General features: G+C 64.1%; 43 protein-coding genes and 2 pseudogenes. 18 read left to right on the top strand and 27 right to left on the bottom strand.

Annotated elements, in window-relative coordinates; translation table 11 throughout:
• The 5 genes from CIC12_RS26350 to CIC12_RS26330 all read left to right on the top strand — a co-directional run.
• Positions 1-772 (top strand): AraC family transcriptional regulator (locus tag CIC12_RS26350; RefSeq protein WP_168668448.1); only part of this gene is annotated, 772 nt, incomplete at its 5' end.
• Between the two features lie 142 nt (positions 773-914).
• Positions 915-1,880 carry a quinone oxidoreductase family protein gene (locus CIC12_RS26345; protein ID WP_168668452.1) on the top strand — a complete coding sequence of 322 codons (966 nt, stop codon included), beginning with the start codon at positions 915-917 and terminating at the stop codon, positions 1,878-1,880.
• A gap of 39 nt (positions 1,881-1,919) precedes the next feature.
• Positions 1,920-2,096, top strand: a complete 177-nt coding sequence (locus CIC12_RS26340) for a DUF1427 family protein (protein WP_168668446.1) — start codon at positions 1,920-1,922, stop codon at positions 2,094-2,096.
• Between the two features lie 129 nt (positions 2,097-2,225).
• A complete protein-coding gene (locus CIC12_RS26335) occupies positions 2,226-2,804 on the top strand; it encodes a DUF4337 domain-containing protein (protein WP_168668444.1) in 579 nt (192 codons plus the stop codon).
• A gap of 76 nt (positions 2,805-2,880) precedes the next feature.
• Complete coding sequence (locus CIC12_RS26330; protein WP_168668442.1) at positions 2,881-3,498, top strand: LysE family translocator; 618 nt, start codon at positions 2,881-2,883, stop codon at positions 3,496-3,498.
• 27 nt (positions 3,499-3,525) lie between these two features.
• On the opposite strand, the gene CIC12_RS26325 is transcribed toward CIC12_RS26330, so the two are convergent.
• The 7 genes from CIC12_RS26325 to CIC12_RS26295 form a co-directional block, all read right to left on the bottom strand.
• Positions 3,526-4,800 carry a sigma-70 family RNA polymerase sigma factor gene (locus CIC12_RS26325; RefSeq protein ID WP_168668440.1) on the bottom strand — a complete coding sequence of 425 codons (1,275 nt, stop codon included), beginning with the start codon at positions 4,798-4,800 and terminating at the stop codon, positions 3,526-3,528.
• Between the two features lie 4 nt (positions 4,801-4,804).
• The gene (locus CIC12_RS26320) at positions 4,805-5,212 is read right to left on the bottom strand and encodes a VOC family protein (RefSeq protein WP_168668438.1); all 408 of its coding nucleotides are present in this window, start codon (positions 5,210-5,212) and stop codon (positions 4,805-4,807) included.
• A gap of 72 nt (positions 5,213-5,284) precedes the next feature.
• Positions 5,285-5,812 carry an SRPBCC family protein gene (locus CIC12_RS26315; protein ID WP_168668436.1) on the bottom strand — a complete coding sequence of 176 codons (528 nt, stop codon included), beginning with the start codon at positions 5,810-5,812 and terminating at the stop codon, positions 5,285-5,287.
• Positions 5,813-5,898: 86 nt separating this feature from the next.
• Positions 5,899-6,312 (bottom strand): YciI family protein, encoded by a 414-nt coding sequence (locus CIC12_RS26310; RefSeq protein ID WP_168668434.1) that lies wholly within the window; start codon positions 6,310-6,312, stop codon positions 5,899-5,901.
• A gap of 146 nt (positions 6,313-6,458) precedes the next feature.
• Complete coding sequence (locus tag CIC12_RS26305) at positions 6,459-6,812, bottom strand: YciI family protein (RefSeq protein WP_168668432.1); 354 nt, start codon at positions 6,810-6,812, stop codon at positions 6,459-6,461.
• A 337-nt stretch (positions 6,813-7,149) separates the two neighbouring features.
• On the bottom strand, positions 7,150-7,623 hold the full coding sequence (locus CIC12_RS26300) for a hypothetical protein (protein ID WP_168668430.1): 474 nt from the start codon (positions 7,621-7,623) through the stop codon (positions 7,150-7,152).
• 1,051 nt (positions 7,624-8,674) lie between these two features.
• Positions 8,675-8,947 carry a DUF1488 domain-containing protein gene (locus CIC12_RS26295; protein ID WP_168668428.1) on the bottom strand — a complete coding sequence of 91 codons (273 nt, stop codon included), beginning with the start codon at positions 8,945-8,947 and terminating at the stop codon, positions 8,675-8,677.
• Between the two features lie 675 nt (positions 8,948-9,622).
• Between CIC12_RS26295 and CIC12_RS26290 the strand changes: the two genes are divergently transcribed.
• Positions 9,623-10,096, top strand: a complete 474-nt coding sequence (locus CIC12_RS26290) for a GNAT family N-acetyltransferase (protein WP_168668426.1) — start codon at positions 9,623-9,625, stop codon at positions 10,094-10,096.
• A 55-nt stretch (positions 10,097-10,151) separates the two neighbouring features.
• Positions 10,152-10,502 (top strand): DOPA 4,5-dioxygenase family protein, encoded by a 351-nt coding sequence (locus tag CIC12_RS26285; protein ID WP_168668424.1) that lies wholly within the window; start codon positions 10,152-10,154, stop codon positions 10,500-10,502.
• Between the two features lie 32 nt (positions 10,503-10,534).
• Here the strand turns inward: CIC12_RS26285 and CIC12_RS26280 are convergent, their stop codons facing one another.
• The 6 genes from CIC12_RS26280 to CIC12_RS26255 all read right to left on the bottom strand — a co-directional run bounded on the left by CIC12_RS26280 (position 10,535) and on the right by CIC12_RS26255 (position 20,688).
• A complete protein-coding gene (locus tag CIC12_RS26280) occupies positions 10,535-10,846 on the bottom strand; it encodes a high-potential iron-sulfur protein (protein ID WP_168668422.1) in 312 nt (103 codons plus the stop codon).
• 51 nt (positions 10,847-10,897) lie between these two features.
• The gene (locus CIC12_RS26275; RefSeq protein ID WP_168668420.1) at positions 10,898-11,587 is read right to left on the bottom strand and encodes a nitroreductase; all 690 of its coding nucleotides are present in this window, start codon (positions 11,585-11,587) and stop codon (positions 10,898-10,900) included.
• 126 nt (positions 11,588-11,713) lie between these two features.
• Positions 11,714-16,630, bottom strand: a complete 4,917-nt coding sequence (locus CIC12_RS26270; protein WP_238812897.1) for a response regulator — start codon at positions 16,628-16,630, stop codon at positions 11,714-11,716.
• Positions 16,631-16,996: 366 nt separating this feature from the next.
• On the bottom strand, positions 16,997-17,719 hold the full coding sequence (locus CIC12_RS26265; protein ID WP_168668416.1) for a PepSY-associated TM helix domain-containing protein: 723 nt from the start codon (positions 17,717-17,719) through the stop codon (positions 16,997-16,999).
• The gene (locus tag CIC12_RS26260) at positions 17,716-18,399 is read right to left on the bottom strand and encodes a Fe2+-dependent dioxygenase (protein WP_168668414.1); all 684 of its coding nucleotides are present in this window, start codon (positions 18,397-18,399) and stop codon (positions 17,716-17,718) included. The genes CIC12_RS26265 and CIC12_RS26260 overlap by 4 nt, the downstream gene beginning before the upstream one ends.
• A 72-nt stretch (positions 18,400-18,471) precedes the next feature.
• Complete coding sequence (locus CIC12_RS26255) at positions 18,472-20,688, bottom strand: TonB-dependent receptor (RefSeq protein ID WP_168668412.1); 2,217 nt, start codon at positions 20,686-20,688, stop codon at positions 18,472-18,474.
• Positions 20,689-21,152: 464 nt separating this feature from the next.
• Between CIC12_RS26255 and CIC12_RS26250 the strand changes: the two genes are divergently transcribed.
• On the top strand, positions 21,153-22,148 hold the full coding sequence (locus tag CIC12_RS26250; RefSeq protein ID WP_168668410.1) for an aldo/keto reductase: 996 nt from the start codon (positions 21,153-21,155) through the stop codon (positions 22,146-22,148).
• Between the two features lie 77 nt (positions 22,149-22,225).
• Here the strand turns inward: CIC12_RS26250 and CIC12_RS26245 are convergent, their stop codons facing one another.
• The 5 genes from CIC12_RS26245 to CIC12_RS26225 all read right to left on the bottom strand — a co-directional run bounded on the left by CIC12_RS26245 (position 22,226) and on the right by CIC12_RS26225 (position 30,339).
• Entirely contained in the window at positions 22,226-22,786 is a 561-nt protein-coding gene (locus tag CIC12_RS26245) for a YbhB/YbcL family Raf kinase inhibitor-like protein (protein WP_168668408.1), read from the bottom strand.
• 35 nt (positions 22,787-22,821) lie between these two features.
• A complete protein-coding gene (locus CIC12_RS26240; protein WP_168668451.1) occupies positions 22,822-23,601 on the bottom strand; it encodes an ROK family protein in 780 nt (259 codons plus the stop codon).
• Between the two features lie 115 nt (positions 23,602-23,716).
• The gene (gene zwf, locus CIC12_RS26235) at positions 23,717-25,333 is read right to left on the bottom strand and encodes a glucose-6-phosphate dehydrogenase (RefSeq protein WP_168668407.1); all 1,617 of its coding nucleotides are present in this window, start codon (positions 25,331-25,333) and stop codon (positions 23,717-23,719) included.
• A 152-nt stretch (positions 25,334-25,485) separates the two neighbouring features.
• Entirely contained in the window at positions 25,486-28,311 is a 2,826-nt protein-coding gene (locus CIC12_RS26230) for an MGH1-like glycoside hydrolase domain-containing protein (protein WP_168668405.1), read from the bottom strand.
• A gap of 51 nt (positions 28,312-28,362) precedes the next feature.
• Positions 28,363-30,339, bottom strand: coding sequence for an amylo-alpha-1,6-glucosidase (locus tag CIC12_RS26225; RefSeq protein WP_168668403.1), 1,977 nt, complete (start codon positions 30,337-30,339; stop codon positions 28,363-28,365).
• A gap of 210 nt (positions 30,340-30,549) precedes the next feature.
• On the opposite strand from CIC12_RS26225, the gene CIC12_RS26220 reads away from it, so the two are divergent.
• From CIC12_RS26220 to CIC12_RS26210, 3 genes are all read left to right on the top strand, one after another.
• Positions 30,550-30,855, top strand: coding sequence for a hypothetical protein (locus CIC12_RS26220; protein WP_168668401.1), 306 nt, complete (start codon positions 30,550-30,552; stop codon positions 30,853-30,855).
• A gap of 59 nt (positions 30,856-30,914) precedes the next feature.
• The gene (locus CIC12_RS26215; RefSeq protein WP_168668399.1) at positions 30,915-33,059 is read left to right on the top strand and encodes a phosphocholine-specific phospholipase C; all 2,145 of its coding nucleotides are present in this window, start codon (positions 30,915-30,917) and stop codon (positions 33,057-33,059) included.
• Between the two features lie 158 nt (positions 33,060-33,217).
• Positions 33,218-33,481 (top strand): cupin domain-containing protein, encoded by a 264-nt coding sequence (locus CIC12_RS26210; RefSeq protein WP_168668397.1) that lies wholly within the window; start codon positions 33,218-33,220, stop codon positions 33,479-33,481.
• A 75-nt stretch (positions 33,482-33,556) separates the two neighbouring features.
• Here the strand turns inward: CIC12_RS26210 and CIC12_RS26205 are convergent, their stop codons facing one another.
• Both CIC12_RS26205 and CIC12_RS26200 read right to left on the bottom strand, forming a co-directional pair.
• Positions 33,557-34,672, bottom strand: a complete 1,116-nt coding sequence (locus CIC12_RS26205) for a succinylglutamate desuccinylase/aspartoacylase family protein (protein WP_168668395.1) — start codon at positions 34,670-34,672, stop codon at positions 33,557-33,559.
• A 40-nt stretch (positions 34,673-34,712) separates the two neighbouring features.
• The gene (locus CIC12_RS26200; protein WP_168668393.1) at positions 34,713-35,480 is read right to left on the bottom strand and encodes a transporter substrate-binding domain-containing protein; all 768 of its coding nucleotides are present in this window, start codon (positions 35,478-35,480) and stop codon (positions 34,713-34,715) included.
• Positions 35,481-35,608: 128 nt separating this feature from the next.
• Here CIC12_RS26200 and CIC12_RS26195 point away from each other — a divergent pair, with 128 nt between their 5' ends.
• The 3 genes from CIC12_RS26195 to CIC12_RS26185 all read left to right on the top strand — a co-directional run bounded on the left by CIC12_RS26195 (position 35,609) and on the right by CIC12_RS26185 (position 37,886).
• Positions 35,609-36,529: a LysR substrate-binding domain-containing protein gene (locus CIC12_RS26195; RefSeq protein ID WP_168668391.1), complete on the top strand. Its 921-nt coding sequence runs from the start codon at positions 35,609-35,611 to the stop codon at positions 36,527-36,529.
• A gap of 90 nt (positions 36,530-36,619) precedes the next feature.
• A complete protein-coding gene (locus CIC12_RS26190; protein WP_446728040.1) occupies positions 36,620-36,853 on the top strand; it encodes a hypothetical protein in 234 nt (77 codons plus the stop codon).
• Positions 36,854-37,031: 178 nt separating this feature from the next.
• Positions 37,032-37,886, top strand: a complete 855-nt coding sequence (locus CIC12_RS26185; RefSeq protein WP_168668389.1) for an oxidoreductase — start codon at positions 37,032-37,034, stop codon at positions 37,884-37,886.
• Between the two features lie 77 nt (positions 37,887-37,963).
• On the opposite strand, the gene CIC12_RS26180 is transcribed toward CIC12_RS26185, so the two are convergent.
• The 5 genes from CIC12_RS26180 to CIC12_RS26155 all read right to left on the bottom strand — a co-directional run bounded on the left by CIC12_RS26180 (position 37,964) and on the right by CIC12_RS26155 (position 43,563).
• Positions 37,964-38,377, bottom strand: a complete 414-nt coding sequence (locus CIC12_RS26180) for a rubredoxin (protein WP_168668387.1) — start codon at positions 38,375-38,377, stop codon at positions 37,964-37,966.
• A 569-nt stretch (positions 38,378-38,946) separates the two neighbouring features.
• Entirely contained in the window at positions 38,947-40,197 is a 1,251-nt protein-coding gene (locus tag CIC12_RS26170) for a Rieske 2Fe-2S domain-containing protein (protein WP_168668385.1), read from the bottom strand.
• A 197-nt stretch (positions 40,198-40,394) separates the two neighbouring features.
• Positions 40,395-41,846 (bottom strand): glycosyltransferase family 2 protein, encoded by a 1,452-nt coding sequence (locus CIC12_RS26165; protein WP_168668383.1) that lies wholly within the window; start codon positions 41,844-41,846, stop codon positions 40,395-40,397.
• 66 nt (positions 41,847-41,912) lie between these two features.
• A complete protein-coding gene (locus tag CIC12_RS26160) occupies positions 41,913-42,512 on the bottom strand; it encodes a cytochrome b (RefSeq protein ID WP_168668381.1) in 600 nt (199 codons plus the stop codon).
• Between the two features lie 244 nt (positions 42,513-42,756).
• The gene (locus tag CIC12_RS26155) at positions 42,757-43,563 is read right to left on the bottom strand and encodes a class I SAM-dependent methyltransferase (protein WP_168668379.1); all 807 of its coding nucleotides are present in this window, start codon (positions 43,561-43,563) and stop codon (positions 42,757-42,759) included.
• A 359-nt stretch (positions 43,564-43,922) separates the two neighbouring features.
• Here CIC12_RS26155 and CIC12_RS26150 point away from each other — a divergent pair.
• The 4 genes and pseudogenes from CIC12_RS26150 to CIC12_RS26135 all read left to right on the top strand — a co-directional run.
• A pseudogene (locus CIC12_RS26150) lies at positions 43,923-44,392 on the top strand (LysR substrate-binding domain-containing protein); the annotation flags it as partial.
• A 198-nt stretch (positions 44,393-44,590) separates the two neighbouring features.
• Complete coding sequence (locus tag CIC12_RS26145) at positions 44,591-44,794, top strand: DUF3562 domain-containing protein (protein WP_168668377.1); 204 nt, start codon at positions 44,591-44,593, stop codon at positions 44,792-44,794.
• Between the two features lie 156 nt (positions 44,795-44,950).
• A complete protein-coding gene (locus tag CIC12_RS26140; protein WP_168668375.1) occupies positions 44,951-46,054 on the top strand; it encodes an NAD(P)/FAD-dependent oxidoreductase in 1,104 nt (367 codons plus the stop codon).
• Between the two features lie 377 nt (positions 46,055-46,431).
• Positions 46,432-46,893, top strand: a pseudogene (locus CIC12_RS26135) (N-acetyltransferase family protein).
• Positions 46,894-47,056: 163 nt separating this feature from the next.
• On the opposite strand, the gene CIC12_RS26130 reads toward CIC12_RS26135, so the two are convergent.
• Together CIC12_RS26130 and CIC12_RS26125 are read right to left on the bottom strand one after the other, a co-directional pair.
• Entirely contained in the window at positions 47,057-48,460 is a 1,404-nt protein-coding gene (locus CIC12_RS26130; protein WP_168668373.1) for an MFS transporter, read from the bottom strand.
• A gap of 25 nt (positions 48,461-48,485) precedes the next feature.
• A partial coding sequence (locus tag CIC12_RS26125; RefSeq protein ID WP_168668371.1) for an NAD(P)/FAD-dependent oxidoreductase occupies positions 48,486-49,602 on the bottom strand: 1,117 nt, incomplete at its 5' end.

Raw genomic sequence — 49,602 nt, 5'->3', positions numbered from 1 at the left:
TCACTATCCGCGCGGCCTGCGCATCGACCCGCACTCGCACACGTGGGCACAAGTGCTGTATGCGGTATCCGGCGTGATGTGGGTGGAAGCCGGCCGCGAAGCGCTCGTCGTGCCGCCGCAGCGCGCGGTCTGGCTGCCGGCCGGCACGGTCCACTCGATCCACATGATGAACGACGTGGAAATGCGCAATCTCTATCTGCATGAGCGCAATGTCGGTCATCTGAGCCGGCGCAGCGACGTGTTCGAGGTCAACGGCCTGCTGCGCGAGCTGATCACGTCGATTGCCGAACATGAGCGCACCCGCGCGCGCGATCAAACCTATCTCGACGCCGCCTACCGTCTCGCCATGCTGGAACTCGTGCACGCGCCGCGCTCGTCGCTGCGCATCGCGCTGCCCGATGCGTCGGACCGGCGGCTCGAAGCGCTATGCCGCGCGGTGATCGACAACCCGTCGATCGCGATCAGCTTCGAGCAGCACGCGGCGTCGGTCGGCGCGAGCGTGCGCACGCTTGCGCGGCTCTTCACGCGTGAACTCGGCGTGGGCTTTGCGCAATGGCGGCGCCAGGTGCAACTGGCGGTGGCCGTGTCCGGGCTCGCCGAGGGACGCCCGGTTAGCGGCATCGCGCGCTCGCTTGGATTCCAGCCAAGCAGCTTCAGCGACATGTTCCGGCGTGAACTGGGCGCACCGCCAACCGGCTTCGGTCCCGGCGGGACCTTGAGCGAGGCGGCAGTCGAGGAGTCGCCAGAAGAGGCTGGCAACAGCAAGCGTTGAAGCGGCCGCGCCCTGCACTTCCCCGCAACCGCCCATGACCGAAATTCGAAAGCCCTTGTCCTGACGCCCGCGTGCGAGTCACCTAGACTACCCTCATCCCGCCACATGGCGCAGCGCAAAAACCCACCTGGAGCGACCCATGATGAAAGCGATTCAGTTCAAGTCTTTTGGCAATCCGGAGGTGCTCGACTACGTCGACCTGCCGACGCCGCAAGCCGACGCGGGCAGCGCCGTCGTGCGCATCATGGCGGCCTCGGTGAATCCGAGCGACGTCAAGAACGTGTCGGGCCATTTCGAGCACACGGTCCTGCCGCGCACGCCGGGGCGCGACTTCAGTGGCGTAGTGGTCGATGGTCCGCCGGCGTGGCTCGGCGCCGACGTATGGGGCACCGGCGGCGACATCGGCTTCACGCGCGACGGCACGCACGCGGAATTCATCCGCATCCCCCTCGCTGGGCTGTCGCGCAAACCGGCCGCGCTGACTCATGCCGAAGCGTCCGCGATCGGCGTGAACTTCGTGGTTGCATGGCTCGGCGCCGTCGAGTACGCGCAACTACAGGCGGACGAAACCATCGCCGTGATCGGCGCGGGCGGCGGCGTGGGCGGGGCGGTGGCGCAGATTGCGAAAGCGCGCGGCGCGCGCGTGATCGCCGTCGATCGTCATCCGCTCGACCCGAACACGCCGGCAGGCCGCCTGACCGACGACTACGTGCCATTCGACGAACACGTCACCGAGCGCCTGCGTGAGTTGACCGGCGGCGCGGGCGCGGAGGTGGTCTACGACACGGTAGGCGGCGTCGCGTTCGAGACCGCGCTGAGCCTCGTCAAACGGCGCGGCCGCGTGCTGGAAATCAGCGGGACGGGCAAGCGTCGCGTCGAATTCGACCTCATCGACTTCTATCACAACGAGACCCAATTGCTCGGTGTGGACAGCGCGAAGCTCGGTGTCGCGGAATCGGCGCCGTTGATGACGGCACTCGTCGAAGGCTTCGAAAGCGGCAAGCTGACCGGGCCGGCCATCGCGCAAGAGTTTCCGCTCGAACGGGCGCGCGAAGCCTATCAGGCAGTGGCCGGCGGCACGCGGGGCCGCGTCGTCATCCGCATGTGAGCGCCATTGCGGCGCGCCTCCCACAGAAGGACAACGGACATGAAAGCTTATGTGCTCTCGCTCGCCGCCGGGGTGGTGGTCGGGCTGCTCTACAGCGTGATGGAAGTGAAGTCGCCCGCGCCGCCGGCCGTCGCGCTGGTCGGGCTGCTCGGCATGCTCGGCGGTGAGCATGTGATTCCACTCGTGCGGACGTGGCTCACGTCGGGCATTCATTAGAACTGGAGCGCTTGCGGCTGCGCTGACACCCATCCCTTTTCCGTCGCCGCGCGCCACACGTTAAGATTGAGCCCCTCGCGCCGGGGCCCGGCCCGATGACAAAGAAAAAGCATTGCCTCGGAGAACTGGATGTCAGCAGAATATGAAGTGCATGGTCCGCACGATCATGCCGTCGAACACGCCGGCCGCCACGACGCGGACCCGTTTGCAAGCCGCATGGCCGTGATGACGGCGCTCCTCGCGACGATCGGCGCGCTGTGTGCGTATCAGAGCGGTAACAGCGAAAACCTGGCGCTGTTCTACAAGAACGAAGCCGCGATCAAAAAGACCGAAGCGTCGAACCAGTGGAATTACTACCAGGCGAAGGGCGAGAAACAGAACCTCGCCGAACTCGGCGCGGCGCTCTCGACGGGCAATAGCGACGCCCACGCGAAATTCCTCGCCGACGTCGACAAATACAAGCAGCAGAAAGCGCCGATTCGCGAGAAGGCCGAAGCGATCGAAAAGGAAGTCGTGGACAATGACAGCCGCAGCGAAACGCTGCTGCACGGCCATCATCGCTGGGCGCAGGCTACCCTGCTGATCCAGGTGGCGATCGCGCTATCCGCGATCACCTTGCTGACGCGCAAGAACTGGCTGCGCAATCTGTCGTTCGTCGTGGCGGCCGCGGGTGTGGTGACTGCCGGCGTCGCGTTTCTTGCAGCTTGAATTCGCACGGGCTCGCGCCGCGCGCGTGTGGTTCGCTTACCGCGCCGTGCCGCAGGTGCGCAATCGGGAGTATCGTATGGTTGATGGCTCCGCCGTTCTCGGCGTTTTCTCGGTGTACATCGCCGGCGTGGTGATTCCCGGCCCGAACTTCGTCGCGGTCGCGCACAAGGCCGCGTCGGCTACGCGTCTCGAGGCGCTTGCCGTGGTCGCCGGCATCGTGCTGGTGAATCTGTTCTGGGCGACTTGCGCGATCCTCGGCGTCGGCATCGTGTTCGCCGCGTTCCCGTGGCTCGCGCTAGCGGTCAAGGTAGTCGGCGCCGCTTATCTGATCTGGTTCGGCGGACGGCTGATCGTCAATGCGTCGGCGGGCAAGCCGGCCCCCACCGTGGATGCGCCGGCGGGCGGTTTCCGCCAGGCGTTCGCGCAAGGTTTCGCGACTAACATCGCGAATCCGAAATCGATGGCATTCTTCGCGGCGGTGTTCTCGTCGGCGGCGCCCGCGCATGTGAGCGTCGGCACGTTCGCCGCGATGCTCGGCATGGTGTGCGTCGTCGCGAGCAGCTGGTACGGCTTTGTCGCGCTGACCCTGTCGCATGCGCGGATCGCATCGGCGTACCGGCGCAGCAAGGCGTGGGTCGATCGCGTGTGCGGCGGCCTGATCGTTGCACTGGGCGTGCGTCAGTTGATCCGCTAGTCCGCTCGCTGACGCTTCACCACGGTTTCAATGCGCGAGGCCGCGCGCGCGTTCGAGCAGCAAGTCGCGCTCGCGTGCGTTGCGCGTCATCGCGGCGGCGCGTTCGAACTCGGCGCGCGCTTCTTCAACGCGCCCGAGTTTCATCAGCAGATCGCCGCGCACGCTCGGCAGCCAGTGATAGTTCGCGAGCGCCGCATCGGCGGCGAGCGCGTCGACGATCTCAAGACCGGCAGCTGGTCCGAATGCCATCCCCACCGCCACCGCGCGGTTCAACTCGACCACCGGCGAAGGCGCCACTTGCGCAAGCGCGTCGTACAGCGCGACGATCTGCGCCCAATCGGTATCTTCGGCGCGGTGGGCGCGCGCATGACACGCGGCCAGCGCGGCCTGCAACGCGTATGGGCCGCTCGCGCCGCCGAGCGCGTGCGAGTGGTCGAGCGCGGTGAGTCCACGGCGGATCAGCAACGGGTCCCAGCGGCTGCGATCCTGATCGAGCAGCAGCACCGGACGGCCCTGCGCATCGGTGCGCGCATGCGTGCGCGAGGCCTGGATCTCCATCAACGCGACGAGGCCGTACACTTCGCTCTCGCCGGGCACGAGCCCGAGGAGCACGCGTCCGAGCCGCAACGCTTCCTCGCATAACGCCGGACGCATCCAGTCGTCACCGGCCGTGGCCGAATAGCCTTCGTTGAAAATCAGGTAGATCACCTGCAGCACCGACGCGAGCCGCGGCGCGCGCGCGTCCGCCTGCGGCACCTCGAACGGCACCTTCGCTGCGGACAGTGTGCGCTTCGCGCGCACGATCCGCTGTGCGATGGTCGGCTCGGGCACGAGAAACGCGCGCGCGATTTCGTCGGTGGTGAGGCCGCCGAGCAGGCGCAGCGTGAGCGCGACGCGCGCGTCCGTGGACAGCACCGGGTGGCACGCGGTGAACACCAGCCGCAGCAGATCGTCGCCGATATCGTCGGCACGCGCGGCATCGAGGCTATCGACGAAATCCGGCACGAGGTGCGCCTCGCGCGCGTCGAGATCGTGGCCCAGCTCCTCGCGCTTGCGCGCATGCAGCGCTTCCTGCCGCAAGCGGTCGAGCGCACGGTTCTTCGCGGTCGCCATCAGCCACGCTCCCGGATTGTCGGGCACGCCCGCAGCGGGCCAATGTTCGAGCGCCGCCACGAGCGCATCCTGCGCGAGTTCTTCGGCAAGGCCCACGTCGCGCACGATCCGCGCGACGTGGGCGATGACCTTGGCGGACTCGATCCGCCAGACTGCCTCGATGGCACGATGGGTAGCCTGCGTCGTCACGGCCTCAGCCCGCTGCCTGCGCGTTCGGGTCCATGTAGATCAGCTCCCAGATATGCCCGTCGATGTCTTCGAAGCCGTGCCCATACATGAAACCGTAGTCCTGCGGCGCGCGCGGCACCGTGCCGCCGGCGGCGAGCGCCCTGGCGACCAGCGCATCCACCTCGCCCCGGCTTTCGCACGACAGGCCCAACAGCGCTTCGGTGCTTTCCTTTGGATTGCAAAGCGACTTGCGCGTGAAGGATTTGAACAGGTCCTTGACCAGCAGCATCGCGTAGATGTTGTCGCCGAGGATCAGACAGGCCGCCTGCTCATTGGTGAACTGCGGCTCGAAGCTGAAGCCGATCGTGGTGAAGAAGGCCTTCGACCGTTCGAGATCGTCGACGGCGAGATTCACGTAAATCTGCTGGTGCATGACGAAGTCCCTTTAATGCGTTTTATGGACGGGGCCGCTCAGCGCCGCGCCGATCAGCCGGCCCGGTTCGACTCAACTCGCCTCGGCCAGCGTCTTCAGATGGCTCAGGCCATTCTCGAAGTCCTTGCCGACCATCCGGTCCATGCTGACGAACACCTGCGCCAGCTTCGACAGATACGGCGCCGGACCGTGCATCGCCCAGGTGACCTTGGTGGCGTCGCCCTCCGGCTTCAACGTGAACTCGGCCACGTTGTGCGCTTCGAAGGGCGTGACGATATCGAGCTTCATCGTGACGTTCGACGCGGCCATCGTATCGACGATTTCCATCTGCCCCTCGCCGAGCTTTTCGCCCCGCCACACATAGCGCGCGCCCTTGCCGTCCGGCCTGCCGCTGTACGTGCCTTGCGCCGTGGGGTCCTTGCGCAGAAACGGATTCCACAGGTTGAACCGGTGCAGGTCGTCGATCAGCGCATAGATCCGCTCGGGCGGCGCCTGAATGCGTACGCTGCGTTCGATCCGGAAGCTGTCGGGCCGGGTCGCCGCGTAAGCGAGCAGCAGGGCCACTGCCCCAAGCACGACGAGCGGCGAGTTCTTGAGCATGATGGTTCCTTTCGGAGGCGTTGGTCGGCTTGATGCGGGATTCGCATGGGAGCGGCGTGCCGATCGGCAGCACGCCGGCTCGCGGCTCAGCGCCGCGACGCTTCCAGATTTCGAAACCGCTCCACCTCGGGACCGGGCTCGAAATCGTCGAGTTCGAACAGTTGCCGCACTTCGATTTCACCATCGGCCTGCTCCCCGAACGGCGCGGGAAAACGCCGCGCCCATTCCATCGCTTCCTCGCGCGAGCGCACCTGGATCAGCGTATAGCCCGCGATCAGCTCCTTGCTCTCGGTGAACGGGCCGTCGATGACCGTGCGGCTGCCGCCGCTGTAGCGGATCCGCCAGCCTTTGGAACTCGGCTGCAAACCGGTGGCGTCGAGCAGCACACCGGCTTTGGCAAGTTCTTCGTGATACGCGCCCATCGCGGCCATCAGGGATGCTTCCGGCATTTCGCCTGCTTCGCTGGCGGCCGTCGCTTTAACCAGGATCATGAATCGCATCGTCGTTGCTCCATTTTTTATTGGGTGAAGAGCCTTGTGCATGCCGGCTCCTTACACACACGACGAGCAATACGCTGCAAGATCGACACTGTTGCCGACGCTCCAGGGAAAACCCCGGGCGCTACACAGCCACGAGACGTTGTCGATTACATGAAACACGGTCCGAGCTTGCGGACTTCCACCGTACACCACGACGCCGCCGGGCAGGCTTGCGCGATCGCCACCGCTTCGTCGCGGGTTTCACAATTGAGCAGAAAGAAGCCGCCGATCATTTCCTTCGCTTCGGCGAACGGGCCGTCGAGCAGTTTCGGCTGTCCGTCACGGACCTGCACGCGCACGGCATCGCGCTGGGAAGTGAGGGATTCGACCGCGAGCAGTTTGCCGCGCTCCTTGAGGTCGGCGGCGAAATGCACCATCTGGTCGTAGACTTCGCGCCCCGCCGCTTCACCGCGCTCGACACGCTGATTCGGGGGTTCGACGATGAGCAACATGTAAGACATGGTGTCTCCGATTGATCACACCGCTCACGGCACCCTCCGGCGGGAGCCGGGTGGCAACACACGCGCTGGCGGCAAAGAGGGGAGAGCCAGTCTAGCAAGCGCGGATGACACCCGCAAACCGGATGCGCCGCGTGCACCGCCGTTCGGCGTACTCCTTACGGAGACTCGTAACGGCCGGCGCGGTACCGCGTGCGCAGATCCGACGGCGTACGACGACTGCTGCGCGTCGAGCGCGGGACAATGCAATTGCCGAATGCAAAAACGCCCCGTGGGGCGTCTTTTTGCTGTGTTGTGCCGTGCGCTGCTTTGCATGGAGCGGCTACGGCGTCTCCGACTTTCAGACCGCCGCCTCCGCAACAGCCTGCGCGTGCGCCGAGCGCATCAAGCCTTCGATCATTCTTGCTTCCGCGCTCGCAATCTCGCTCAGCGAGGCAGCCGACAGTTGCCCGTCCAGAATCGCCAGCGCTGTACAGAGCCGCGCGTAGTCGGGGTCCTCGAGGGTCCACTTACCGACTTCGTGTTCGCGCATGTCGAGCCGAACCATCGCTGCATGGGCCCCCTCGATGTCCGCAAGCACATCCTCGCCGACGCCAAGACGCGCCAATTCCTGCGACACCAGCAGATGCCGGCTCAACGTCGTGTAGAGCGCCCGCGAACCCTGGCCGCGCCGGAACGCGTCGAGGGCCGCATAGCCCTGCAGCAGCATGGCCGCGGTGACCGGTTCGTGCGCCGCGCGGCTAAAGGTCAGCGCACGCAACAGCGGGGACATGGCCGATTGGCTGTGTTTGCGGACTCGCGATTTACTGGACATATCGATTCAACCTCCTTCACTGACTTCCGGCTTCGCCACCGAATTCTCGCGCTCCGTGATCAACCACCGACGCGCTCGCGGCTCGACAAGCTCTAATGTGAGTCTGCATCGCCATCGTGGCAAGCAACTTTTCGTCTTACGTGCCGCAATCCGAGCTCGGACTGCGCGCGGCGGCTCGCGACGCATGGCCGACCGATGCGCAACCGCATCACGAACTGCAATTCCGGCATATCGGTTCGAAGCCCGCAAATACAAGTACGCGATGCCTACCGGCGAAAAAAAACCCTGTTCCCGTGAAGGAACAGGGCCGGACAGGATGGAACAGTCGTACATGCGCGTGGATGCCTGTCGACCTCTAACCACCTAAACCTTATCGAGCTGTTGCTACGTGGAGTGCTGTATTACCGCTCATGCCGGTGTTGCGTGAACCGCTGCTACTCCAGCTTGCTGCCGCTCCACTCAGCAGCGTTACTGCTCTTGCTATCGTTGTTTCCACTGCGACTTTCACTGCCACTGCTGAGGCTGTCTGAACTCATACTGCATCACAGCCGGGTCCTTCGACTTCGACTATACCTGGCTGCAACCCCCTGCTGCTTCGCGCATCTCGTGTGAGTAGCGCGTTGTTGCATTGCTCCTACTGCCTACTGCCTTACTGCCCTGCCGCGTTCGACAACCGCGGCAAACTGCCATCAACGGTACGGTTCAAAACAACGCGGGGGATGACCGCGTCGATGGGCTCGGTGTTTTGTCGCGCCATGGAAAACAGTGTATGCGAGTGCATCCGCACGCAATTGCGCGAAGCGAGGGGCTTTGCCGGCCTAATTTGGCGAATCGGTGTAACAGGGGGCTTCGTCGGAGGTGAGCGGCGGTCGGCGGTCCGGCGCACACGGCGGCTGGGAGCAGCGATGGGATCGGGCAGGCAAAAGAGTACGACAACAAACACGCCTGCGACGGCACGATCGCCGTCGCACGCTGTCAGTTCAAACGTGCGTGCAAAACGGACTCCCAAGCGGGCCAAGTCCCCGCCCGCATGAGATCGATTCGCGGAACATCAACCGCGCGCGGCAAAATCGCTGATCGTCAACAACACCTTTTCGCCGGGGCGCGCGAGTAGTTTCCTCTCCGCGACCGCTGTGATGCGTTTGCGTCCGTCCGCGAATGTCTTCAGAACGCGCGCTTCGGCCGCGCCGCGTTGCAGCCAGAAATGCTGTTCCAGCGCCTCACGCGTGACGGCGCATTCGAGGTCCCGTCCTCGCGTCGAAAGCTGGAAAATCACCGCGCGTCCGTCCGCAGAGACGCTGGGTTCAAGTTCGACAACTTCCATGGCTCACCTCGCAAAGTTCGTTAAACCGTTCGACGACTCGAACGAACGTCACCGAAAAAACTGAATGAAACGAAGACCCGCAACCGCACGTGATCACCGGTCACAGCGGCGCATGGACAGCCGGACGAGCCGCCACGTATGTGCCCGCCACCGCGCGCGGCACACGCCACACGTCTGCGCAAAGCGCAAACCGCTTGTGTCAGATAAAAGGCGGATGTGACGGCTTCTCGCCATCGACCCCGTGCAGGACAACGCGTGATTTCGCGTCCCGCATGTTTCGTTCTTAGGTCGCGCCGACACCGCTTCCCTGCGGTCCGGCGTCTCCTCGCGAGAAGCGGAACCGGCTCGGCCCAGCATGACGCGGATGAGACAAAAGCAAAGCACATGCCACCCACGCTTGCCCGCCTCACGCTGCCGGCCGCGCGATCCATGTCCGCCACCGGCGCGCCTGACATGTCGGCTCGCAAACATCGGCCGCACCTCAAACAGCGCCGCTGCGCCGGCACCGTCCCAGTCGGGCGAGGCCTGTCCGCACGAGCGCGCGTTCGCATGGATCGCTGAAGTAGAAAGACGAAAACATCACCGCGTGGTAAAAAAGCGCTGCTGGCGCGACAATTCACGACCATTCTTACTCACCACCCGCGCGGGAAACGTGCGCGTGGCAACGTTACCGACATGTCCGTTCAAGAACCTGCCCTGACCCTGCGCCCTGCGCTTGGCGACGACGAAACTTTTCTGTTCGAACTGCGCAAGGCCACGATGACGGAGCACCTCGCGCGCGCCGGCGAACCGACGGACGACGTCGAACATCGCACGCGGCTGCTGCATCGGTATGACACGGCGCGGGTCATCTGTATCGACGGGGCGCCGGCCGGCCTGCTGAAGGCGCATCGCACCGACACCGAATGGGTGGTCGTGCAATTGCAGATCACGCCGGCGCTGCAAGGGCGCGGCATCGGCGAACGCGCGCTGCGTACGGTCTTGCGGGCCGCTCAGAACGACGCGCTGCCGGTCACGTTGAAGGTGCTCAAGGGCAATCCCGCGAAACGTCTGTACGATCGGCTCGGCTTCGAGGTCGTCGGCGAGGATGATGCACAGTTTTACATGAGACGCGCAGTGCGCGCGCCCACGCACACCGAAGCAGAATGAATGTCGGATAAAGACTGACGTCAGCCGATGCCGACTCTATGTAATGGACTCTGATATGACCTTTCGCGACACCTCCGCCATCGACAGCTGGCACGCCCATATCTATTTCGATGCGAACAGCCGCGACGCCGCGTGGACCTTTCGCGAGCAGATCGAAGCGCACTGGGGCGGCCGGTTGCAGGTCGGCCGCTTTCACGAGCGCCCTGTCGGCCCGCATCCGATGTGGTCATATCAGCTCGGCTTCACGCAGGCGCAGTTCGCCGACGTGGTCGGCTGGCTCACGCTAAATCACGGCGCGCTCGACGTTTTCCTGCATCCGAATACCGGCGACGCGCTGCGCGATCACCGCGACGCGGCCGTGTGGATCGGCCACTCGTACGAACTGGTGTTGAAGTCGCTGATGTGAGCCGCGCCACACCGACCCGCATGCTCAAGTGCTCACATAGTCGAATACGAACTGCACCAGCCGCGCGCGGCGACCTGCTTGTCGCCGAATAGCGTGCAGCCGCCATAGGCGTCCGTCGCCGCGCCCTGGAATAGCGAGCAGTTGGCGCACGTTTGTCCGGCAGCGAAGCCGGGAAATTTCGCTTTGTCGACCTTCGAGGCGTCTTCCACATAACCCACGGCTTGTGCCTTGGGATCGGTTTCGCCGAGCCGGTTCACGGTGTCGGCAAAAGCCGCTTGCGACAGCACGAGCGAAGAGCCGACCCCTACGCTTAGCAGCAGAAAATGGCGGCGCGATGTTTTCATGATGTTCCGATGGAAAGTGGGGGCGCTAACCAGACTTTTTTCATTGGCCGATCAATCGAGAAAGCGCGTGAACCGTTCAACCGGTTCGCGCTCGGTGCGCAGGGTGTTGACGAGAGCGGCTTCGTCGGCGAAACCGAGCGACATGCCGCACACCAGTTGCTCGTCTTCCGGCAAGCCGAGGTGCTCCGCAATCACCCGATGAAACTGCGCGAACGCGGCCTGAGGGCAAGTATGCAGACCACGCCCGCGTGCGGCCGTCATGATCGCCTGCAGGAACATGCCGTAGTCGAGCCAGCTGCCGCGCTCCATCACGCGATCGATCGTGAAGAACAGACCCACCGGCGCGCCGAAAAAGCGATAGTTCTGCGCATGCTGTTCGTGCATGCGCGCCTTGTCACCCTTGTCGATGCCGAGCAGACCATACAGATCCCAGCCGATCTTGCGGCGCCGGTCGAGATACGGTGACACCCACCGCTGCGGATAGTACGGATATTCCTCGTGATACAGCGCGTCGCGCTGCGGATCGTCGTAGGCGGCGAGCAGATCGCGCGACAGACGCGCGAGTGACTCGCCCGTCACCACATATACTTTCCAGGGCTGCGTGTTGGTGCCCGAGGGCGCGCGGCTGGCGGCTTCGAGAATAGCCTCGATATCGGCGCGCGGCACCGGTTCGGGGAGAAACGCGCGAATCGAACGCCGCGTCATGAGCGCGGCATCGACGGGATTGGCAGGTGTGGGCATCGGCGGATTCCGGGCAGAGGCGGCAAGATGGCGGTCTGCGAAGATTCTAGCGCGAGCGCACGCTGTTGCGCTTTGCCGCCGGCAAGGCACGCATGCGTGCGTAACCCGCGTCGCTCGTTGGCTCGGCTAGCTCAGCGGCGTCTTCAGCGCATCGATCAGATCGAGCACCTCGTAGGGCTTGCGCAACGAGATCGCGTGCGGCAAGACCTTGCGCTGCTCCGGCGTGAGCACGAGATCGTAGCCCGTCAGAAAGATCACGCGCAGATCGGGTCGCTCGCGGCACACGTCCGTCGCCAGATCGACGCCCGACTTGCCGGCGAGCCCGACGTCGGTCAGCATCACGTTGATCGCGTGCTCGCTGAGAATCCGCTTCGCATCCTGCTCGCCTTCGGCTTCCAGAATGTCGAAGTCGAAGGTCCGCAGCAATTCGGCCGTGCTCATGCGGATCATCTCGTCGTCTTCCACCAGTAAAATCCGCATGCGTGCCCCCACGGCAAAACTATCGGCGTCCGCCGCCGCAAGCGGCGGATCGATGTGCAGAAGCTGGCGCTCGGCCTCGGAGAGTTCAGCCGCCTGCGGGTTCTGCGACTGCAGCAGGTAGCGGAACTTGCGCGCCAGCGCTTCGTGCGTGTACGGCTTGCTGAGCAGTTCGATGCCCTCGTCGAGCCGCCCGGCATGCACGATCGCGTTGTCGGTGTAGCCCGATGTGAACAGCACCGCGATCGTCGGCAAACGTTCACGGGCCTTGCGTGCCAGTTCGGTGCTGCGCAACGGACCGGGCATCACCACGTCGGTGAAGAGCATGTCGATCGGCACGCCGCTTTCGACGATCGCCAGCGCACTCTGCGCATCCTTCGCCTTCAGCACGCGATAACCGAGATCCGACAACATCTCGACCACCGTGGCGCGCACTTCCTCGTCATCCTCGACGATCAGGACCGTTTCCGTACCGCCCTTCGCGGGACCGGCGTCGACATTCGTTTCGAGGTCTTCTTCCTCACGCACGCGTGGCAGATAAATGCGGATCGTCGTGCCGTGCCCCTCCTCGCTGTAGATCTTCACGTGGCCGCCGGACTGCTTGACGAAGCCGTACACCATGCTCAGGCCGAGCCCGGTTCCCTGGCCTTCCGGCTTGGTCGTGAAGAACGGTTCGAACACCCGCTCGCGCACGGTCGGCGACATGCCGGAGCCGGTGTCCGTGACTGCCAGCATGACGTATTGGCCCGGCGTGACATCCACGTTGCGCCGGGTGTAAGCGTGATCGAGCGCGGCGTTGCCGGCTTCGATCGTGAGCTTGCCGTGGCCGTTCATCGCGTCGCGCGCGTTGATCGCGAGGTTGAGCAGCGCATTCTCGACCTGGAACGGATCGACCAGCGTATTCCACAGCCCGCCCGACACGATGGTTTCGATTTCCACGCCGTCGCCTAGCGCGCGCCGCAGCATGTCGTCGAGTCCGCGCACGAAGCGGCCGAGATTGACGACCTTCGGCGCGAGCGGCTGACGCCGCCCGAACGCCAGCAGTTGCGACGCGAGATTGGCGCCACGCGCCACACCCGCCAGCGCATTGCGCACACGTTGCTCGGGCTTCTCGGCACCGGCGACGTCTTTCGCGAGCAATTGCAGATTGCCGCCGATCACTTGCAGCAGGTTGTTGAAATCATGCGCGACGCCGCCCGTGAGCTTGCCGATCGCTTCCATCTTCTGCGCCATGCGCAGCGCCTCTTCGGCCTGCCGCAGCGCCTCGGTGGTTTCCTTGTCGGCGGTGACGTCGCGGCCCACGCCATGAATGCGCGAGGTGGCGGGGTCGAGCGCGAGCGTCCACGCGACCCAGCGCCATGTGCCGTCGATCCGCTTGAAGCGGTTTTCGTAACGCACCGGCAAACCGGTGCGGCGCAGTTCGGCGAGATGCGCGCTGACGAGGGCGACGTCGTCGGGATGGACCAGATCCAGATATGAGCGCGACATCAGCCAGTGCATGTTATGGCCGAGCGCGCTGCTCCACGACGGACTCACGCGCTGCAGGCGTCCCTCGATATCGGCCACCACCAGCAGGTCCTCGCTCAATTCCCAGAGGCGGTCGCGGTCGGCCACCGTTTCGATCACGCGGCGCTCGAGCGTCTCGTTCAGATCGTGCAGTGCGCTTTGCGCCTTGGTGCGTTCGGCGATTTCCCTTTGCGCGGCCTCGTAGAGGCGTGCATTGTCGATGGCGATCGCGGCCTGCGCCGCGATGCCGGCCACGATCCGCTCCGCGCGCGCGGTGAACACGCCGGGTTCCGGATGACCGAAGAACAGGCCGCCGACCACTTCGCCATTACGCGACTGCACCGGCGCGGCCAGGTAGCTGCGCACCTTCAGGTGACCTTCCGGCATGCCGCGATAGGGCGCGTTGTGGCCGTAGCGCGGGTCCTGCGTGATGTCGTCGACGCGCACGACGCCCTCGCCCTTGAACGTGGGACCGAACACCGCCGTGTTGCGCGGCATCGGGAACCGCTCGAACGCGTCCTGCGGCACGCCTGACAGCGTGTACAGCATGTAGCTCCCGCCGCTGTCGTCGAGCACGTTGTAGAAGAACGAACCGAACGCGGCGCCGGTCAGTTCGGTGGCGGCGTCGGTGACGATCTGCACGGCGCGTTTCAGATCGAGTTCCGCCGCCACGGTCGAGCCGACCCGATTGAGGATTTCGAGCGTGCGCGATTCCTCGCGCAGTTTCATCTCGGTCTCACGACGCAGCCGGGCGAGTTGCAGATTGCCCGACACGCGAGCCAGCAGCTCGCGCGACGAGAACGGTTTGGTCAAGTAATCGTCCGCACCGTGCTCGATGCCGTCGACGAGCGCTTCCTCGCCCGCGCGGGCCGACAGCATCAGCACTGGCGTATCGCGCAGGAGCGGATCGGCGCGCAGTTCGCGCAGCAGGCCGAAGCCGTCGAGGCGCGGCATCATCACGTCGGACAGCACCAGATCGGGCGGCTGCGCACGCGCGGCTTCGAGCGCCGCCTCGCCGTCGGCGGCGAGGCGCACGTCGTGGCCCGCCGCACGCAGGATGCGGCTCATGTATTCGCGCAGGTCCGCGTTGTCGTCGACGACCAGCAGGTGCGCGCCCGCAGGCCTCGATTCGCCAGAGCCGGCCGCCGAAGCGGATGCCGAGGCCGCTGTCTCGTCGAGCAATTCGTGCTCCGGGCTCCAGCGCAACGCGGCATCCACATAGGTGCGCGCGTGCTGGCTCATCGCCGCATGCACGGCGGTGTCGCCGGTAGACGCCGGCATCGCGCCGCCCGGCAGCACGACGGTAAAGCGCGCGCCCTCGCCCAACCGGCTGTCGACCACCACGGTGCCGCCATGCAGCTTCACCAGTTCCTGCACCATCGCGAGACCAATGCCGCTGCCCTCGACCGAGCGGCCCGGCGCGCCCGCGACCCGATGAAAACGTTCGAAAAGCCGAGGCACTTCTTCTGCCGCAATGCCGATACCGCTGTCGGTCACACTCACTTCGACGCCGCCGCCTTCGAGCGCGCGAACCGTCACGCTGATCGTGCCGAAAAACGTGAACTTGTACGCGTTCGACAGCAGGTTCATCACGACTTTGTCCCACATCTCGCGATCGAGTTGCACGATCACGGGACTCGCCGGTATCTCCAGTTCGAGCCGTAAGCCGGCCGCCTCGATCGCGGACTGGAACAGCGACGCGAGTTCGGCGGTGAACGAGGCGATGTCGGTGGGCTGCGTGTGAATCTGCATGCGCCCCGCCTCGATGCGCGAAAAATCGAGCAGCGCATTGACGAGCTTCAACAGACGCAAGCCGTTGCGATGCGTGATCTCGATCAACGCGCGGTCGTCGACGTCCGCGCTCGGCTGGTGCGCGTCCGCGTTGACGGCAAGCTGCGGCCGCGCGAGCAGTTCTTCGAGCGGGCCGAGCATCAACGTCAAGGGCGTGCGGAATTCGTGGCTGATGTTGGAGAAGAACGTGGTTTTCGCGCGGTCGATTTCTGCCAGCGCTTCCGCGCGCCGCCGCTCTTCCTCGTAAGCCTGCGCGTAGCCGATCGCCGCCCCGATCTGGCCAGCGGCCAGGTTCAGGAAGCTGCGATACGCATCGTCGTAAAGACGGCAAGGATTGAGGCCCGCGATCAGCACCACCGCATGGGTCGTTTCGCTGCCCGCCGACACCGGCAGGATGACCGCCTGCTCCGGCGCGACATGCCACGGACCGGCCGGCAAAGCGATGCTGAAACGCTGCGTCAGGCCACGCACCATCTGCGGCGCCTGGAGCTTGAGCACCTCGGCGAGCGGCCAGCACGCAGCGCCCTCGACGGGCATCGACTCGGGCGCGCCCGGATGCCCCGGCTCGATGCCGCTCGCGCCGACCAGCGTGGCCGTAGCGCCGCCGGGTTCGACCGCGTAGAGCAAGGCGAACGGCAGGTCCTCTGCATTGGAGCGCAGCGCACGTGCGCTCAGCTCGCATGCCTCGCGCCAGTCGCGGCCATCCGGGCTCGCCGCCGCCAGTTCCTTGAGCAAGGCGAGTTGCCGCTCGCCGACCACCCGCATGGTGTCGTCGCTATTCGCGCAGATGATGCCGCCGGGTTCGCCGTCGTCGCCGGGAATCGGGCTGTACGAGAAGGTGTAATAGGTCTCCTCGGGAAAGCCGTTGCGCTCCATGATGAGCAGCTTCTGTTCGACGAAGGTGCCTTCGGCGCCGGTCAAGGCGGTGTGCAGCAGCGGCTCGATGTCCGGCCAGATTTCGCGCCACACGACCCGGGTCGGCTGACCGAGCGCGACCGGATGCTTGCCGCCGATAATCGATTTGTACGGGTCGTTGTAAAAATAGAGCAGCTCGTCGCCCCAGCCGATCCAGATCGGCTGCCGCGACGTGAGCATGATGCGGATCGCGATCTTCAGGCCTTGCGGCCAGGTGTCGGGCGCACCGAGCGCGGTGCGGCGCCAGTCGTAGGCGCGGATCAGCGCGCCGAGTTCGCCGCCGCCGGCAAGAAACGGCGGCGCAGCCGGACCGGCGTGCGGTACATCCGACAGGAAGCGGTCCGGCTCTTTCAACGCGATCTCCTCGGCGCGGCAGGTCAAAATTCGTGTGACCGCGGTTGCAAAAGCGGTGCCCGATACGATGGATGACTAACGATGATGGCGCTCGTAGTAGCGCGATTCTCGCATGCAGCGGGTGGCCGGAGGAAGAAGAGATGAGCGCCAGGACTCGAAACAGCGGAGGTTTGAGCGCCGCGCGCCGACCCATGGTCGGCCAGGCGAATGGCATCGGTCAATGATGCAATGCGGCGCGGGCAATGCCGGTAAAACGCAGGTAAAACGTACCTCGACGCAGGCAGCGCCCAAGGCCAACTTGCCGGTCGGGCGGCGAGCGCCGCCCGACCGGTTTCCTTCAATTCCCTTCAGTCGGCACGGCCTGCGTCACATCAAACTCATGCACACCGCGGCGGCGATCGAGCCTAGCACCAGCACCACGCCCACCGTCTTGCGCTTGTTCAACTCCGTCCACAGCAGCACGCCGGTGAGCGACAACAGAATGAGGCTGCCTGCGAGCGTGTCGATCAGCAGCACCCAACCGACACTCAAGCCGACGCCCTTGTGCAGATTCGTCAGCATCGCGAGGAACGTGTTTTCGCTGCGCTTGACGCTCACGTATCCATTGCCGACCCAGTATTCGGCCGACGTGTTTTCATGCGGCGATGCGAAATTCAGCTGCCAGTGCTCGGGCTGGACGACGCTGCGCTCGCCCCACGCAACCGGATGCGCAGGCTCTTTCTGCACGCGCCCCGGGTTGCCGGCGATCTTCAGTTCGTGCTTGAGCCACTTGCCCAACTCACGCGGCGTAGCCGGCGCCGGTTGCGGCAACGGCACCTGCAACACCGACACTTGCGGCTCACCCGTCGACACTCGCAGCGGGCCGCCGCGATGATTCAGAAAAAACCCCGTGGTGCCGAACAGCAGGCCGAGCGCCGCGCCCCACAAACCCACCCAGCCATGCACCTTGCGCAGCCATTTGATGAAGGTCGCGCGGCGCGTGCGCTGCTGCCGCGACTTCAGTTCGCCGTCGCCGAGCCGTTGCGGCTCGCTTGCGGCGCGATCCGCGCCCGCCGTCGGTTGCATGTCGATAGTGTCGGGGACGCTCACGTTTCGCTCCAGGTACGCAGTAGATTGTGATAACAGCCGACGAGGCTGCGGCGCGCGGTGTCGTCGGCGTGGGTGGCATTGAGGCGTTGAATCGCGGTGTCCATGTCGAACAGCAGCGCGCGTTGCGTATCGTTGCGCACGAGGCTTTGCACCCAGAAGAAACTGGCAATGCGCGCGCCGCGTGTGACCGGCGTGACCTGATGCAGACTCGTGGCCGGATAGACGATCATGTCGCCCGCCGGCAGTTTCACCTGCTGCACGCCGTAGGTGTCTTCGATCACGAGTTCGCCGCCGTCGTACTCGTCGGGTTCGGAAAGGAACAGCGTCACGGAGACATCGGTGCGCAGCTTCACGCCGTTGGGCAGCACGCGCACCGCGCCGTCGACATGGCTGCCGAACTGCATGCCACCTTCATAGCGGTTGAACAGCGGCGGATACACCTGATTGGGCAACACCGCGCTGATGAAAAGCGGATTGCGCTCGATCGCCGCGAGAATCACGTCGCCGAGCTCACGCGCCACCGGCGTGTGCTCGGCGATCTGCTGGTTGCGCTTGACCGGCGCGCCCTGATAACCGGCGGTCGCGCGGCCGTCGACCCAGGCGTCGCCGGCCTGCTCGAGCCGTTCGCGCACGAAGCGCAAGCGCTCGGCGTCGAGTACATTCGGAATCTGCAGCAACATGATGTTTCCTTTGCGTCGGGCTCAGCGGTTTCGCCAAAAACCGCCAAGCCTACCGTATCCGCCGCGTCCGTATCAGAAGCGGTAGTCGAACGTCGCCAGCAGCGTGCGTCCGATACCCGGCACCGAACGGCCGCCGTCCGACGGAATCAGCGCGTCGAAGTACTCCTTGTTGGTCAGGTTCAGCAGGTTCAGACGCACGTCGAACTTCTTCGCGTGATAGGCCGCGGTTGCGTCCCAACGCGTGTAGCCCGGCACCCGCACGTAGTTGGTGTTCGATGCATAACGCGGCGACATGTAGATCGGGCCGCCGCCGATTTCCCAATGCGGCGTGATCGCATAGGTCGTCCACAGCGTCAGCGTGTTGCGCGGCGTGTTGGCCGGCGTGTGGCCTTGCGTGCCGTCGAGCGCTTTGAGGATTACCGCGTCCATGTACGTGTAGCCGCCGAACACCTGCCACTTGTCGGTGATGTGGCCGGTCACGCCCGCCTGAAAACCGTCCACGCGGATGTCGCCGGCAAGTTCGTACTCGGTCGGCGAGACCTGCGTGCGGGCGTTGTCCATTTCCTCGCGGAAGAACGCGGAGGTCACGGAAATATTGCCGCCGAACAGATCCCACTTGCCGCCGACTTCATACGATTTGGTCGATTCCGGTGCGAGGTTTTGCGTCAGGTTCGTCACCGTCAGGTTTTCGAGCGACGGGTTGAACGACGTGCCGTACGACACGTAGTACGACTGCCAGTCGGTCGGCTGGTAGATCACGCCCGCGCGCACGCTCGTGAAGAAGTTGGTCTGACTCGCGTAACCCGGCGCGCTGATCGAGTTGGTGATCGATGCCTGGAAACGATCCCAGCGCAAGCCGCCAATCACCTTCCAGTGCTGGTTCAGGGAGACGGTGTCGTTCAGGTAAGCGCCGATTTCGGTCGCGCCGGAGTTGGCATAGTTACCGACCGAGGTCGTCACGTTGGACGGTGTATCCATGATCGGCGGATTGAGCATCGGCACGATCGGCAGGTTGTTGCGCGTGTATGCCTGGTTTGAATAGCTGTCATGACCGATCTCGAAGCCGGCGATCAGGTCGTGCTTGATCGGCCCGGTGCTGAATTTGTATTCGAGCATCGTGTCGTTGTAGATCGCGCGGTTCTCGATCACACGGTCATGGCTCTGCAGCTTGATGAACAGCTGCGACGGCGACAGCGTCGTGAAGTTGCCGTTGGTCAACGCGGTGCTCGACGACAGCGGCCCTGTCAGCACCGCCTGCGGCGCGGTTTCGCGCGCATCGGTCTCCGAGTGCGAGAACTGCGTCTGGTTCGTCAGCGTGAGCGCATCCGAGAATTTGTGCTTGATCGCGGCGGTGAAGATCTGCACGTCCTGGATCGTGCGGTCGTCGGTCAGGCCGTAGAAGGTGTTTCTCGGCACCGGAGACGGGCGGCCGTTCAACGCCTGGATGCCGTAGTCGGGCATGTCGTGGTTATGCTGGATCAGCGCGGACAGTGTCACCTCGGTCGGCGTGCCGATACCGAAGCGGACTTCCGGCGCGATGCCGAAGTCCTTGTTCTTCATCACGTCGCGCGTCGAACCGAGGCTTTGGCCGAATGCGTTCAGGCGAATCGCCGCGGTATCCGTGAGCTTGTGATTCACGTCGACGGTGGTGCGGTAACGATCGTCGGTGCCGACCATTCCCGAGACTTCCGCGAAATCCTTCAGCTGCGCCTTCTTGGTCACCTGATTGATCACGCCGCCCGTCGAGCCGCGGCCGAACAGCATCGACGACGGGCCGTAAAGAACTTCGAGCGACTCCAGATCGAAGGTGTCGCGATAGTATTGATTGCGGTCGCGAAAGCCGTCCAGATAGATGTCGTTCTGTGCGGTGAAGCCGCGCAGGTTGATGTTGTTGCCGATCTGGCCGCCTTCGGCCGCGCCGATCGTCACACCGGGCGCGTTGCGCAGCGCATCCGTAAACGACGTCGCGCCTTGCGAGGCGAGTAGGTCCCTATTGATGACGGTGACGGTTTGCGGAATATCGCGCAATGCCGTCGGCGTCTTCGCCCCGACCGTCGAGCGTTCCGCCTGAAAGTCCTGCTGTTCGGCCTGCGCCGCGACGCCGATGGCCGGCAGTGTGCCGCTGTCGGTGACTGTGTTGCTCGATGCGTTCGCGGTTGCGTTTGCCGGATTCTTGTCGGCCGCCGGTTGCGACGCGGTTTGAGGAGCGGTCTGCGCGACAGCCGGTGTCGCAAAGGGAATGGCAAAAGCTAGCGCCAACGCAGTCGCAAGCGGCGTGTGGTTGAACATTGGAAATCCCGTCAGGTGTGCGCTCGCCCCATTCGCATGTCTCCCATGGAATAAGTGGCAAGCTGCCTTTGGCTGGCTTCCGGTCGTCTGAACTGACGCAGCAGTGACGGGATGGCTGGCTAGTGGTGGTCGTTAAATGAGAATCGGTATCATTCCATATGTCCCAGAGCGCATCAATCGCACGACGTGTTACGTCGCGTAATCCGATTGTTTCCGCCTTTTACAAACGTATGGCGTTCGTAATAAATGTTCCGCTGAAGACAGCCATTTATTACGACATGTAATTTACCATTCATGAGTTCCCATTCCAGCAAGCCAATTCTCTTATCGGCCTTCAGTTGGATACTTTCAATTTAATAACACTCTGTGAATACCCACAGTCAACATTTATTTGCAACACCGTTTATCCTTTTTGCAACACTCCCTACCGCCTCCCTGTCCCGTTCACTTCGGAGTTGCCGACCATGCAATACCGTCAATTCGGCCGCACCGGCCTGACCGTTTCTCGTCTATGTCTCGGCACGATGACGTTCGGCCTCCAGACCGGGGAAGAAGTCTCGCATCGCATCCTCGACACCGCGGCGGCCGCCGGCGTGAACTTCATCGACATGGCCGATGTTTATCCGCTCGGCGGCAGCGAGCAGATTGCCGGGCGCACGGAGGAGATCGTCGGACGCTGGCTGAAGGGCAAGCGCGAGCGCTTCATTCTCGCGACCAAGGCGGTGGGCAAGATGGGACCGTCGGCGTGGGACCAGGGTGCGTCCCGCAAGCATCTGCTCGATGCGATCGACGCGTCGCTGCGTCGGCTGGGCACGGACTACGTGGACCTCTATCAGCTCCACTCCGACGACGCGAACACGCCCCTGGACGAAACGCTCGAAGCACTGGATACGATCGTGCGCTCGGGGAAAGCGCGCTATGTCGGCGTATCGAACTTTCTCGCGTACCGGCTCGCGCGCGCGTTGGGACGCGCCGACGTGTTGCGCGTCGCGCGCTTCGTGTCGGTCCAGCCGCGCTACAACCTGCTGTTCCGTCAGATCGAACGGGAGTTGCTGCCGCTGGCCGCCGAGGAGCAGCTGGCCGTGATGCCGTACAACCCGCTGGCGGGCGGCTTGCTGACGGGCAAACACCAGCTGGATGCCGCGCCGGCGAGCGGGCGCTTCACCGAAAGCGTCGGCAAGGCCGGCGCGATGTACCAGGAGCGGTACTGGCATAAGCGCGAGTTCGAGACGATCGAACAACTCAAGGCGATCGCGGCGCAGACCGGCGAATCGTTGACGCGGGTTTCTCTTGCGTGGGTGCTGGCCAATCCACTCGTGACGTCGGCGATTATCGGCGCGAGCCGCGCGGAGCAGTTGAGCGATACGCTCGCGGCATCCGAACTCGTGCTCGATACGCCGGTCAAGACGCAACTCGATGAGGCCAGTGTGCAATATCGCTGGGGGGACGCGGCCCGATAAGCCGCGCCCGTTTCACAGCGGTTGCGCAGCGGTGCGGCGACGCGAACCAGCGCCGCGCCGCCGCGAACCGCGTTGCGTCAGCGTCCGTATCGCAGCACCGTGCTCGTCGCGGCAATGACGTGATCCTTGATCGCCGCAAGCAACGCATCGCGGGTCAAGCCGGCCGGCAAGGCATCGGGCGGCAGATCGAGCGCGTAGACCTGGGCGACGTAGTGATGCGGCACGTCCCCGATCGGCGGACACGGCCCATAGTAACCAGTAGCGCCCGTGCGATTCGTACCGGCGATACTGCCGGGCGGCATGGCGGCCCCCGCTGCGAGCCCCGTCGTCGACGGCGCGATGCCGTACAGCACCCAGTGCACGATGCCCAGTCCCTTCGCACCGTCGGGATCGAAGATCGTGACCGCGAAACTTTTCGTACCCGCAGGCGCATTACGCCATTGCAGCGCCGGCGACACGTTGCCGCCCCCGCAATTGTTGGCGCTTGCCGCATGGCTGGAATCGAGCGCGCCGCCGTCGGCCAGACCCGGCGACGCGACCGCGAACGCTTCCACCGCGTACGCCTGCGCGCTCGCCAAAGCGAACACCGCGCAGGCACCGGCGCAGCGCAAACGTCTTGCAAAGCCGTTTTGCGTCATCGTGAATCACTCCTCGAAGGCTTGTTCAGCGCGCATCACTTGAACGGCCCGCTGCGTTGATTCGCTTCGGGCAACTGTCGCGTTTCGCGCACCGAGCGCGGATGCCATAAGCGCGCGCCGCCTTCGATACCGGCATCGTTCGAGACGGTCGCCACGTTCGCCGGCAGATCGAAGTCCAGACGCGCCGCGTTGCCGCCGCCGATCCACAATTTGTCGTAGTTCACCAGCGAGGCCAGAATCCCGATCACCTTGTGAACGCGCCGGTTCCAGCGCTTGTTCCCCGCCTTCTCGCGCGCGGCCTCGCCGATGTACTCGTCGTACGCGACGCCCTTCTTGCTGACCGGATGATGGGCGAGTTCGAGATGCGGCATCAACTCGCCGTCGCGGAACATGGCGGTGCCCGCGCCGGTGCCGAGCGTCAGCACGAATTCGAGGCCATGTCCTTCAATTGCGGCAAAGCCTTGCATCTCGGCGTCGTTGATCATGCGCACCGGCAAGCCGCCGAGGCGCTGCGCCAACGCGTCGGCGAGCGGGATATCGTGCCAGCCTTCGAGCCCGAAGTGCGGCGCGGTCAGAATGCGGTTGTTGCGCACCACGCCCGGAAAGCCGATCGACATCAGCGTGGGTGTCGCTTCGTCGACGAGCGGTGCGACCAGCTTCGCCAGCGTATCCACCAACTGATCCGGCGTGCACGGATGCGGTGTGGCCACTCGCACCCGCTCGGTTTTCATCTGGCCGTCCGCGTCGATGATCGAGGCTTTCAGGCCGGTGCCGCCGATGTCGATAGCCAGAATCCGCTCGGCGCTGCCCGCCACTTTCGTCTTGCCTGCTGTCTTGCCTGCTGTCTTGCCTGCTGTCTTGCTTTCTTTCTTGCTCGCTGCCGTACGTTTAGTCACGGTGTCCCCTGTTGAGTTGGTGCGCGTGTTGGCCTTACTTCTTACCGACTGGATTCCTGTTCAACGGCCGCCATGCATGGCCGTCGCGTGCGAGCAGCGCGTCGGCCTGCGCAGGGCCCTCGCTGCCGGCCGCATAACCGTGCACCGGCATGGCGCCGCCGCCTTTCGGATGCAGCACGTCGTCCACCGCGCACCAGCTCGTTTCGATGCTGTCGGCGCGCTGGAACAAAGTCTCGTCGCCGAGCATGCAGTCGTACAGCAGCGTCTCATAGCCGACGTTGGCGCTCGCCGCGAAGAAGTCCGCATAGTCGAACGACGACTGCACCGCGCCGATCTGCATCACCGGCCCCGGCGTTTTCACGTTGAAGTCGAAGCTCGTGCCGTGCGCGGGATCGATGCGCAAGGTCAGCACGTTCGGCGTCAGCGCGTCGACCGGCGTATCGCGGAACAGACGGAACGGCACCGGCTTCAGTTGCACCGAGATTTCCGTGCGGCGCGCGGCGAGGCGCTTGCCGGTACGCAGATAAAACGGCACCCCGGCCCAGCGCCAGTTCTCGACGAACACGCGCGCCGCTGCGTAGGTCTCGGTGGTGCTGCCGGGCGCGACGTCCGGCTCCTCACGATAGCCGACGCCCGCCGGACCCTTTTCGTATTGCCCGAACACGACGTCGTCGGGTGTGAGCGGGCGGATCGCGTCGAAGATTTCAGCCTTCTTGTCGCGCACGGCTTCGGCATCGAATGAATTGGGCGGCTCCATCGCGACCATGCCGAGCAACTGGAACAAGTGGTTCGGCACCATGTCGCGAAACGCGCCGGTCTGTTCGTAGAACTTGCCGCGCCCTTCCACGCCGATCGTTTCCGCCGCGGTGATCTGCACACTGTCGATATATTCGCGCCGCCATACCGGTTCGAACAGCGCATTCGCGAAACGCACCGCGAGAATGCTCTGCACGGTGTCCTTACCGAGAAAGTGATCGATGCGATACACCTGCTCTTCTTTTGCGTATGACAGTATGTGCGCGTTCAGATCGCGCGCCGAGGCGAGATCGGTGCCGAACGGCTTCTCGATCACGAGACGGCGAAAGCCGCCGCCGTCACTCCCCCCGCCTTCCTTCAGCAAGCCCGCTTTGCCGAGATGCTCGACGATCGGCTTGAAAAAACGCGAGCCCACCGCGAGGTAGAAGATCACGTTGCCGCCGGGCGACTGCGCGAGCTTCTGCTTGAGCTTCGCGAAGGTGTCGTCGGATTCGAATTCGCCCGCCATGTATTCGAGGCGTTGCGCGACCCAGTCCCATGCCTGGTCGTCGAGCTTGCCGGCGTGGAAGGTGCTGGCTTTGTCGGCGGCGAATTGCTGGAGCGACTTGTGCAGCTCTTCGCGCCACTCGGGCGTCTCGCGCTCGCCGTGATTGACGCCGATGATCTTCATCGCGCCGTCGAGCAGGCCGTCCACCGCGAGGTTGTACAGCGCGGGCATCAACAGCCGTTTGGTGAGGTCACCGCCAGCGCCGAAGATCACGAGCGTGCAAGGCGGTGCGGGCCGCTTGCCGGGCGGCGACGCCGGCGCATCGTGTGGACTCGCGCTGACCTTGCAGCTCGGCGCCTGAGCGGCGGCGGGGTGATCTGAAGCCTGGGTGTTCGGTGTAGTCGACATGGGATTCACTCGAGGAAGCCAATGGGATGGACGTGGCGGCACATGAAAGACCGCGTTTGAACCCACACAGTTCACAAAAGATCACGCCAATTGCAAGATGCGCGGCGTTGCAGGCCGATGTCACCCGCCGCGTGCGGGTCGGCCGCGGCGCGTTACTTGGTCACGGGAACTGCGACTGCGGGCTCGGGTGCAGGTTCTGGCTTGAGCACGCGTGCCGGGGTTGCGGTGTGCGCCGCAGCCGCAGCCCCGGCCGACACGGGAATCGGCGACCGCTCGGGCTCGCCCGCCAGCGGCACGTTGCCCGATGCCGCCATCGCACGCGGCTGCAGCAGCAACGCGACCAGCCCGCTCCAGCCGGTCTGGTGCGAAGCGCCGACGCCGCGCCCGTTATCGCCGTGAAAATACTCGTGGAACAGGACCAGATCAGCCGACTTCGGGTCGGCCTGCAACAGTGGATACGCACCCATCACCGGCCGCTCGCCGTCCTTGTTCTTCAGGAACAGCGTGGTCGCGCGGCGCGCGAGTTCGTCGGCGATTTCGCTCAACGAGAACTTTTTCCCCGAACCGGTCGGATACTCGACGCGGAACTCGTCGCCGTAATAGCGGTGAAATTCGTAGAGCGATTCGATCAGCAGATAGTTGACCGGCATCCACACCGGGCCACGCCAGTTCGAATTGCCGCCGAACACGCGCGTGTCCGACTCCGCTGGCAGATACTTGACGCAGAAACTATTGCCGTTGTGGTTGAACACGAACGGCTGATCGCGATGAAAGCGCGACAGTGCCCGCACGCCGTGATCGGACAGAAACTCGCTTTCGTCGAGCGCACGCCGCAGCAACGCTTTCATCCGATGACCGCGCAGCAGTGACAGTAGCAATGCATTACCCTTGCCGGGCTCGTTCCAGCGCGACACGAGCCTCGCCAGATCCGGCCGATGCTCGAGGAACCACACGAGCCGCTCGCGCAGGCACGGCAGCTCGCCATGCAGACGCTCTTCGAGCACGTGCACGGCGAACAGCGGAATCAGACCGACGATCGAGCGCACCCGCATCGGCACGTTGCTGCCGTCGGGCAGGCGCAGCTTGTCGTAGAAGAACTCGTCTTCGCTGTCCCAGAGGCCCGTATCGCAGCCGTCGTCGCAACTCACGGCTTCGGCGATATACAGGAAGTGCTCGAAAAACTTCACGCCGATATCGACAAACACGTGGTTCGCATACGCGAGTTCGAGCGCGATGCGCATGAGGTCGAGCGCATACGCGGCCATCCATGCGGTGCCGTCGGCCTGATCGATGTGGCCGCCGGTCGGCAGGGGCGACGAGCGGTCGAAGATCCCGACGTTATCGAGCCCGAGAAAGCCGCCCTGAAAAATATTGTGACCGTCGGCGTCCTTGCGGTTCACCCACCACGAGAAGTTCAGCAGCAGCTTATGGAACACGAGTTCGAGAAAATCGCGATCCGCCTTGCCGGTCATTGCGCGATCGATCTCGTAGACGCGCCACGCCGCCCATGCATGCACGGGCGGGTTGGCGTCGCCGAGCGCCCATTCGTAGGCGGGCAGCTGGCCGTTCGGATGCTGATAGCGATCCTTCACCAGCAGCAGCAACTGACGCTTCGCGAACGCCGGATCGATCAGTGCAAACGCGGCCGCATGAAACGCGAGATCCCACGAGGCGTACCACGGGTATTCCCACTTGTCGGGCATCGACACGATGTCCGCATTGCACAGGTGCCGCCAGTCCGCATTGCGGCCGTGTTTGCGGCTCGCGGGCGGTGCGGGTTGCAGCGGATCGCCCTCGAACCAGCGTTGCACGTCGTACTGGTAGTACTGCTTGGACCACAACATGCCGGCGAGCGCCTGGCGCTGCACGAGGCGCGCGTCGGGATCCGCGATTTCGTGTTGCAGCGCGCCATAGAATTCGTCGGCCTCGGCGATGCGGCGCGCGAATAGAGCGTCCGCGTCGAACTGCCCGTCGTCGGGCGCCGACTGCGCGCGCCAGCGCAGGTACACCACCGCGCGCCCGTGCGGGCCGAATTCGAGCGCCGCATGCGCGCCGGCCTTGGTGCCGGCGTCGTGACGTACCGCGTGCTGGTCGCCGTGCACGAGATAGTCGTTGAAGCCGTCCTTGAACGGACCCGCGCCGTCCATGTTGAACAGACGCTTGACGTTGGTGTCGTTCTCACAGAAAAGCCACGCGAGCTGCGGCGCGTCCTTCGACCACGCCGTCACGACAATCGGCTCCTGGCCATGCTGACGCCCGATCAAATGCGCCTCACCGTTGTGGTCCGTGCCCGCGACCAGCGACGGCTTGTCCTTGTTCTCCTTCCACGACCACGAATTGCGCGCCCAGATTTGCGGCAGCACGTCGAGCGACGCGGACTCGTCCGCGCGATTCTCGATCGTCACGCGCATCACGATGTCGTCGGGCGCGTGTTTCGCGTATTCGACCTGCACGTCGAAATAGCGCAGATCGTCGAACGCGCCGGTATCGAGAACCTCGTACTCCGGCATGTCGCCGCCACGGCGCGCGTTTTCCTGCACCAGGTCTTCATAAGGGAAAGCCGCGTGCGGGTACTTGTAGAGCATGCGCATGTACGAATGCGTCGGCGTGCCGTCGAGGTAGAAGTAGAGCTCCTTCACGTCCTCGCCGTGATTGCCCTGCGCGTTGGTGAGGCCGAACAGGCGCTCCTTGAGGATCGGGTCCTTGCGGTTCCATAGCGCGAGCGACACACACCAGCTCAGCTTGTCGTCGCCGAAACCGGCGATGCCGTCTTCGCCCCAGCGATAAGCGCGGCTGCGCGCATGATCGTGCGGAAAGGAGTCCCAGGCGGTGCCGTCCGCGCTATAGTCCTCGCGCACCGTGCCCCATTGACGCTCGCTCAGATACGGGCCCCAACGCTGCCAATGGGCGCAATCGGCCGAGTGCAGGCGGGCGCCTTCGAGAGTGGCGAGCAGATTCGCAGCGCGCAGCGGTGGCATAACGTCGTCCTTGCTTCGGGCCTGGCGGTGGGACACACATCGTAGCGCGGATTACCCGGCGATGGGCGCCAACCGGGCAAGCAGATCCTCGATGCGCAGCAACTCCCCGAGTGACCACGCCTGAAACGGCGTGCCGGCGGGCGCATGCGGCGCGTCGCCGTCGGCGATTTCCGAGAGGTGGTCGAGGCCCGCGTGATCGAGATGCGCGTAGAGCGGGTCGAGAAAGCGCGCTCTGGCTTGCGCGCGGGTCTGCTCCGTCGCGCCGTGAACCCGCAGCCACGCTTCGACGAACGGCCCGAGCAACCACGGCCAGACCGTTCCCTGATGATAGGCGCCGTCGCGCTGCAAGGGAGAGCCGCCGTAGCGTCCGCGATATGCGGGATCGGACGGTGCGAGCGTTCTCAGACCGAGCGGCGTGAGCAACTGCGCTTCGACCTGGTCAAGCACTGCGTGCGCCGCCGCGCCGTCGAGTAGCGGGAACGGCAGGCCGCCTACCGCGAAAACCTGGTTCGGCCGGATCGCACGATCTATCGCACCTTTTACGTGATCGACATCGACGTTATCGAACAATGCCTGTGTCGACGGATCGACGAAGCGTTCGCGAAACGCTTGCAACACTCGCTCGGCCGGTTGTTGCCACTGCGGGTTCCATGCTGCTGCGATGCGCAACGCGTTACTCCACAGCGCCTGGACCTCAACCGGTTTGCCGATGCGCGGGGTGACGACCCAGTCGCCGACTTTCGCGTCCATCCACGTAAGTTGCACACCGGGGACGCCCGCGCTCAGAAGACCATCGTCGGCGCAGGCGCGTATGTTGAAGCGCGTGCCGTTCGTGTAGCCGGTGAGGATCGCGTCGGCGGCCTGTTGCAGACGCGCGCGGGTCGCGGCGCCCGCATGACCGGTGGCCAGATAGTCATGCACGGCGACGATGAACCACAAGGACGCGTCGACGGAGTTGTATTCCGGCGTGTCGCCGTAATCGGGGAAGCGGTTCGGCAGCATGCCTTCGGACAGCGTGTCCGACCATTCGAGCAGGATCGACTCGGCTTCGTCTAGACGGTTCGAAGCGATCAGCAGGCCGCGCATCGCGATGAAGGTGTCGCGGCCCCAGTCGGTGAACCACGGAAAGCCCGCGAGAATCGTGCGGCCTTCGTTGCGCGAGACCACGTAGGCATCGGCAGAGCGTTGCAGGCGCGAGCCCAATGCGTTGCGGCGTTGTTGTTCGAGATGGGCGAGCTCGGCTGCATGGGTGGCTGCTGTGTATGTGGGCGCTGCCGCGCCCGCTGCATTCGACGCGCTCAGAATCATCACCGCTTCACCGTCGTGCAGATCGAAGCTGAACACCCCAGGCGTCGCGAGATCTTCGCTGAAGTCGAGACCGCGTTCCTGCTCGCGCACGTAGCAGAAGTTCCGGTACCAGTCAGGCGCCTGCATATAGACGCCATTCGTCGCGGCATGAATGACCGGCAGGTCACCATACGGTTGCCAACTGACGCATGCGTGATCGTCGCTGATCCGCGCGTCGACATTGAATGCCGCGTTTTCATGATGCAGCGCGTGATAATCGCGCCCCGACAACAATGGCCTGACCTTCAACACAGGTGCGCTCATGTCGCCTGCCACCTCAGCGCTGTCCAGCCGCCAACGCAAAACCGTTTCACGCGTCGCGTGACTGACGAATAATTCGGCAATCACCACGTTCAACGTGTCAAGTCGAATGCGCCATGTCGGCCACGGCGCAGTATCGAAGCCGGTGAGACTCGCACCCAAATCCGGATAGGTCACGTTCGGCACATAGCGCTGCGAGCTCAACGGATAACGCCGCCCTCGCGCTTCCAGCCACGCCTCCACACCGTTGACGAGCACGACACGGCCGCCCGGCGCGCGCGTCGCGTTCAACAGCAACGCGTGATAACGGCGCGTGCGCGACATGCCCACGGTGCCCGATGCGAAACCGCCGGCGCCGTCGGCTTCCAGCCATTCATCTTCGAGACGCGTAATGTCGAAGGGTCGTTCGGTGCGTGTCATGGACTAACCGGTTATGCAAAGCCGTGAATCATTCGGTATGCCAAAAGCATCAGGCAAATGGCATGACGGTGACTATTGTCCTTCTTATTGCTTTCCACTTTCTTTCGAAATACAAACGAATGGCGAAAGTTATGCTGCTCGCAAACGTTTCACAATTATTTCTTGAAAGGAATAGAGACTGCACTCGCTTTCACGAAACCGGATGCAGACATGAGAAGAGACAAACGCCTCGCGAGCGCCGCCTTGCTCGCACTCGCCATCTTTGTGTTGAGCGCGTGCGGCGCGGATGACTCTCCATCGACGGCGACGTCTTCGGCGCCTACCGCTGAGGACGCGGCGCAACGTCCGCCGACCTTGTCGGCTGCGCTGCCCGACGCATCCGCCCCGCTCGCGGCGAACCCCGCCGCCGCGTCCGATCCGATCACGCAAAACATGCAAGCCAGTCTCGCTGCCGACAACCAGCAAGTCGCACCCGTCATGCACTACGCCCCCGGCGACAGCGCCAGCAACAACTGACCTGCTTTTCACAGCGCGCAGAGGCGCGCTATTCTTCCCCCCGCAGAAGGTGATATTCAATGACATCAACTAGCCGTCGCCGTTTCCTGCAGACCGTGGCTTCTTCCGCCGGCGCTGCCGCCGCGCTGACCGCGCTGCCCGAGTCGATCCGCAATGCGTTGGCCGTGCCCGCGTTCTCGCGCACGGGCACGATCCGCGATGTCGAGCACATCGTCGTGTTCATGCAGGAGAACCGCTCGTTCGACCACTACTTCGGCCATATGCGCGGCGTGCGCGGCTACAACGACCGCTTCCCGATTCCGCTGCCGAACGGCAAGCCGGTGTGGTACCAGCCGTCGAAAGCGGACGCCACCAAGCCGGTGCTGCCGTTCCATCTGGACACGTCGACCACCAGCGCGCAATGCGTCGGCGATCTGGATCACTCCTGGTACAAGACCCACGCCGCGATCGACGGCGGCCGCTACGACCAGTGGCCGGCCAACAAGACCGACATGACGATGGGCTATCACCTCCGTAGCGACATTCCGTTTCACTACGCGCTGGCCGATGCGTTCACCACCTGCGACGCATACTTCTGCTCGCTGCCCGGCCCCACGCACCCGAACCGCTCGTATCTGATGACTGGCACGGTCGATCCGACCGGCACGCTCGGCGGACCGCTTCTCGACAACAACGATTTCGTCGACGGCGACGGTCCGCCGAATTATCAGTTGCTCTCGTGGACCACGTATCCGGAGCGCCTGCAAGCCGCTGGCATTTCGTGGCAGGTGTACCAGCAGGGTACGACGGGCTCCGATCCGTTGAACGGCAACTACGGCACCAACATCCTGCAGAATTTCACGAACTTCATCAACGCGCAGCCGGGCTCGCCGTTGTATGAGCGCGCACAAACCGTGCGCACCATCGACGACCTGAAGGCGGACGTGCTCGCGAACAAGCTGCCGCAAGTGTCGTGGTTGTGTCCGCCGGCCGCGTACTCCGAGCACCCGCAATATACGCCCGCATACGGTGCCGAATACACGTCGCAGATTCTCGACGCGTTGACGTCGAATCCCGAGGTGTGGAGCAAGACCGTGCTCTTCATCATGTACGACGAGAACGACGGCTTCTTCGATCACATCGTGCCGCCGCAACCGGCGACGACCCCCGCGCAAGGCAAGTCGACGGTCAGCACCGAAGGCGAAATTCATAACGTGGTCAATCCCGCGCGCGGCGGCAGTTATACCGCCGACGGCTTGCCGTACGGCCTCGGCCCCCGCGTGCCGATGACGATCGTGTCGCCGTGGAGCAAGGGCGGTTTCGTGTGCTCGCAGGTGTTCGATCACACGTCGGTGATTCGCTTCATCGAAACACGTTTCGGCGTTCACGAACCGAACATCACGCCATGGCGCCGGGCAGTGTGCGGCGACCTGACCACCGCATTCGACTTCCGCACGCCGGACTCGAAAGTGCCGCCGCTGCCGGACACGAGCAACTACAAGAGCATCGCCGACAACCAGTGCGCGACGCAGCCGAAGCCGATCGTGCCCGCGACGCCGGGCGCGATCGATCCGCAGGAAAGCGGGATTCGTTTCGCGCGTGCATTGCCGTACGAACTGCATGTGAATGGCGACGCGGACGTGAGCCGCAATACGTTCGAGATCTCGATCGCCAACACGGGCGACCAGGGTGCGCATTTCTATGTGTACTCGAGCAACCGCACGGATGGTCCGTGGCGTTATACCGTCGAAGCGGGCAAATCGCTCAGCGAGTCCTTCGACCTGACGACGACGAACGGCGTGTACGCGTTCGAAGTGTTCGGGCCGAACGGCTTCGTGCGCAAGTTCGCGGGCAACGCGCAGCCGACGAAGACGCAGAACTCGCACGGTCTGGGCCTGTTAGGCAACAAGCCGGCGCTGCCCGAAGTGAAGGCGCAATACGACGTCGCGAACGGCAACGTGTTCCTGAAGTTCAGCAACAGCGGTGGCGGCATCGCGCGTTTGACGGTGACGGATAACGCGTACGGGGCGCGCACGCGCCCGGTGCTGGTGCCGGCCGGCGTGCATCTCGAAGAGGTGTGGGTGCTGGCGGCGAGCCATCACTGGTACGACCTGACGGTGACCAGCAATGACGATGCAAGTTTCTCGCGGCGCTTTGCGGGTCACGTTGAGAATGGGCGGCCGAGTATCAGCGATCCGGCGGCGGTCGCGCCCGTGTTGGTGTGAGGTGAAGCGGCGGGGCTTCGCTATAGAGGCGGAGCCCCTGTCGAAAGCACTCCGCTGCGCAGGGGGACTGTCGTCATGCGTATCCTCCAGGCCCCCAGCACAAAACAACGCATCGCGTTACAGTGAGTCTCCCCTCACCGTACATCGAGACAACTCCCATGGATCGCAATACCTTCACCGAAAGCCTGACGAAAGAAGGCTTTCCCGATGCCGTAGTCGTCACGCGCGAAACCGGCACGATGGACGTGCACGCGCATCTGTTCGAAGCCAAAGCGCTGATCCTCGAAGGCGAACTGCACATACGCCTCGGCGACGAAGAACGCTTGTATCGGGTCGGCGACGTCTTCCACGTGCCGGCTAACAAAGCGCATTCGGAACGCTATGGTCCGAATGGCGTGACGTATCTGGTCGGAAGGAAATAGAAAGGCGCGCCGCGAGCGATGTATGCGTTGCTGACGTCAAACCGCACAACGCATCCGCGCCGCCCGCGAAAAAACTCAAGCCCCCAGCAACACGCCCGTCCTGAACGGCCGCGTTCCGGTCACCCGTCCCAACGGCGCCCCTGCCGTCACGAAGCGAATCGCGCGACGCATATAAAGCACGCCTTCGGTATTGCTCGTGATCGTGGTCGTCTCGTCGGTGAGCGGATCGACGATATCGAACAGAGCCTGCCCGACGCAAATCGTCTCGCCGATCTTCGCGCGATGAATCAGAATCCCGCTGACAGGTGCGTAAAACTGCTCGCTGCCCGCGAGGGGCGTCGCAGGCGCAAGCAGCGGCGGCAAAGGCCGCACGTCGAGCCGGATCACATTGCGCCACGCAAGATAATCGACTATCCCGTCCGCATCCCGTTGCGCCACTTCGTACGAGACGTCGCGCTGACCGCGACATTCCACCGTCACCGCGATCGTGCCGGTAGGCACCGGTTTGCTCGCGGGCATGGCCTGCTGCAAGGTCCACCACAAGAGGCTATGCGTTTCGTCGAACGACTCGCCGCCCGAGTTGGTCGCGAGCAGCGAGGCCTCTGCGCCGAGATAGCGGGACAAGGGCTCGAACTCGGGCCACGCCGCTTCGCTCGTGTACAGATGCATCGCCGCTTCGAGCGAACAGTGCAGATCGATCACGACGTCCGCATCGAACGAAAGTTTGAGCATCGCCAGTTGCAGCGACTCGAATTCGGTCAATGGCTTGTGTTCGGCCAGTTCAGCCGCGATCAACTCGCGAACGATGCGCCGGTTCTCCGTCGCATCCGAACCCAACGCGTCCTTCGCGCGTGGGACCAGCTTCGAGAACTGCAGGAAGTGCCGATTGAAGTTCTTGCCGCTGCCGAGATCGAAGCGTCCGAGAAACTGACCGAGCACGTACTGACCGAGTCCGACCGGATTCGCCACCGGCACCAGCACGATTTCCGCATTCAACGCGCCCTGCTTCTCCAGTTCCAGCAGCCGGCGCTTGAGTAGAACAGTCGTCAACATCGCGGGCGTTTCGTCGGCATGCAGCGACGACTGGATATAAATCTTCTGCCCGCTATTTGTCGGGCCGAAATGAAACGACACCAGTTCGCGGTGCGTGCCGATAGCCGGCGAAAGAAGCGGAATCGATTGCCTGTTCATGAGCGGAAAGCCTGGGGAAGAAGAGTCGCGAGTAAAAGAATCAATTGCCGTACGGATCGAAGTCGAAGTACTTCTTCGCGATCTGTGCGTACGTGCCGTCCTTGAGCATCGAAGCAATCGCCGCATTGATCGACGCCTGCACCGCGGTCTCGTCCTTGCGCAAGCCGATGCCCACGCCGCGATCGCCCATCGACAGCGGTTCGCCGACAAACGCAAAGCCCTTGCCCGCCGGCGTGCGCAAAAACCCAATGTCCGCTTCCACCGACCCGAGCAAGGCGCCGTCGAGGCGTCCGTTCTGCAAGTCGGCAAACACGTCGTCCTGGCTCTTGTACGCGGTCACGTGCGCGCCGAGCGGCGCCCAGTTCTTCAACGCGTAGCCTTCGAACTGCGTGCCCGACTGCACACCGATCTGCTTGCCGGCCAGTGCGCTCACGCCGCCCGCGAGCGGCGAGCCTCGACGCGCGATCAGCCGCGACTTGAACTGGAAGATCTTCGACGAAAACAGGATCTGCTGCTCGCGTTTCTCCGTGATCGCCATCGACGACAGAATCGCGTCGATCTTGCGAGCTTGAAGCGCCGGAATCATCCCCGAGAATTCGAGTTCCACCCATTGGCAGCGCGCCTGGATGCGCCGGCAGATTTCGTTGCCGAGATCGACGTCGAAACCCTTGAAGCTGCCGTCGGGCGCCTTGGCGTCCATCGGCGGATAGCTCGGATCGATGCCGAGGCGCAGCGTGCCGGCTTCAGCGGCAAACGCGCCGCTGCTGAAAGTCAGCGCGGCGCTCAGGATCATCAGCGGAATTTTCATGGGACACGAAATGTGGGAGGGACGAAGGACGACTGCGCCATCGTATGTCGCCCCCGCGCCTCCAAGAAGTCCCGTTCGAACTATCATGATCACTTTTACCGATCACCGGATCATCGAACGGAATCCTCATGGCGTTGACGATCTCCCAGTTGCGCGCCTTCACGGCGGTCGCCGAGCACGGCAGCCTCCGCGCGGCCTCGCGCGCGCTCGGCATCGCGCAGAGCGGCATCACACAGCAGTTGCAGAACCTCGAATCGATGCTCGGTGCGACGCTGTTCATCCGCACGAATCGCGGCATTGCGCTGACCGCGCTCGGGCAGCGGCTGTTGCAGCGGGCCGGCGCGATCATCGGAGAGTGCGAGCGCGCCGAGCAGGAAGTGCGGCAAGTGCGCGGCGACTATGTCGGCGAGGTCACGTTTGGCATGACGACCGAGCCGCTCGTCGACGCGTTCGCGCCGGTGCTGATGGAATTTCGCACGCGCTTCGAGCGCGTCGCGGTGCATTTGCGCACCGGCACGTCGCGCATGATGATTTCGTGGATTCGCGAAGGCACGCTCGACTTCGCGGTCGCGCTCGTGTCGAAGCATACCGACACGGCCGATCTGTCGGTCTCGCCGCTGTACACGTCCGATCCCGTGATCGTGTGCCGCCTGGGTCATCCGAAAGCGGGGGCGACTTCGCTCGCCGAACTGGTCGACTGCACGTGGGTGGCGACGCGCTCGCCGAATCTCACCGAAGATCCGCACGTCAACCGGCTGAGCCATCTGTTCGAAAGCCACGGCCTGCCGCCGCCGAAAATCATCGCCACCGTGGAAGGCCTGTACGAGACGCTGCATCTGGTCGGCGCGACGGACTGCCTGTCGCTGGAATCGTCGATCGTGGCGAAACGCGGGCCGTTTGCCAGCGCGCTCACGGCGATCGCCGTGCGCGAGCGGGCGGTCGAACAGAACGTCTGCCTGCTGCAGCGCGCGGCGATTCCGCTCACGCCCGCCGCACAGGAACTCGCGACGATGATCGCGTCATACACGCGCACGGTACGGGCACGGTGACGCCGGCGGAAATCGCTTCGATACCGTGGCCCAGGCCCATCACGGCATCGACCATCGCCTCGCAGACGCGCGACAGATGCCCATAGTCTCGTGCGCCAAGGTCTCGGCATCGCGATCGTCAATCCGCTGACCGCCGTCGATTTCGGGGGGCGCCATCTGCATATCCGGGCGCTCGCCGTGTCGTTGCCGTTTCGCGTGAGCGTGATACATCCGGAGCATCGTCCAAGCCATCCGCTGGCCGCTGCGTTCGTCAAGGCGCTGCAAAGCGAAGCCGCCGCCCTGCGGCTACAATTGAAAAGCCATGCTGGACAGCGGCGCCCATAACGCCGCCGCCCGGCACACGACCCACACTCGCGCGAGCCGTCGCGAATGCCCTGCGCCGGCAACGCCGTGCAGGCCGCACCCAGAACACCGTTAGCACATCGATCGCGAACGCGAACGGCGCGCCTTGTGCCGTAGCGGACTCTTCACTCGTCGTAGACCATCAACAGGAGTTTCCCAAATGATGAATCGAGACAATCCCGTCTGGTTGATTACCGGCTGTTCCACCGGCTTCGGCCGTGAACTGGCGAAGCTGGTGCTGGAGCGTGGCTGGCGCGCGGTCGTGACCGCACGCGATGTGTCGAAAGTGCAAGATATCGCCCAGGCGCACGGCGAGCGAGCGCTCGCTCTGCCGCTCGACGTGACGAACCGCGCCCAGATCGAAGACGTGGTCGCGCAGGCGAAGCAGCGTTTCGGCCGCATCGACGCGCTCGTGAACAACGCAGGTTATGGCTATCTGGCCGCGATCGAGGAAGGCGAGGACGACGAAGTCCGCGCGATGTTCGAGACCAATGTATTCGGTTTGATCCACATCACGAAAGCGGTGCTGCCAATCATGCGCGAGCAGCGCAGTGGGTTGATCGTCAACGTGTCGTCGATTGGCGGCATTGCGAGTTTCGCGGCGACCGGCTATTACCACGCGACCAAATACGCGGTGGAAGGCTTGTCCGAATCGCTGGCGCTCGAGGTGAAGCCGCTCGGCATTGGCGTGCTGATCGTCGAACCTGGCCCGTTCCGCACGAACTGGGCGGGACCGTCGATCAAGCAGTCGGCCACCGTGATCGACGACTACGCGGGCACTGCGGGCGAACGCCGCCAGCAGACCGAAGCGCGCAGCGGCAAGCAGGCGGGTGATCCGGTGCGCGCCGCGCAGGCGATCATCGACGCCGCGCTGTCGGACAAGCCGCCGCTGCGTCTGCTGCTCGGCAAGATGGCGCTCGACCTCGCGTACAAGAAGCTCGACTTCATGCGCGGCGACTTCGACGCATGGAAAGCCACGACCGAGGGCGCGGATTATCCGGCGGGGAGCGCCTGATCACACCGGAAGCCGGGACCGCGCCGTGGCATTGGATCGCCGGAACGGTCTGATGCGTTCAAACCCGTTGCCGGGTTTCAAAACTCGACCAGCGCGAAATCTTCCTTGCCGACGTCGCACAGCGGGCAACGCCAGTCGGCCGGGACATCCGCCCAGCGCGTGCCCGGCGCGATACCCTCATCCGGCAAGCCGGCCGCCTCGTCGTAGACCCAGCCGCAGATCACGCAGACCCATTGCTTGAAGTCGTCCGCCGACACGGCATGACCAGACGCTTGCGCCGCGCCTGCCACAGCAGGCTGCGAGGGCGTCTCATCAAGGCTCACGACCAGCGGCGCGACAGTGCCGCCGCCCGCGGCGAGGCGCGCCTGCAGGCTTTCCAGCAAGCGCTGCGCTTCGTCCTGGGTCAGATCGATCCAGTAAGGATCGCCCGCACCGTCGTTGAGCCGCTCGGGGGAAAACTGGATTTCTACGGCTACGCCCTTCTTGTACATGGCACTCGGAATATCGATGAAGCCGGCAGCGAGTGCCGGCGTGGAGCCGCACGCATGATGCGAGGGCGATGGAGCTAGACCAGATGATTCAGCAGGATGGAGGCGATCAGGCCAGCGGCGCCGATGAGGCCAAGCAATTGCATCAAGGTGAGCGATTTACGCGGTGCGGTGGAGGCTTGTTGCGTGGTCACGAGAAATTCTTGAAAGTTGGAAAAAGCGAAATGGTACACGGGTGTGAGCGCGACGCATGCCGATTGGCGCAAACCCGCGCGTATCGGGCGACATTATCGCCGCTCGCGCGCGCCGCATTGCCTACCGGGCGGAGATGGATTAATTCGTTGGGAGGGGGAAAGGAGAGTGTGCCGGCACGTTTTGCCGGGTTTGTCCTATAAATGCGCCGCCGTACGCGCATGGCGGGCGGGCGGTGGCGACAATTCCCGCTAGCGCCGCACGCTCGATCCATCAGCCCGGTCAGGCCAATATGACTGACGCGATGCGATGCGATGCGATGCGATGCGATGCGATGCGATGCGCCGCGCCTCGACGTGCGCGGCACCTCAGCCCGAATCTCAGGACTTCGCCAACGGATTGCCCTGACGCGAATCCCAGAAGCGGATCACCGACGTGTTGCCGGTGCCGGCGCCCACCACCTGATCGGCCGCGCCGCCTTCGCGCAACAACGCGCGTAGTTCGTTGATGACCGGAAACACCTCGTGATTCCAGTCCGCGCCCTGCGAGTCATGCGCGCGCTGTTCGGCTTCGACGATTTCGCGATCTTCCTTGAAGATACGCTCGGTGAACCACACGAGCAGCGGCCACGCGAGATTCAGCACGCCGGGAATGCCGGGCTTGCGGATCGACAGCAAACCGAACGTGCGATTGGTGCGCTGTTCGCGATCGAGCGGCACATAGACGATCCACAGGTCCATCACCAGCGTCTGCTCGGACGTGCGGATCTGCAGCGTCTGATACGGATACTCGGTGCGGATCGTCATCACGTCCTTGTCGTTGTCGCCGCCGGTCTTGCGGCTCTGGCCGAACACGATCGCTTCGCCAATCGGCTGCTGCCCGGCCATGCGCGCAAACGTGTAATCGACTTCGACCCAGCCTTCGCCTTTGCGCCGCCCCAGCGAACGCGCGCGCATCTGCCCCATCTGCTTGCGATGCAGGAACTGATGGTTCATATCCATCAGATTTTCGTGCATGAACGAATAGTGACAATTCACCGGGCGGCCGAAACGGCGCGTCTTGTACTTCTTGTCGCCCACCGAACCGAGCTTGGGCAGCGGCCGCTGTTCGGCCAGTTCGGCATCGCCCGGAAACACGAAGATCAGCCCTTCGACTTCCTGGCACGGATAGGAACGCACGCCGTTCGGCAAGCGGTCGCGCCCGAGATAGGGCACGTCGATGCACTTGCCCGAGCAGTCGTAGGTCCAGCCGTGGTAGCCACAACGAATCGACTCGCCCTCGACCACGCCTTGATGCAACGGCACTTGCCGATGCGCGCAGCGGTCTTCCAGCGCAAACACCTTGCCGGACTCCGTGCGCGCCAGCACGATCGGATCGCCGGCGAACGTCACGCCGTGCGTCTTGCCCCGCTTCACTTCATGCGACCACGCGAGCGGATACCAGTAGTCCGGGTGAATGCCCACGCGGCGTAGATCGCGCACCGGTGCGTCGAGCGCGGCGTGGCCCGGCGCATGCGCATGGCCTGCTGCCGGAGCGGTCGCATGCGCGGCATTCTGCGACGCTGCTTGAGCAGGCGCCGCATCGACGGTTGCATCGACGGTGTCTTGTTCGAGCGGGGGAACAGCATGCATACGTGAAGCCTCCATGCACCAGCGGATAGAAGATCGCCGCCCTGCATGTCTTGAGGCCGGCATCGTCGCCAGTCTACTAGATGCGACCGCCGTCCGGGTCGAAGGAGGGCGCCCCGTGCCTCGCGACGCTGCGTCGCGCCCGCCTGCGCGCCCGCCTGTGCGCGCGCTCCCGACGGTGCCGCTAGCGCGGCGCGCCTTCAGCTCTCGTCGCGCGCCACCAGGCCGGAGCGGCGTTGCACACCCCACGAGCGTCCGCCGCGCAGAAAGTGCAGCCAGCCGAGCGCCGCCCCGGCGTGCCGCACGAGTTGAAACGTGAACGGCTCGGCAATCGCCGCGAGCATCGCCATCCACAGGCTGTTGCCGCTGCGCTCGCCGGTCCACCGCCGATACAGATGAATGCTCCACAAATAGAACGCGAGATCGATCGCGGTCTTCAGGCCGATCACGCTGAAGATCGACACGACAATCGCGCCATGCCCGCCAAACAGAAACCCGAGCAGCAGCGCGAACGCGGTCAGGCCGTAAATCGGCTGCATCGTGTCGAGGGCCTTGACCGGCAGCATCAGCATGCCGAGCGTGCCGTAGCGCCGATTGCCGGTCATGTCGCGGTTCCAGTACTGCGTTTGCAGGAAGCCCGCGAACCAGCGCCGGCGTTGCCGCAGAAAACTGCCGAGGTTGTCCGGCGCGTCGGTGTGCGCATGCGCCTCGCCGACCACCCGCACGTCCCAGCCGAGGCCGCGATCGACCGAGTAGCGGCGCAGCCGGTGAATCAGCTCGTAGTCTTCGACCAGACATTGCGGGTCGAAGCCGCCCACGTCGAGCAGCGCGTCGCGCCTGAACGACGCGAACGCGCCCGAGATCAGCAACAGACTGTCCGCGCGCATCCACGCAAAACGGGCGATGAAGTTGCGCATGTACTCGTAGGTCTGGAACCACTGGAACACGCGGCCCGAGAGCGACTTGCCGCAGACCGGCACCAGAATGCCGGCCGCCGCGACCAGCTTCGGCTCGCTCGCGAACGCGGCGCGCATTGCGTAAGTGGCGTCGTCGTCGAGCAGCGTGTCGGCGTCGACGGTCATCACGGTGTCCGTGGTCATCACGGTGATTGCGGCATTCAGCGCGCGCGCCTTGCCGCCGTGCGGCACGCGCAGCCAGAACAGGTTCGGATGCAGCGAACTCGCCGCGCTCAGCACGCCGTCGGCGGCGGCCGTGAGGCCGAAGCGTTCGGTGAGCAGCGCGCGGGTGGTGTCGGTGGAACCGTCGTCGGCAATCACGATCTGCGCCGGGCCGTGCGTCTGACGCAGCAGCGCGGCGAGCGTCACCGGCAACACCGCCGCTTCGTTATGCGACGCGACGATCACGCCCATGCTCGGCAAACGTCGCCGCTCGTAGTCGGCTTCGAGCGGCGCGGGACGCCGCATCAGCGGCAGCGACTTCCACGTGACGAACGCGAGCAGCAGTGTGTCATACACGACATACGCAATCCCGGTCGACCAGGCCAGCGCACCTTCCAGAAAGAATGCGCGCGCGAACAGAAGCAGCCACACGGCGACGACGCTGAAGTGAATCAGCGTGCTCGACAAGGTCGCGGGACGCGGCAAGATGCGCGGCGAGGCGAGTGCAAGTGCCTGTTCCAGAGTGTTTTTCAAAATGACTGCCGGGTTTGGGTGCGTCAATGCCGCGGTTATCGGAAAGCGAAACAGCGCCTGGAAGCCTCACGGCGCCATGCGCCGGAGTACCGACTTGCGATCGATCCACTGATGCTTGAGCGCGCCGCCGATATGCATTGCGAGCAATGCGTAGAGCGCATAGCCGAGCCACGTATGCAACGCGCCGAAGCGGTCGTGCAAGCTCTCCTTGAGCGCCGGATCCAGGTTCATCACATAGCCGATGCGCGGCCATGGAATCACATCGAACAGATGCATCGGATGCGTCGCCGCGTCTTTCCACGCGGAGTCGTGCAGCCAGCCGGACAGTGGCAATGCAATCATCAGCAGATACAGCAGGAAATGCGCGAGGTGCGCGGCGACCTTCTCCCATGACGGAAACTCACGCGGCAACGGCGGCGGCTTGTGCGACACGCGCCACAGGATGCGCAGCAGCGCCAGACCGAGCACCGTGATGCCGATCGACTTGTGCGTATCGATCACCGGACGCACCCAGTCGTCGGGCAATGAATCGGCGCTCAGGCCGAGCACGACGTTGCCGATCATCAACAGCGCGATCAGCCAGTGCAGGGTGATCGCGGTGCGGGTGTAGCGCGTCGGCAGCGGCGCGCCGGTCGAAGTGGTCAGGGAATCGGCGTGAGTGTTCATGGTGTGGTTTTGTCCACGAGTACGGTATGTTGCTGCGAAATCTGTTTGAAGATCCGGCGGTCGCACGTCACACGTTCAACGCACAGCCGGTATCAAGCTAACGCCTCAGTGTGCCGTTTTATTCCTCCAGACGCTTAACTGCGTATTTCAGATTGTTTCGCCGGGGCGTGGCGCGTCAGCGCGGTTGTCCTCGGTTGCCATGCCGCGGCCATGCTGTTGCCATGCACGTGCCATGTGGCTGTCATTACTCGCGCGCCGCCGGCCGTCGTGCGATCACCGCGGTCGATTCGACCCGCTCGTCGAGCCAGCCGTCGGTTGCATGTGCATCGAGCAGTTGGCTAATGCGCGCGAGCAGTTCATCGAGCCTGTCGCCGAGCCGCTCACGCGACAGGCTCGACATCGACAAGGGCCGCGCGCTCAACGATTCGACCGGCACGCGCCGCGTTTCGACAATCGACACGCGCTCCAGCGACGCAAACGCCGACTTCGCCAGCACCGTCTCATGGCTCTCCCAATCGTCGGCTGTGCGTTGCATGCGGGCGGAATCGCTCCGCGCATACTCTTCGAGCAGCGCGTGATAGGGCGCGAGCCAGGCGATCGGCGCGTCGATGACTTGCGCCGTCGAGAACAGCGCCACCGCGCCTTCCGGTTCGATCAGCGCATCCAGGCGCGCAAGTGTGTCGGGCCGGTCCATCCAGTGAAATGCGCGGCCGATGACCGCGAGCCGGAAGCGCCCCAGCGCCGGCGACACATCGTACGAACTGCCCGCGCGATATTCGATGTTCGGCGCAATTCCCGCGCCCAGGCCGGCCGCCACCCGCAGCATTTCCGCTTCCGGATCGAGCGCAAGCCCCGCGCCGACCCACGACGAGAATGCCAGTGACAATTGCCCTGGGCCGCAGCCGAGATCGAGCAGCCGATGCGCGCCGCTCAGCTCGCACGACTGCGCGACACGCCGGATCAGCTGCGGCGAATAGGCGGGACGCCCGGTGAGGTAGTGCGCGGCATGGGTCTTGAAGCGATCGGGGACGAAGGGAATTGGAGCAGTCATCGGCGGTTCCTNACATATCGGACAGCACGCTGTTGCCTGGCGCCGGCTTCTGCGCCTGCCGAGCCTGGTCATTCGCTCAGGCTGTCCTGCGTCGGCATGCGTGAAAATTTGACGCGCGTGCGTCGGCGCAGTGTCCAAAATGCCGAACATTCGCGGAAACAGTAAGCCGGAAAAATTCGATCGAAATCCGAATGAAAGACGGCCGGTGCATGCACGTACCTCGCGACACTGCGCGCCAGTTTAGGCGAATCGGCCGTTCGCCGTTCAACGCTGCACAAAGCGGTAATGGGCGACGCCCCCACTCGTTGCCGCTCGCGCAGCCGGACAGTTCGGCAAGCGCCATGGGGGAACATGCGCAGCGAAGCACGCGGCGCGTTAGCCTGACCGAGGGCGGCGAACGTTTCTACGAGCGCTGCCGGCAGATTCTCGACGCACTGAGCGAAGCCGAATCGATGATGCTGCAAACTCCAACGCCACACCGCGCGGGCGTCTGCGGGTGAGCTTGCCGACCATCGGCTATCGCTTCCTGCTGCCGATCCTGCCAGACTTCGCCGGGCGCTACCCGAAGATCGACCTCGAACTGGATTTCAACGACCGTCTCGTCGACGTGATCGAAAGCGGCTTCGACGCCGCGATCCACAGCGGCTAGCTGCCCGACTCGCAACTGATGGCGCGGCGTCTCGGCCCGTTCCGCTTCGTGCTATGCGCGTCGCCGGCCTATCTGCAGCGGCGCGGCGTGCCGCGCGTGCCGGCTGATCTGGCCCGCCACGCGTGTTTGCGCTTTCGCTTTCCGACCTCGGGCAAGCTGCAGCCTGGGCGTTGCGCGGCTTGCCGGACGATGCCGCATTGATTTCGCGCATCGCCCCGCTGCGCGGACACTTGCCGCAGTGCAAGAAAAAAATCTCTGTGAATCGGATCGCACGATAGACCGATTCAATTGGCATGCACGCGGATCGCATCCTGTAATGAATTTCCTGCTGTCCGCGTTCCCTCCGTCCAACCCACCGGCCTTTATTCGGAGAAATCCATGTCGCAGCCCGAGCCTGATGTCAACGAAGTGGTGAAAAGCATCGCTGAAGAAACCGACACGCCGACCGAAACGGTTTCCCGCATGTATGCGGACACGCTGGCCAATTACCGGCTCGATGCGCGCGTATTCGATTACGTGCCGCTATTCGCCGCGAAGAAGGTCCGCAATCAGCTTCGCGGTAGCTCAAATCAAAAACATTGACGCGGTGGCGCGCGGAGACCACCGCCTTTCACCACGAAGCTTGTGACGACGTTTCGCATCGGCTCGCCGGCTTGCGCGCCGATTCTCGCGAACGCGTATCGACGATATTTTCACGCTGCTAGACTCTGAGCCTGAGCCATGACTCGGGAGATCTGAATGCGCGTGACAATCGTAGGCGCGGGTATCGCGGGCTTGAGTACGGCGTGGTCGCTCAGCAAACTCGGGCACCACATCACCCTGATCGAGCAGGGCTCGATTCCGAATCCGCTCGGCGCGTCGGGCGACCGCCATCGCATGATCCGTCGCGCGTATGGCGATGCCGATGGTTACGCGCGCACCATCGCAGAGGCCCTCGATAGTTGGGACCTGCTGTGGAACGACCTTGGCGTGTCGCACTATGCCAACTGCGGCGTGCTCGGCATTTCGCAGTACCCTAACGACGGCGCCGAACAGTTCCGCGCGGGCCTCGACCGGATGGGCTTCGAATACGAACGGCTCGACGCGCGCGAAGCGGCCGCGCGATATGCGTTTCTCGACCCCGATACGTTTTGCTACGCGTACCTCGATCGTGACGGCGGCGCGCTCTTCAGCGAACGCATCGCGCGCGACATGAAGGCGTGGCTCAACATGCGCGGCGCGGACATTCGCATGCATACCAAAGCGCTTGCGGTCGATCCGCACACGGCGTCGGTGCGGATCGGCGACGACACGATCGTGCGCGCCGACCGGCTGGTGGTCGCCACCGGCGCGTGGACGCCGCAGCTGTTTCCCGCGCTCACCGACAACCTGATGACGTACCGCAACGCCGTCGCCTACCTGGAACCGCCTGCGGATCTCGAAGAGGCCTGGTCGAACGCGCCTGCGATCCTTGACATTGGCGGCCGAAACGACGGCTATGTGCTGCCGCCGCTCGACGGCATCGGCTTGAAGTTCGGCGCGGGCGCGCACAAGGCCCGCGCGCCGGACCCCGATGCCGATCGCGCCGCGAGCCCCGATGAGGGCGAGCAGATACGCCGGCTGTTTGCGCCGCCGTTCAGGCGAATCGTTGAATATACGGTGACCGAAGTCAAGACCTGCGCATACACATTCACGGCCGACAGGCGCTTCTTTTCGAGGCGCATCGGCAATGCGCTGGTGGTGTCGGCGTGCTCGGGGCACGGTTATAAATTTGGCGCGGCGGTGGGCCAGCGCGTCGCGCAAGCGCTGACTACCGACGACGACACGACACTCGCGCGTTGGCTCAGAGCCGAGATGGTTTGAACGATTTTCGTTCTGAACCACACGCGCCAATTGCAACGCCGCCGCGATGTCCGACGCCAACGCACTGTTCATTCTCCGGCAAGATTCGCGTAAACGCTCAGACGGCTCAATCATTACGCAGCATTGCAATGTATGGATTATGATGCGGCATGACGGACGCTGGGGATCAGGCAGCGTCCGTATTGAGCGCGGTGTTTGGCTGAAAGCAGCGCGATCGATCGCCGATGCGTCCAGTTCGCGGCTCCATCTTTCGCCCGCATTGTGGAGCTAACAATGCAGGCGCAAATTTCTTATGCTGACCAGGCCAGAAACCGTTATCCGCCTGAGTATAACGGGCCCATTCGCAAGCCATCGTCCACGAACAAGGAGCCACCAGCATGTCCGCCCCGATTCAGATCCGCCCCGTTACCCATGAAGACTTCGACGCATGGTTGCCGCTCTGGGACGCTTATAACGCGTTCTACGGCCGCTCGGGCGAAACGGCGTTACCGCGCGAGATCACGCAGATCACATGGGGACGTTTCTTCGACGGCTACGAGCCGATGCACGCGATGGTCGCCGAAAGCAATGGCCAGTTGGCGGGCATCGTGCATTTTCTCTATCACCGTCACACGACGCTGGCGGGCCCGATCTGCTATCTGCAGGATCTTTATACGCTGTAAACGGAACGCGGTAAGGGCGTGGGGCGAGCACTGATCGAAGCGGTCTGTGCACGCGCGAAAGCGGATGGCGCGCAGCGCGTCTATTGGCAAACGCATGAGACGAATCACACGGCGATGAAGCTTTATGACGGTATGGCCGACAAGTCGGGGTTTGTGGTTTATCGCAAGGCGTTGTGAGGGGCGGTGCATTCGCACGAGCGGCCGGTGCATCCGGCCGTCAAATAAAGGAAGCTCGCGATCATCCGTCGCCTAAAAACAAAAGGCGCATCAACCGGTGCGCCCCTCGTCTCCCTACTATCGCGGTACCAACCATCAACCGCCCACGCAACCCATCACCCTCTCAAGCCTCCAACTGCTCCAGCACCTTCCCCTTGGTCTCGATGCCGAGAAAGTGCACCGCCATCGCCGCCAGAAACGGCACTGCCGCGAGAATATAAAACGCCACCTGCAGGTTGCCGCCGATCATCGTCTTCGACACGATCGCCGGGGCGAAAATCGCCGCCACCTTGAGCCACGCGCCGCCGACACCGCAGCCCATCGCGCGGATACTGGTCGGATACAGTTCCGGCGTGTACACGTAAGCCGTAATGAACCCGCACGCGAGGAAGCCCAGCGCCAACGCGCAGAACGTCGCCACCACATACACCGTCGAGCCGTGGAACACGCCTGCCAGCACCAGAGAAAGCGCGCACGCGATGAACGACACATTGATGATCGGCTTGCGTCCCACCTTGTCGACCAGCAACGCGCAGGTCAGTGATCCCAGCACGCCGAGCACCGAGGCCGCCACCGCCAGATTCAGCGCGAGTTGTAGCGGCGCGTGATAAATCGTGCGATAGATCGTCGGCAGCCAGGTCGACAGACCGTACTGGATGAAGCCGCAAGTGATCCACAGCATCGCCACAGCCAGCGTGCGCTTCAGATAAGCCGGGCCGAACAGGTCCGCCATGCGGCGCTTCGGATGACGATTCGCCATCGCGTCGAACTCGGCCGCATTGGCCACCGGCGGCAACGGACCTTTGCTGGCGCGTTCGAACGCATGCACGGCGGCGTCGGCATCGGCCATCCGATCGCGCTCGGCGAGCCAGCGCGGCGATTCCGGCACCAGCTTGCGCAGCACGAAGAACAGAATCAACGGCATGCCGCCGATGAAATACATCGCTTGCCAACCGAAGCGCGGCACGATCCACGCACCCAGTGCGTTCGAGGCGAGCAGGCCGACCGGAAAAACGATTTCATAGAGGAGCACGAAACGGCCTCGGCCATGCGCGCGACTGATCTCGTTGATATAAGTCGCGGCCACCGGCAATTCACCGCCGAGCCCCAAACCTTGAATTACCCGCAGCACGACGAACGCCGCGAACGTCGGCGCAAAACCGCACGCAATACTCGTGATGCCGATAATCCCCGAGCTCAACGCGATTGCCTTCACGCGGCCCTTGCGTTCCGCGTACCACGGAAACACGAATGCGCCGATCAGTTGTCCGACCGAACCGGAGCCAATCAGAAAGCCGATCTCCCACGGCGTCAATTGCCACTTCGCGATCAGGATCGGGAGCGTGGCCGCGATCGCGATCACGTCGAAGCCGTCGAAGAACGTCGCGAGGCCGATCAGAATGCGCGCGCGCACCTGCATCGCGTTCTTCGGCAACCGCTCGAGACGCGCGATGATCGAGCCCCGGGTCACGGGGCCTGAGACACCGGCGCTGCTGCGGTCCCCCATGGTGTTGTCGATGGTTCTCATGCCGTGGTGCCGTCCGTAGATGTGGTTAGGCAAGCGCCGTCGAGGCGTCGGTCAGGGTGGCAAGGTCGATGGTCCGGCCTTGGTTCATCCATTTGCGCGAGAGCTTCAGTTCGCGCGGCGTGTTGATCGCGATCACGCCGCGAATCGCGCCGTCTTCCAGATGGAACAGGGTGGCGCGTTTGCCCGGCAAATCGCCGCGTACCGCCAGTTGCGCATCAGCCGGAATATCGCCGAGAATTTGGAGGTTGACGTCGTACTGATCGGACCGGAACCACGGAATGTCCGCGTACGGTTCGAAGGTGCCGAGCACGGCCTTCGCCGTGGAGATCGCCTGGTTCTGCGCGTTGGCCCACGATTCCAGCCGCACGCGACGCTTGAGCCACGCACTCGGATGATTCGCGACGTCGCCGCACGCGAAAATGCGCGGGTCGTCGGTGGCGCCAAAATGATCGACGACGATGCCGTCGTCCACCTTCACGCCCGCCGCTTCAGCCAGCGCCGTGTGCGGCGTAAGACCGATGCCGGCGACCGCGAAATCGGCGTCGAGCGTCGAGCCGTCCGCGAAAGTGGCGCGAATCCGCTTGGCGTCGTGCGGATGGTCTTCGAGCTTCACGAGCGCCGCATTCAAGCGCACGTCCACCCCATTCGCACGGTGCAGTTCCAGCAGGAAGCCAGACACCATCGGCGGCAGCGAGCGCGCGCACAGACGCGGCGCGCCTTCGACCACGGTCGCGTCGACGCCGAGCTTGCGCGCAGTGGCCGCCACTTCCAGGCCGATCCAGCCGCCGCCCACCACCAGCACGCGTTTGCTCGCGCGCAGCCGTTCGCCGAGCGCGATGGCTTCGTCGAGCGTACGCAGGTAGGTAACGTGCGAGGTCTTCGCGAGCGCGTCCGGCAGCTTGCGCGCCGCGCCGCCCGTGGCGATCACGAGGCGGTCGTAGTGCACTTCGCGGCCCGACTGCGTGCGCACGATGCGCTGCTCGCGATCGATCGCGTTCGCGCAATCCGGTTGCCACGCTTCGACGTCCAGCGCATCGAAGTCGTCGGGCTTGACCAGCCGCACGGTGTCGATATCCGCTTCGCCGGCCAGCACGGCCTTCGACAGCGGCGGGCGTTCGTACGGCAGATGCACCTCGTCGGCG

The sequence above is a fragment of the Paraburkholderia sp. SG-MS1 genome (genome assembly GCF_012275575.1).
GTDB lineage: Bacteria > Pseudomonadota > Gammaproteobacteria > Burkholderiales > Burkholderiaceae > Paraburkholderia.
Note: the sequence above shows the minus strand (reverse complement) of the source record. Positions and strands in the feature narration are given on the sequence as shown.

Coding starts and splice junctions, on each gene's coding strand:
- CIC12_RS26345 (WP_168668452.1), top strand. CDS start 915: ATGAAAGCGATTCAGTTCAAGTCTTTTGGCAATCCGGAGGTGCTCGAC.
- CIC12_RS26340 (WP_168668446.1), top strand. CDS start 1,920: ATGAAAGCTTATGTGCTCTCGCTCGCCGCCGGGGTGGTGGTCGGGCTG.
- CIC12_RS26335 (WP_168668444.1), top strand. CDS start 2,226: ATGTCAGCAGAATATGAAGTGCATGGTCCGCACGATCATGCCGTCGAA.
- CIC12_RS26330 (WP_168668442.1), top strand. CDS start 2,881: ATGGTTGATGGCTCCGCCGTTCTCGGCGTTTTCTCGGTGTACATCGCC.
- CIC12_RS26320 (WP_168668438.1), bottom strand. CDS start 5,212: ATGCACCAGCAGATTTACGTGAATCTCGCCGTCGACGATCTCGAACGG.
- CIC12_RS26315 (WP_168668436.1), bottom strand. CDS start 5,812: ATGCTCAAGAACTCGCCGCTCGTCGTGCTTGGGGCAGTGGCCCTGCTG.
- CIC12_RS26310 (WP_168668434.1), bottom strand. CDS start 6,312: ATGCGATTCATGATCCTGGTTAAAGCGACGGCCGCCAGCGAAGCAGGC.
- CIC12_RS26305 (WP_168668432.1), bottom strand. CDS start 6,812: ATGTCTTACATGTTGCTCATCGTCGAACCCCCGAATCAGCGTGTCGAG.
- CIC12_RS26300 (WP_168668430.1), bottom strand. CDS start 7,623: ATGTCCAGTAAATCGCGAGTCCGCAAACACAGCCAATCGGCCATGTCC.
- CIC12_RS26295 (WP_168668428.1), bottom strand. CDS start 8,947: ATGGAAGTTGTCGAACTTGAACCCAGCGTCTCTGCGGACGGACGCGCG.
- CIC12_RS26290 (WP_168668426.1), top strand. CDS start 9,623: ATGTCCGTTCAAGAACCTGCCCTGACCCTGCGCCCTGCGCTTGGCGAC.
- CIC12_RS26285 (WP_168668424.1), top strand. CDS start 10,152: ATGACCTTTCGCGACACCTCCGCCATCGACAGCTGGCACGCCCATATC.
- CIC12_RS26280 (WP_168668422.1), bottom strand. CDS start 10,846: ATGAAAACATCGCGCCGCCATTTTCTGCTGCTAAGCGTAGGGGTCGGC.
- CIC12_RS26275 (WP_168668420.1), bottom strand. CDS start 11,587: ATGCCCACACCTGCCAATCCCGTCGATGCCGCGCTCATGACGCGGCGT.
- CIC12_RS26260 (WP_168668414.1), bottom strand. CDS start 18,399: ATGTTGCTGCAGATTCCGAATGTACTCGACGCCGAGCGCTTGCGCTTC.
- CIC12_RS26255 (WP_168668412.1), bottom strand. CDS start 20,688: ATGTTCAACCACACGCCGCTTGCGACTGCGTTGGCGCTAGCTTTTGCC.
- CIC12_RS26250 (WP_168668410.1), top strand. CDS start 21,153: ATGCAATACCGTCAATTCGGCCGCACCGGCCTGACCGTTTCTCGTCTA.
- CIC12_RS26245 (WP_168668408.1), bottom strand. CDS start 22,786: ATGACGCAAAACGGCTTTGCAAGACGTTTGCGCTGCGCCGGTGCCTGC.
- zwf (WP_168668407.1), bottom strand. CDS start 25,333: ATGTCGACTACACCGAACACCCAGGCTTCAGATCACCCCGCCGCCGCT.
- CIC12_RS26230 (WP_168668405.1), bottom strand. CDS start 28,311: ATGCCACCGCTGCGCGCTGCGAATCTGCTCGCCACTCTCGAAGGCGCC.
- CIC12_RS26225 (WP_168668403.1), bottom strand. CDS start 30,339: ATGACACGCACCGAACGACCCTTCGACATTACGCGTCTCGAAGATGAA.
- CIC12_RS26220 (WP_168668401.1), top strand. CDS start 30,550: ATGAGAAGAGACAAACGCCTCGCGAGCGCCGCCTTGCTCGCACTCGCC.
- CIC12_RS26215 (WP_168668399.1), top strand. CDS start 30,915: ATGACATCAACTAGCCGTCGCCGTTTCCTGCAGACCGTGGCTTCTTCC.
- CIC12_RS26210 (WP_168668397.1), top strand. CDS start 33,218: ATGGATCGCAATACCTTCACCGAAAGCCTGACGAAAGAAGGCTTTCCC.
- CIC12_RS26205 (WP_168668395.1), bottom strand. CDS start 34,672: ATGAACAGGCAATCGATTCCGCTTCTTTCGCCGGCTATCGGCACGCAC.
- CIC12_RS26200 (WP_168668393.1), bottom strand. CDS start 35,480: ATGAAAATTCCGCTGATGATCCTGAGCGCCGCGCTGACTTTCAGCAGC.
- CIC12_RS26195 (WP_168668391.1), top strand. CDS start 35,609: ATGGCGTTGACGATCTCCCAGTTGCGCGCCTTCACGGCGGTCGCCGAG.
- CIC12_RS26185 (WP_168668389.1), top strand. CDS start 37,032: ATGATGAATCGAGACAATCCCGTCTGGTTGATTACCGGCTGTTCCACC.
- CIC12_RS26180 (WP_168668387.1), bottom strand. CDS start 38,377: ATGTACAAGAAGGGCGTAGCCGTAGAAATCCAGTTTTCCCCCGAGCGG.
- CIC12_RS26170 (WP_168668385.1), bottom strand. CDS start 40,197: ATGCATGCTGTTCCCCCGCTCGAACAAGACACCGTCGATGCAACCGTC.
- CIC12_RS26160 (WP_168668381.1), bottom strand. CDS start 42,512: ATGAACACTCACGCCGATTCCCTGACCACTTCGACCGGCGCGCCGCTG.
- CIC12_RS26155 (WP_168668379.1), bottom strand. CDS start 43,563: ATGACTGCTCCAATTCCCTTCGTCCCCGATCGCTTCAAGACCCATGCC.
- CIC12_RS26145 (WP_168668377.1), top strand. CDS start 44,591: ATGTCGCAGCCCGAGCCTGATGTCAACGAAGTGGTGAAAAGCATCGCT.
- CIC12_RS26140 (WP_168668375.1), top strand. CDS start 44,951: ATGCGCGTGACAATCGTAGGCGCGGGTATCGCGGGCTTGAGTACGGCG.
- CIC12_RS26130 (WP_168668373.1), bottom strand. CDS start 48,460: ATGAGAACCATCGACAACACCATGGGGGACCGCAGCAGCGCCGGTGTC.